Source organism: Micromonospora sp. WMMD708 (assembly GCF_049315245.1).
GTDB lineage: Bacteria > Actinomycetota > Actinomycetes > Mycobacteriales > Micromonosporaceae > Micromonospora > Micromonospora wenchangensis.
Window position 1 is genome coordinate 4,274,683 of record NZ_CP186060.1, and the last position, 55,342, is coordinate 4,330,024.

Annotated in this window: 58 protein-coding genes (2 of these 58 running past the window's edge); 25 read left to right on the forward strand and 33 right to left on the reverse strand. The window is 73.5% G+C overall.

Going from position 1 to position 55,342, the window contains the following annotated elements; genetic code table 11:
- The 3 genes from ACN260_RS18955 to ACN260_RS18965 form a co-directional block, all read right to left on the reverse strand.
- Positions 1-358, reverse strand: the start of a protein-coding gene (locus ACN260_RS18955) for a mechanosensitive ion channel family protein (protein WP_422752368.1). Its footprint begins 881 nt before the window's first position; only the first 358 of its 1,239 coding nucleotides appear in the window; it begins with the start codon at positions 356-358; its stop codon lies off the left edge, out of view.
- An 80-nt stretch (positions 359-438) separates the two neighbouring features.
- Positions 439-1,260, reverse strand: a complete 822-nt coding sequence (locus tag ACN260_RS18960) for a DUF1206 domain-containing protein (RefSeq protein WP_422752369.1) — start codon at positions 1,258-1,260, stop codon at positions 439-441.
- Positions 1,261-1,320: 60 nt separating this feature from the next.
- Complete coding sequence (locus ACN260_RS18965; RefSeq protein WP_422752370.1) at positions 1,321-1,683, reverse strand: hypothetical protein; 363 nt, start codon at positions 1,681-1,683, stop codon at positions 1,321-1,323.
- Positions 1,684-1,762: 79 nt separating this feature from the next.
- Between ACN260_RS18965 and ACN260_RS18970 the strand changes: the two genes are divergently transcribed.
- The gene (locus ACN260_RS18970; protein WP_422752371.1) at positions 1,763-2,989 is read left to right on the forward strand and encodes a cysteine desulfurase-like protein; all 1,227 of its coding nucleotides are present in this window, start codon (positions 1,763-1,765) and stop codon (positions 2,987-2,989) included.
- Positions 2,990-3,000: 11 nt separating this feature from the next.
- Here the strand turns inward: ACN260_RS18970 and ACN260_RS18975 are convergent, their stop codons facing one another.
- Complete coding sequence (locus ACN260_RS18975) at positions 3,001-4,488, reverse strand: glycoside hydrolase family 3 protein (RefSeq protein WP_422752372.1); 1,488 nt, start codon at positions 4,486-4,488, stop codon at positions 3,001-3,003.
- A 139-nt stretch (positions 4,489-4,627) separates the two neighbouring features.
- Between ACN260_RS18975 and ACN260_RS18980 the strand changes: the two genes are divergently transcribed.
- From ACN260_RS18980 to ACN260_RS18995, 4 genes are all read left to right on the forward strand, one after another.
- Entirely contained in the window at positions 4,628-4,750 is a 123-nt protein-coding gene (locus tag ACN260_RS18980; RefSeq protein WP_269756964.1) for a hypothetical protein, read from the forward strand.
- Between the two features lie 118 nt (positions 4,751-4,868).
- On the forward strand, positions 4,869-5,819 hold the full coding sequence (locus ACN260_RS18985; RefSeq protein WP_422752373.1) for a TIGR03557 family F420-dependent LLM class oxidoreductase: 951 nt from the start codon (positions 4,869-4,871) through the stop codon (positions 5,817-5,819).
- 173 nt (positions 5,820-5,992) lie between these two features.
- Positions 5,993-7,624 (forward strand): RecQ family ATP-dependent DNA helicase, encoded by a 1,632-nt coding sequence (locus tag ACN260_RS18990; protein WP_422752374.1) that lies wholly within the window; start codon positions 5,993-5,995, stop codon positions 7,622-7,624.
- A gap of 61 nt (positions 7,625-7,685) precedes the next feature.
- A complete protein-coding gene (locus tag ACN260_RS18995; RefSeq protein ID WP_422752375.1) occupies positions 7,686-8,189 on the forward strand; it encodes a hypothetical protein in 504 nt (167 codons plus the stop codon).
- Positions 8,190-8,320: 131 nt separating this feature from the next.
- On the opposite strand, the gene fxsT is transcribed toward ACN260_RS18995, so the two are convergent.
- The 5 genes from fxsT to ACN260_RS19020 all read right to left on the reverse strand — a co-directional run bounded on the left by fxsT (position 8,321) and on the right by ACN260_RS19020 (position 14,074).
- The gene (fxsT, locus tag ACN260_RS19000) at positions 8,321-10,654 is read right to left on the reverse strand and encodes an FxSxx-COOH system tetratricopeptide repeat protein (protein WP_422752376.1); all 2,334 of its coding nucleotides are present in this window, start codon (positions 10,652-10,654) and stop codon (positions 8,321-8,323) included.
- Positions 10,647-11,090, reverse strand: coding sequence for a hypothetical protein (locus ACN260_RS19005; protein WP_422752377.1), 444 nt, complete (start codon positions 11,088-11,090; stop codon positions 10,647-10,649). Before ACN260_RS19005 ends, fxsT begins: the two co-directional genes overlap by 8 nt.
- Positions 11,091-11,406: 316 nt before the next feature.
- Positions 11,407-12,609 (reverse strand): helix-turn-helix domain-containing protein, encoded by a 1,203-nt coding sequence (locus ACN260_RS19010; protein ID WP_422752378.1) that lies wholly within the window; start codon positions 12,607-12,609, stop codon positions 11,407-11,409.
- Complete coding sequence (locus ACN260_RS19015) at positions 12,596-12,766, reverse strand: hypothetical protein (RefSeq protein WP_422752379.1); 171 nt, start codon at positions 12,764-12,766, stop codon at positions 12,596-12,598. The genes ACN260_RS19010 and ACN260_RS19015 overlap by 14 nt, the downstream gene beginning before the upstream one ends.
- A gap of 153 nt (positions 12,767-12,919) precedes the next feature.
- The gene (locus tag ACN260_RS19020) at positions 12,920-14,074 is read right to left on the reverse strand and encodes a helix-turn-helix domain-containing protein (protein WP_422756757.1); all 1,155 of its coding nucleotides are present in this window, start codon (positions 14,072-14,074) and stop codon (positions 12,920-12,922) included.
- 345 nt (positions 14,075-14,419) lie between these two features.
- Between ACN260_RS19020 and ACN260_RS19025 the strand changes: the two genes are divergently transcribed.
- Positions 14,420-15,454 (forward strand): helix-turn-helix domain-containing protein, encoded by a 1,035-nt coding sequence (locus ACN260_RS19025; protein ID WP_422752380.1) that lies wholly within the window; start codon positions 14,420-14,422, stop codon positions 15,452-15,454.
- Positions 15,455-15,655: 201 nt separating this feature from the next.
- Here ACN260_RS19025 and ACN260_RS19030 read toward each other — a convergent pair whose 3' ends face one another.
- Genes ACN260_RS19030 through ACN260_RS19065 form a run of 8 tightly spaced genes read right to left on the reverse strand, consistent with a single transcriptional unit; the run spans position 15,656 to position 24,422 of the window.
- Positions 15,656-16,639 (reverse strand): DNA topoisomerase IB, encoded by a 984-nt coding sequence (locus tag ACN260_RS19030; protein WP_422752381.1) that lies wholly within the window; start codon positions 16,637-16,639, stop codon positions 15,656-15,658.
- A 1-nt stretch (position 16,640) separates the two neighbouring features.
- On the reverse strand, positions 16,641-17,570 hold the full coding sequence (locus ACN260_RS19035; protein ID WP_422752382.1) for a glycosyltransferase family 9 protein: 930 nt from the start codon (positions 17,568-17,570) through the stop codon (positions 16,641-16,643).
- Positions 17,567-18,268 carry an SDR family oxidoreductase gene (locus ACN260_RS19040; protein ID WP_422752383.1) on the reverse strand — a complete coding sequence of 234 codons (702 nt, stop codon included), beginning with the start codon at positions 18,266-18,268 and terminating at the stop codon, positions 17,567-17,569. The genes ACN260_RS19035 and ACN260_RS19040 overlap by 4 nt, the downstream gene beginning before the upstream one ends.
- On the reverse strand, positions 18,265-19,749 hold the full coding sequence (locus ACN260_RS19045) for a PfkB family carbohydrate kinase (protein WP_422752384.1): 1,485 nt from the start codon (positions 19,747-19,749) through the stop codon (positions 18,265-18,267). Before ACN260_RS19045 ends, ACN260_RS19040 begins: the two co-directional genes overlap by 4 nt.
- Positions 19,746-20,558, reverse strand: coding sequence for a D-sedoheptulose-7-phosphate isomerase (locus ACN260_RS19050; protein WP_422752385.1), 813 nt, complete (start codon positions 20,556-20,558; stop codon positions 19,746-19,748). The genes ACN260_RS19045 and ACN260_RS19050 overlap by 4 nt, the downstream gene beginning before the upstream one ends.
- Positions 20,558-21,775 carry a glycosyltransferase gene (locus ACN260_RS19055; protein WP_422752386.1) on the reverse strand — a complete coding sequence of 406 codons (1,218 nt, stop codon included), beginning with the start codon at positions 21,773-21,775 and terminating at the stop codon, positions 20,558-20,560. Before ACN260_RS19055 ends, ACN260_RS19050 begins: the two co-directional genes overlap by 1 nt.
- Positions 21,760-22,734, reverse strand: a complete 975-nt coding sequence (locus ACN260_RS19060) for a glycosyltransferase (RefSeq protein WP_422752387.1) — start codon at positions 22,732-22,734, stop codon at positions 21,760-21,762. The genes ACN260_RS19055 and ACN260_RS19060 overlap by 16 nt, the downstream gene beginning before the upstream one ends.
- A complete protein-coding gene (locus ACN260_RS19065) occupies positions 22,731-24,422 on the reverse strand; it encodes an HAD-IIIA family hydrolase (RefSeq protein WP_422752388.1) in 1,692 nt (563 codons plus the stop codon). The genes ACN260_RS19060 and ACN260_RS19065 overlap by 4 nt, the downstream gene beginning before the upstream one ends.
- Before the next feature lie 182 nt (positions 24,423-24,604).
- Here ACN260_RS19065 and ACN260_RS19070 point away from each other — a divergent pair, with 182 nt between their 5' ends.
- Positions 24,605-25,054: an SRPBCC family protein gene (locus ACN260_RS19070; protein ID WP_422752389.1), complete on the forward strand. Its 450-nt coding sequence runs from the start codon at positions 24,605-24,607 to the stop codon at positions 25,052-25,054.
- 89 nt (positions 25,055-25,143) lie between these two features.
- Positions 25,144-25,911 (forward strand): polyprenol monophosphomannose synthase, encoded by a 768-nt coding sequence (locus tag ACN260_RS19075; RefSeq protein ID WP_422752390.1) that lies wholly within the window; start codon positions 25,144-25,146, stop codon positions 25,909-25,911.
- 28 nt (positions 25,912-25,939) lie between these two features.
- On the opposite strand, the gene ACN260_RS19080 is transcribed toward ACN260_RS19075, so the two are convergent.
- Positions 25,940-27,544 carry a phytoene desaturase family protein gene (locus ACN260_RS19080; protein ID WP_422752391.1) on the reverse strand — a complete coding sequence of 535 codons (1,605 nt, stop codon included), beginning with the start codon at positions 27,542-27,544 and terminating at the stop codon, positions 25,940-25,942.
- 70 nt (positions 27,545-27,614) lie between these two features.
- On the opposite strand from ACN260_RS19080, the gene ACN260_RS19085 reads away from it, so the two are divergent.
- Positions 27,615-29,048: an aldehyde dehydrogenase family protein gene (locus ACN260_RS19085; RefSeq protein ID WP_422752392.1), complete on the forward strand. Its 1,434-nt coding sequence runs from the start codon at positions 27,615-27,617 to the stop codon at positions 29,046-29,048.
- 51 nt (positions 29,049-29,099) lie between these two features.
- On the opposite strand, the gene ACN260_RS19090 is transcribed toward ACN260_RS19085, so the two are convergent.
- Positions 29,100-29,501 (reverse strand): ChaB family protein, encoded by a 402-nt coding sequence (locus tag ACN260_RS19090; protein ID WP_422752393.1) that lies wholly within the window; start codon positions 29,499-29,501, stop codon positions 29,100-29,102.
- 167 nt (positions 29,502-29,668) lie between these two features.
- Between ACN260_RS19090 and ACN260_RS19095 the strand changes: the two genes are divergently transcribed.
- The 4 genes from ACN260_RS19095 to ACN260_RS19110 all read left to right on the forward strand — a co-directional run bounded on the left by ACN260_RS19095 (position 29,669) and on the right by ACN260_RS19110 (position 32,049).
- Complete coding sequence (locus tag ACN260_RS19095) at positions 29,669-30,676, forward strand: YihY/virulence factor BrkB family protein (RefSeq protein ID WP_422752394.1); 1,008 nt, start codon at positions 29,669-29,671, stop codon at positions 30,674-30,676.
- 62 nt (positions 30,677-30,738) lie between these two features.
- Positions 30,739-31,155 (forward strand): DUF2795 domain-containing protein, encoded by a 417-nt coding sequence (locus ACN260_RS19100; protein WP_422752395.1) that lies wholly within the window; start codon positions 30,739-30,741, stop codon positions 31,153-31,155.
- Positions 31,156-31,207: 52 nt separating this feature from the next.
- The gene (locus tag ACN260_RS19105; protein ID WP_281899028.1) at positions 31,208-31,669 is read left to right on the forward strand and encodes an SRPBCC family protein; all 462 of its coding nucleotides are present in this window, start codon (positions 31,208-31,210) and stop codon (positions 31,667-31,669) included.
- Between the two features lie 116 nt (positions 31,670-31,785).
- Positions 31,786-32,049, forward strand: a complete 264-nt coding sequence (locus ACN260_RS19110; RefSeq protein WP_422752396.1) for a hypothetical protein — start codon at positions 31,786-31,788, stop codon at positions 32,047-32,049.
- A gap of 192 nt (positions 32,050-32,241) precedes the next feature.
- Here ACN260_RS19110 and ACN260_RS19115 read toward each other — a convergent pair whose 3' ends face one another.
- On the reverse strand, positions 32,242-33,435 hold the full coding sequence (locus ACN260_RS19115) for an MFS transporter (RefSeq protein WP_422752397.1): 1,194 nt from the start codon (positions 33,433-33,435) through the stop codon (positions 32,242-32,244).
- 161 nt (positions 33,436-33,596) lie between these two features.
- Between ACN260_RS19115 and ACN260_RS19120 the strand changes: the two genes are divergently transcribed.
- Positions 33,597-33,809 carry a hypothetical protein gene (locus ACN260_RS19120; protein WP_422752398.1) on the forward strand — a complete coding sequence of 71 codons (213 nt, stop codon included), beginning with the start codon at positions 33,597-33,599 and terminating at the stop codon, positions 33,807-33,809.
- Positions 33,810-33,828: 19 nt separating this feature from the next.
- On the opposite strand, the gene ACN260_RS19125 is transcribed toward ACN260_RS19120, so the two are convergent.
- Complete coding sequence (locus tag ACN260_RS19125) at positions 33,829-34,662, reverse strand: hypothetical protein (RefSeq protein ID WP_422752399.1); 834 nt, start codon at positions 34,660-34,662, stop codon at positions 33,829-33,831.
- Between the two features lie 206 nt (positions 34,663-34,868).
- Between ACN260_RS19125 and ACN260_RS19130 the strand changes: the two genes are divergently transcribed.
- Entirely contained in the window at positions 34,869-35,798 is a 930-nt protein-coding gene (locus ACN260_RS19130; RefSeq protein ID WP_422752400.1) for a hypothetical protein, read from the forward strand.
- 189 nt (positions 35,799-35,987) lie between these two features.
- Positions 35,988-36,353: a DUF6401 family natural product biosynthesis protein gene (locus ACN260_RS19135; RefSeq protein ID WP_422752401.1), complete on the forward strand. Its 366-nt coding sequence runs from the start codon at positions 35,988-35,990 to the stop codon at positions 36,351-36,353.
- Between the two features lie 62 nt (positions 36,354-36,415).
- Here the strand turns inward: ACN260_RS19135 and ACN260_RS19140 are convergent, their stop codons facing one another.
- Positions 36,416-37,288, reverse strand: a complete 873-nt coding sequence (locus ACN260_RS19140) for a mechanosensitive ion channel family protein (RefSeq protein WP_422752402.1) — start codon at positions 37,286-37,288, stop codon at positions 36,416-36,418.
- A 187-nt stretch (positions 37,289-37,475) separates the two neighbouring features.
- Between ACN260_RS19140 and ACN260_RS19145 the strand changes: the two genes are divergently transcribed.
- The gene (locus tag ACN260_RS19145; RefSeq protein WP_422752403.1) at positions 37,476-39,596 is read left to right on the forward strand and encodes an ATP-binding SpoIIE family protein phosphatase; all 2,121 of its coding nucleotides are present in this window, start codon (positions 37,476-37,478) and stop codon (positions 39,594-39,596) included.
- 91 nt (positions 39,597-39,687) lie between these two features.
- On the opposite strand, the gene ACN260_RS19150 is transcribed toward ACN260_RS19145, so the two are convergent.
- Complete coding sequence (locus ACN260_RS19150; RefSeq protein ID WP_422752404.1) at positions 39,688-40,908, reverse strand: exonuclease domain-containing protein; 1,221 nt, start codon at positions 40,906-40,908, stop codon at positions 39,688-39,690.
- Between the two features lie 8 nt (positions 40,909-40,916).
- Positions 40,917-41,609, reverse strand: coding sequence for a DUF6218 family protein (locus tag ACN260_RS19155; RefSeq protein ID WP_422752405.1), 693 nt, complete (start codon positions 41,607-41,609; stop codon positions 40,917-40,919).
- Positions 41,610-42,248: 639 nt separating this feature from the next.
- Here ACN260_RS19155 and ACN260_RS19160 point away from each other — a divergent pair.
- Positions 42,249-43,544: a cation:proton antiporter gene (locus tag ACN260_RS19160; RefSeq protein WP_422752406.1), complete on the forward strand. Its 1,296-nt coding sequence runs from the start codon at positions 42,249-42,251 to the stop codon at positions 43,542-43,544.
- 69 nt (positions 43,545-43,613) lie between these two features.
- Here the strand turns inward: ACN260_RS19160 and ACN260_RS19165 are convergent, their stop codons facing one another.
- On the reverse strand, positions 43,614-44,561 hold the full coding sequence (locus ACN260_RS19165) for an NAD(P)/FAD-dependent oxidoreductase (RefSeq protein WP_422756758.1): 948 nt from the start codon (positions 44,559-44,561) through the stop codon (positions 43,614-43,616).
- A 94-nt stretch (positions 44,562-44,655) separates the two neighbouring features.
- On the opposite strand from ACN260_RS19165, the gene ACN260_RS19170 reads away from it, so the two are divergent.
- Entirely contained in the window at positions 44,656-44,871 is a 216-nt protein-coding gene (locus ACN260_RS19170; RefSeq protein ID WP_422752407.1) for a DUF3072 domain-containing protein, read from the forward strand.
- 2 nt (positions 44,872-44,873) lie between these two features.
- Here ACN260_RS19170 and ACN260_RS19175 read toward each other — a convergent pair whose 3' ends face one another.
- Genes ACN260_RS19175 through ACN260_RS19185 form a run of 3 tightly spaced genes read right to left on the reverse strand, consistent with a single transcriptional unit; the run spans position 44,874 to position 48,084 of the window.
- Positions 44,874-45,374, reverse strand: coding sequence for a metallophosphoesterase family protein (locus ACN260_RS19175; RefSeq protein WP_422752408.1), 501 nt, complete (start codon positions 45,372-45,374; stop codon positions 44,874-44,876).
- 42 nt (positions 45,375-45,416) lie between these two features.
- The gene (locus ACN260_RS19180) at positions 45,417-46,196 is read right to left on the reverse strand and encodes an SDR family oxidoreductase (protein ID WP_422752409.1); all 780 of its coding nucleotides are present in this window, start codon (positions 46,194-46,196) and stop codon (positions 45,417-45,419) included.
- A gap of 40 nt (positions 46,197-46,236) precedes the next feature.
- Positions 46,237-48,084 carry a glycoside hydrolase family 15 protein gene (locus tag ACN260_RS19185; protein ID WP_422752410.1) on the reverse strand — a complete coding sequence of 616 codons (1,848 nt, stop codon included), beginning with the start codon at positions 48,082-48,084 and terminating at the stop codon, positions 46,237-46,239.
- Positions 48,085-48,235: 151 nt separating this feature from the next.
- Here ACN260_RS19185 and ACN260_RS19190 point away from each other — a divergent pair, with 151 nt between their 5' ends.
- On the forward strand, positions 48,236-48,823 hold the full coding sequence (locus ACN260_RS19190; RefSeq protein WP_145918815.1) for a general stress protein: 588 nt from the start codon (positions 48,236-48,238) through the stop codon (positions 48,821-48,823).
- A 161-nt stretch (positions 48,824-48,984) separates the two neighbouring features.
- Here ACN260_RS19190 and ACN260_RS19195 read toward each other — a convergent pair whose 3' ends face one another.
- Both ACN260_RS19195 and ACN260_RS19200 read right to left on the reverse strand, forming a co-directional pair.
- Positions 48,985-49,176 (reverse strand): DUF397 domain-containing protein, encoded by a 192-nt coding sequence (locus ACN260_RS19195; RefSeq protein WP_422752411.1) that lies wholly within the window; start codon positions 49,174-49,176, stop codon positions 48,985-48,987.
- Entirely contained in the window at positions 49,167-49,934 is a 768-nt protein-coding gene (locus ACN260_RS19200) for a DUF5753 domain-containing protein (RefSeq protein WP_421486707.1), read from the reverse strand. Before ACN260_RS19200 ends, ACN260_RS19195 begins: the two co-directional genes overlap by 10 nt.
- A gap of 430 nt (positions 49,935-50,364) precedes the next feature.
- On the opposite strand from ACN260_RS19200, the gene ACN260_RS19205 reads away from it, so the two are divergent.
- Both ACN260_RS19205 and ACN260_RS19210 read left to right on the forward strand, forming a co-directional pair.
- The gene (locus tag ACN260_RS19205) at positions 50,365-50,646 is read left to right on the forward strand and encodes a hypothetical protein (protein ID WP_422752412.1); all 282 of its coding nucleotides are present in this window, start codon (positions 50,365-50,367) and stop codon (positions 50,644-50,646) included.
- On the forward strand, positions 50,643-50,897 hold the full coding sequence (locus tag ACN260_RS19210; RefSeq protein WP_422752413.1) for a flavin reductase: 255 nt from the start codon (positions 50,643-50,645) through the stop codon (positions 50,895-50,897). The genes ACN260_RS19205 and ACN260_RS19210 overlap by 4 nt, the downstream gene beginning before the upstream one ends.
- Positions 50,898-50,947: 50 nt before the next feature.
- On the opposite strand, the gene ACN260_RS19215 is transcribed toward ACN260_RS19210, so the two are convergent.
- Positions 50,948-51,544: a DUF1684 domain-containing protein gene (locus ACN260_RS19215; protein WP_422752414.1), complete on the reverse strand. Its 597-nt coding sequence runs from the start codon at positions 51,542-51,544 to the stop codon at positions 50,948-50,950.
- A gap of 150 nt (positions 51,545-51,694) precedes the next feature.
- Positions 51,695-52,222: a GNAT family N-acetyltransferase gene (locus ACN260_RS19220; protein ID WP_422752415.1), complete on the reverse strand. Its 528-nt coding sequence runs from the start codon at positions 52,220-52,222 to the stop codon at positions 51,695-51,697.
- Positions 52,223-52,357: 135 nt separating this feature from the next.
- On the opposite strand from ACN260_RS19220, the gene ACN260_RS19225 reads away from it, so the two are divergent.
- Together ACN260_RS19225 and ACN260_RS19230 are read left to right on the forward strand one after the other, a co-directional pair.
- Positions 52,358-52,840 carry a MarR family winged helix-turn-helix transcriptional regulator gene (locus ACN260_RS19225; RefSeq protein ID WP_422752416.1) on the forward strand — a complete coding sequence of 161 codons (483 nt, stop codon included), beginning with the start codon at positions 52,358-52,360 and terminating at the stop codon, positions 52,838-52,840.
- Positions 52,841-52,850: 10 nt separating this feature from the next.
- Positions 52,851-53,837, forward strand: a complete 987-nt coding sequence (locus ACN260_RS19230; protein ID WP_422752417.1) for a pirin family protein — start codon at positions 52,851-52,853, stop codon at positions 53,835-53,837.
- A gap of 60 nt (positions 53,838-53,897) precedes the next feature.
- On the opposite strand, the gene ACN260_RS19235 is transcribed toward ACN260_RS19230, so the two are convergent.
- Positions 53,898-54,026, reverse strand: coding sequence for a hypothetical protein (locus tag ACN260_RS19235; protein WP_422752418.1), 129 nt, complete (start codon positions 54,024-54,026; stop codon positions 53,898-53,900).
- Between the two features lie 136 nt (positions 54,027-54,162).
- On the opposite strand from ACN260_RS19235, the gene ACN260_RS19240 reads away from it, so the two are divergent.
- On the forward strand, positions 54,163-55,342 hold the 5' portion of the coding sequence (locus tag ACN260_RS19240; RefSeq protein WP_422752419.1) for a phospholipase D family protein. The gene runs 410 nt beyond the window's last position; 1,180 of the gene's 1,590 nt are visible here — the first part of the coding sequence; the start codon lies at positions 54,163-54,165; the stop codon falls past the right edge of the window.

Below are 55,342 nucleotides of genomic sequence, written 5' to 3' on the forward strand. Positions count from 1 at the left end.
GCCGGTTGTCGGGCACGTCGACCCGCAGGAACCGGGCCAGCGCGGTGTCCTCCGCCACCACCAGCAGGGAGGCGACCAGCCAGGCCACCGCGGCGACCACCCCCAGCACCAGGATGTGCAGCACGGCCTGCCGCCACCCGGTGCCCACGGCGTAGCCGGTGGTCCAGCGGACCGCGAACTGGACGGCCACCACCGTGCCGGCCACCTGCAACGGCCGGTGGACGTGTTCGGTCAACTCCGTCATCAGGTGGGACCGGCGGCCGAGCCGCCGGATCAGCCGGTGTACCACCTCGACGAGCAACAGAGCGATCGCCGCCGCGGTGGCCGCGGCGGCGATCGTCTCGAGGTAGTCCTGCACGTGGTTGTCTCCCTCCGGCCGGGCTGATCGCAATCGGGCAAAGGCCCAATGGTGCCCGGCGTTTCCGGTATCGACCAGGCTCAGATCTTGCGGAACCGGGACTGGAAGAAGCAGTAGACCCCGAACGCGGCGATACCGAGCGCCATCAGCGCCAGGATGAACGGCCCGTACGGCTGGTCGCGCAGGGTCCGCAGCGCGGCGTCCAGGCCACGCGCCTTCTCCGGGTCGTAGTTGATCGCGGCGACCACGATCAGCAGACCGGCGACGGCGAACACCGCGCCCCGGGCGATGTAACCGGCCATGCCCAGCCGGCGGACCGTCTGCCGGGTCTTGCCGTTCATCTCGTTGGTCTTCAGGTTCCGCTCGAACTTCTTCTTGTAGCCGTAGATCATCATGCCGATGCCGACGGCGGCGAGCACCAGGCCGGCGAGCCCGACCAGCCCACGGCCGCCGCTGGAGGCCATCAGCTTCTCGCTGAACTGCTCCTGCTGGTCGGCGCTGTTGGCGCTGGCGTCCTGCACCACCTGGATCGAGGTCCAGGCGAGCCAGAGGAAGACGACGGTACGCACGACCGAGGCGATCCGCTCGAAGAGACGTTCCTTGCCGCGCTTGGCGTGGTGGCCGACGGCCGCCTCCAGCGCCTGCCAGATGGCCATCGCGATCAGGCCGACGGCGATCGCGATCAGCAGGAACTTGCCCATCGGCTGGGCGCCCAGGGCGCGCAGGGCACCGTTCTGGTTGCCCTCCTCGCCGGAGCCGGCGAAGGCGATCTGGAGGATGATCCAGGCGAAGAGCAGGTGGACGATCCCGTAGCCGATGAAACCGGCCCGGGCGAGGAGTTCCAGCCAGCGGCTGTCCGCGGTGCGGCTAGCGGTGGCTTCGGCGTTCCGGGTGAGTGACATGGGCCCACAATCTCCGTTCGGGAAGATCCCCAAACGTGGTGCGGCCCGGTCCGGGGCAGGTCAGCTGCCGGCGTTGCGCGACACCCGGATCTGCACCTGCTGGTCGGTGACGCTGTCCAGGGTGACCGCGAAACCGCCCACCTCGGTGGCCTGCTGGCCGATGGTCAACGAGAGCTGCTCGCCGGCGACCTCGACGGTCACCTGGTCACCCTGCGCGCCGATCAGCTTCGCCTCGACGCCGAGGACTGAGGCGCGGGCGTCGACCCCCCGGTCGAAGGTGACCGTGCAGGCGTCCAGGCCGCAGTCGGTGTCGGCGCCGTCGGAGCTGCATCCGGCCAGCACGGCCACGCCGAGCGCCAGGCCGGCCAGCAGGCCGATGGCACGCCGGAGGGGGGTGGGGGTGGTGGCGCTTCGCTTCGTCACCCCACCAAGGGTACGAGACGCCGCCCACCCCGGCACCCGGGTGGATCTTCGGGTCCCTCCGGCCGGCTAGGGTCCGGGCATGCCGTTCGACATCACCCGTACCCGGGCCGCGTACCCCGCGCTCGCCGAGGGTTTCGCCCACTTCGACGGTGCCGGTGGCACCCAGACCCCCCGGTCGGTGATCGACGCGGTGGCCGACGCGATGCGCATCGCCGTGGGCAACCGCAGCACCGCCTTCCTGCCCGGCCGCCGGTCGCTGGAGCTGGTGGCGGGGGCCCGCGTGGCGGTGGCCGACCTGCTGGGCGTCGCGCCGGACGGGGTGGTGCTCGGGCCGAGCGCGACCGCGCTGACGTACACCCTGGCCCGGACGCTGGGCGCGGACTGGGGCCCCGGGGACGAGGTGGTGGTCTCCCGGCTCGACCACGACGCCAACGTGCGGCCCTGGGTGCAGGCGGCCGTGACGGCGGGGGCGACCGTACGCTGGGCCGAGTTCGACCCGGTCACCGGCGACCTGCCCGCCGCCCAGTACGCCGACCTGGTCGGCGCGCGGACCCGACTGGTGGCGGTGACCGCCGGCAGCAACGCGACCGGCACCATGCCGGACGTGGCGGCGATCGCCGCGACGGCCCACGCGGCCGGCGCGCTGGTCTGTGTGGACGGGGTGCACTCGGTGCCGCACGGTCCCACCGACCTGGCGGCCACGGGTGCCGACTTCCTCGTCACCAGCGCCTACAAGTGGTCCGGCCCGCACCTGGCGGCGGTGGTGGCCGACCCGGCCCGGTGGGCGGGGCTGCGCCCGGCCAAACTGGTCCCCTCCTCCGACGCGGTGCCCGACCGGTTCGAGGCCGGCACGCCGAGCTTCCCGCTGCTCGCCGGGGTGGCCGCCGCCGTCGACCACCTGGCCGGGCTGGACCCGACGGCCACCGGTGACCGGCGGGCCCGGGTCCGCGCCGGGCTGGCCGCCGCGCAGGAGCACGAGGGGGCGCTGTTCGCCCGGCTGGCCGAAGGACTGGCCGCCCGGCCGGCGGTCGCCGTCCTGCCGGCCGGCGGGCGGCGCTGCCCGACGGTGTCGTTCCGGCTGGCCGGGTGGACGCCGGCCGGGCTGGCCGCCGCGCTGGGTGCCGCCGGGCTCTGCCTGTCCAGTGGGGACTACTACGCCTACGAGTACTTCCAGGCGCTCGGCCTGCGCGACAGTGGCGGGGCGGTACGGGCGAGCGTCTACCACTACAACACCGTCGACGAGGTGGACCGGCTACTGACCGAGCTGGACCGGCTGGCCGAACAGGGGGAACCGGCGGACCGCTGAGCGCGGGCGGGTCAGCGGACGCCGGTGAGCAGTTCGGCGGCGGCCCGGGCGGCGGCCCGGGTCGCGCCGTGGGTGGCCAGGTGCAGGCCCCCGGTGACCAGCTCGGGCAGGCCGAGTTCGACTACCACGGCATCCGGCCGGGTGGCCAGCGCCCGGTCGACCGCGGCCCGCATCCACGGGTGCCGGTGCAGGTCCCGCACCACCAGCACCAGTGGCCGGCCGGCCGCCGCACCGGTCGGGTCGGCGGGCAGGTCGGCCTCGGTGAGCCGGACGGTGGTGGTGCCGGGCAGCAGGTCGGCCAGGGGTGCCCCGAGGCCCCACGGGGTCTCCGCGCCGATCGCTATGTTGTGCGGTGCGGCGAACTCGACCACGTGCGCGGCGGCGGTCAGCGGCAGCCGGCCGACCGCGTCGCCGCTGACCCGGACCGCCCGGCGAGCGGCGGTCAGGCCGACCGGGGAGCCGTCGGCGGGGTGCGGGGCGGGGTCGGGCCGGCCGGCGCGGGCGGCGGTGCTCCACTCGGCGAGCTGACCGACCCGCTTGGCGGCCTCGGCGAGGCGTTCCTCGGGCAGCTCACCGGCGATCACCGCGGCCACGATCGCGTCGCGCAGGTAGCGGGCGGCGGCCTCGTCGGCGCGTTCGCCGCCGACGCAGATCGCGTCCGCCCCGGCGGCGAGGGCACGTACGGCGGTGCCGGCGAAGCCGTACCGGTCGGCGACGGCGCGCATCTCCACCGCGTCGGTGACCACCACGCCGGAGAAGCCCAGTTCCTCCCGGAGCAGGTCACCGAGGATGCGGCGGCTGAGGGTGGCCGGCAGGTCGGGGTCGAGGGCGGGGACCAGCAGGTGCCCGGTCATCACCGCCTGCACCCCGGCGGCGACGGCGGCCCGGAACGGGACCAGCTCGGCGGCGTCCAGGCGGGCCCGGCTGGCCCCGATGCGGGGCAGGTCGTGGTGCGAGTCGACCCGGGTGTCGCCGTGGCCGGGGAAGTGCTTGGCGCAGGCGGCGACACCGGCGGACTGGAGGCCGCGTACCCAGGCGGCGGTGTGCCGGGCGACCAGGTGCGGGTCCGCGCCGAAGGAGCGCACCCCGATCACCGGGTTGGCCGGGTTGATGTTGACGTCGGCGTCCGGGGCGTAGTTGAGGGTGACGCCGAGGTCGGCGAGTTCGACGCCGAGGTCGCGGGCCACGTCCTCGGTGAGCGTCGGGTCGTCGACCGCGCCGAGGGCGAGGTTGCCGGGGCGGGAACTGCCCCGGCCGGACTCGATCCGGGTGACGTCGCCGGCCTCCTCGTCGATGGCCACCAGCACGTCGGGGCGTTCGGCGCGCAGCGTCGCGGTGAGCGCGGCCACCTGGTCCGGGTCGACGACGTTGCGGGCGAACAGCACCACCGCGCCGAGCCCCTCGGCCAGCCACCGGCGGACCCAGTCGGGCGGGGTGGTGCCGACGAAGCCGGGTTGCAGGACGGTGGCGGCCAGACCCGCCAGGTTGCGCTCGTTCATCCGGCCCCGGTACCCCCGTCGCGTGTCGACGGCCCGATGCCGTCGCGGTGCTGCCATGGTCACACCGGGCGAGGTAATAGTCAATAAACCTTACTGTTACTGTCTGGCGTCGGTCGGGGGGACGTGCGACAGTGCGGGGATGGACCTGCCGCTCGCCGACGCCACCTCGCCGGCCGACATCCCCGGCGTACGCCTGCTCGGCCTGGTGGTCGGCGGACTGCTGCTGCTGGCCGCCATCCGGGCCATGTTCGGCCGCCGCTGAGTACCGGGTTCGACCGCCGCCGAGTTGGGCCGCCGCCGGCCGACTGATCCCACACCCGCCGGGGTACCGCTGGTGGAGGTCGCGCCGCACCCGGCGGCGGGCCCGGCGAGGGGGCACCATGAAGATCGGCTACTTCCTGTCCAGCGAGGAATACACCCCGGCGCAACTGCTGGAGCAGGCCCGCGCCGCCGAGCGGGCCGGTTTCCAGGCACTGTGGATCTCCGACCACTACCACCCGTGGACGGACGCCCAGGGGCAGAGCCCCTTCGTCTGGTCCGTCATCGGGGCGCTGAGCCAGGTCAGCTCCTTGCCGGTGAGCACGGCGGTGACCTGCCCGACGGTCCGCATCCACCCGGCGGTGCTGGCGCAGGCGGCGGCGACCAGCGCGGTCATGCACTCCGGCCGGTTCGTCCTCGGCGTCGGCACCGGCGAGGCGCTCAACGAGCACATCCTCGGCGACGCCTGGCCGCAGACCGACGTCCGGCTGGAGATGCTGGAGGAGGCCGTCGCGGTGATGCGGGAACTGTGGCGGGGCGACTTCGTCAACCACCACGGCCGGCACTACACGGTGGAGCACGCCCGCGTCTACACGCTGCCCGACACACCCCCGCCGGTGTACGTCTCCGGCTTCGGACCCAAGGCCGTCGACCTGGCCGCCCGGATCGGCGACGGCTACGTCAGCATGATGCCCGACGGCGACCTGGTCAGCCGGTTCCGGGACAACGGCGGCGGCGACAAGCCGTGCCAGGCCGGCTTCAAGGCCGCGTACGCCGACACCGAGGACGAGGGCGCGCGGATCGCGTACGAGACGTGGCCCAACGCCGGGGTGCCGGGCGAGCTGTCCCAGGTGCTGCCCTCCCCCCGGCACTTCGAGCAGGCGGCCCAACTGGTCACGCCGGATCAGGTGCGGCAGGGCTTCGTCTGCGGCAACAGCGCCGACGCCCACCTGGAGATGATCGACAGGTACGCCAAGGCCGGCTTCGACGAGGTCTACGTCGCCAACACCGGCCCGCACTGGCAGGGCCTGTTCGACCTCTACCAGCGCGAGGTGCTCCCCCACCTGCGCTGAGTCCCACCGTCCACGGGTCACCGACACGCACCGCCGGCGGTGACCCGTGGTCGACCGGGCGTGCGCACCCGGTCACCGCGCCTGACCTGCGACGTACCGGCCGCCGTGGGCGGTGTGCCCGATCCGGTGGGAGCGGTTTCGCGGTCCATCCGCCCGGGTACCTCCGGCCCTCGATGAAGCTGTCCATGCACTCGACGACGTTGCGCCGCGCGGCGCGCAGCCTGTTCGGCTGGAAAGCGCTGCGGCCCAACCAGCTCGCCGCCATGCGCGCGGTGATGAAACGACGCGACGCCCTGGTGGTACTCCCCACCGGAGCCGGCAAGTCGGCGATCTACCAGATCCCGGCGAGCCTGATCCCCGGGCCGACGGTGGTGATCTCCCCCCTGTTGGCCCTCCAGCAGGACCAGATCGCCGCGCTCAACGAACGCCAGCGCCCCGAGCTGCGCGCCGTGCGGATCAGCTCCGACGAGAGCGCCGCCCAGCAGGCCGAGGCCATCGAGGAGATCCGGCAGGGGCGGGCGGAGTTCCTCTTCATCACCCCGGAGGCGCTGGCCAACCCCGACCGGATGGCCGAGGTGAGGTCGTTGCAGCCGGCGCTGGTGGCGATCGACGAGGCGCACTGCATCTCCGCGTGGGGGCACGACTTCCGCCCCGACTACCTGGCGTTGGGCCACCTGATCGACGGTCTCGGCCGGCCGCCGGTGGTGGCGCTGACCGCCACCGCCTCCCCGCCGGTACGCGACGACATCATCGCCCGGCTGCGGCTGCGCGACCCCGAGGTGGTGGTCTCCGGGCTGGACCGGCCGAACCTGTTCGTCGAGGTCGCCCACTGCCCCACCGACGACTACCGGTGGCGGCGGCTGATCGCGCTGCTGCGGGACGACGAGCGGCCCGGCATCATCTACGTGCCGACCCGGCGGGCCGCCGAGGAGCTGGCCGAGCGGCTGACCACGGCCGGGTTCCCGGCCGAGTACTACCACGGCGGGATGCCCACCGCCGCCCGGCACGGGCTGCACGAGGCGTTCCTCGCCGACCAGGTGCCGATCATGGTGGCGACCTCGGCGTTCGGCATGGGCATCGACAAGCCGAACATCGCCTGGGTGGTGCACATGGCGCTGCCCGACTCGCCGGACAGCTACTTCCAGGAGATCGGCCGGGCCGGGCGCGACGGTGCGCCGGCCCGGGTGCTGCTGCTGTGGCGGGCCGAGGACGTCGGCCTGCAACGCTACTTCTCCGGCGGCCTGCCGGACGAGACCGAACTGCGGGACCTGGCCGCGCTGCTGCGTCGGCGGGCGACGACGAAGAAGGCGCTGCGCGAGGCGACCGGCCTCGGGCCGCGCAAGCTCGGGCAGTACCTGGCCCTGCTGGAGCAGATCGGGGCGGCCGAACCCCGGGCCGGGCAGAAGATCGGCGCACCGCGCTACTCCCCCACCCCGGCGCAGGCGGGCGCGGCGGCCCTGGCCGAGGCCGAACGGCAGCAGACGGTGACCCGCTCGCGTACCGACATGATGCGCGCGTTCGCCGAGACCACCGGATGCCGGGGGCAGGTGCTGCTGGCGTACTTCGGCGAGCAGATGTCGCAGGTCTGCGGGCACTGCGACAACTGCCACGCCGGCACCAGCGTGGCAAGCGACGGCGCGGTCGGTCCGTTCCCGGTGCACAGCCAGGTGCGGCACCCGGAGTGGGGTCCCGGGCTGGTGCTCAACTACGAGGAGGACCGGATGACGGTGCTCTTCGACGAGGTGGGTTACAAGACGCTCTCCGTGCGCGTGGTGTCCGAACAGGGTCTGCTGACGCTGGACTAGCCTGACCCGGGCGCCGCCGGGGGGCGGTGCCCGCAGTGGAACAATCGAGAGGGGCTCAGTCGTGATCGAACAGCCGGCGTACACCGGGTTCGGGTTCTCCGACGAGGAGTGGGGGCTGCTGGTCGGCCTGCCGCAGTCGGTCCTGACCGCGGCCAGCGCCGCCGAGTCGGACGGCGCCCGGCGCACCCGCGCCGAGAACGCGGCCGGGCTGGAGACCATCGCCACCGGCCGGGAGTCGGCCAGCCCGCTCGTCGCCGCCGTCGCCGGGGAGATCGTCTCCCGGGTGGGCGACCCGGAGGCCGGCGAGGAACTGCCGGTGATCTCGCCGGCCGACCCGCAGGCGCTCATCGACGACGTGCTGGTCCGGGCCGGGCAGGCGGCCACCCTGCTGGCCGCGAAGGTGGACGAGGGCGAGGCCGGGGCGTACCGGCACTGGCTGGTGGAGATCGCCGACCAGGTGGTCGGGGCGGCATCCAGCGGGGGGCTGCTCGGCCTCGGCGGCGACCAGGTCAGCGACTCGGAGCGGAAGTTCCGCGACCGCCTCTCCCAGGTCCTCAACGACTGACGTCGACCACGGCGACGGGCCGGGCCAGCCTCACGGCGGCCCGGCCCGCTCCTGTCGTCGACACGCGGCGCGCCCATCGGTTGGCTTGCCGCAGAGTTTCCGTGGCAACGGCAACGTTGCTTGTGCTGGGCTCAACGGCGATGGGCCTTACCCGTCGACCGACGCCCACCCATCGCGACGGCTATCTGGTCGAGGACAGTACGTGCTTGTCTTGTACGGGGATGCTGTCCACCAAGATTGAATCGCAGCTTCCGATGGGCTGATTCAGCCAATTGACGAGCTGCTATCAACTGTCCACGTAGAGCCATTATGCGTGCAAGACCTATCGCACTCTGAAGCGTGTTCGGATGCTCCTCACCGAGCACCCGTTGCCCTCTCCGATATACATCAGCCGCAACATCCAACGCCCGGCGAAGCTCCCCTACATCAACCAACACACTGGACAAATTGCCCGCGGCGACTAATCCGTTCGGATGATCCTCACCCAACACCCTTACCACGTGCCGAAATACATCCTCCGCCACCTCCAACGCCCGCCGACGCTCCCCAGCCATGGCTAATGTAGTGACCAAATTCGTTGCAGACATCAACGTGTCAGAATGATCCTCACCCAACAACCGCATGCGTCGTTCATACACATCTTCATCGATTTGTCGTGCCAGACTACGATTCCCCAACCTACTGTGAATTACTGCGAGACTTGAGGCGGTCCGAAGGGTATCGGGATGATCCTCACCCAACAACCGCGCGCGCCGAACGTAAACATCTTCATCGATCTCGCATGCTCGCTGATAGTTCCCCAGCTCAAGATGAACTACCGCAAGGTCCGAGGCAGTCCGAAGGGTGTCGGGATGGTCACGGCCAAAAATGTTGATCTGGCGGGTGAGGGTGTCGTCCACCAGTGGGCGGAGCCGATCGAACTGGCCCAGGTCGCGGTAGGCCCAGACCAGTTCGGTAGCGGCCCGCAAGGTGTCCACGTGGTCCGGGCCGTATCGCCTCTTCCACTCCTGGTAGAGGTTGTCGGCTAGTTGTTGGGCGGGGCGGCTATCACCCCGACAGAGTAGGTAGACGATGGCATCCCGGGCCCGCAGACGAAGATCGGGGTTGTCGGTATGGGCGGGATCCGCTGCCAGGAGGTGGGGCAGGAGCATGCTCCACTGGGGCCAGGTCACAGTGTCCCGAGGATCACCCGGGTCGACGGTGCCGAGCGCCGCCTCGATGCGCACCCGCAGCTCGGCGGCGACGGTGGGATCGATCTGGTCCCGGACGATCGCCTGGACCAGTCGATGGACGGTGATCGTCCCGAGTTCGACCCGGGCCAGCCCGGAGGCACCGACGGCGCTGATGGAACGCTGGCGCTGGAGCGGCTTGTCAACGATCTGCGCCAGCGGTGCGAGGATCTCCAGTTGCAGGTCGGCGTGCCGGGCGATGGTGATGACGAGGTCGGTCGGCACCGGCTCGGGTGCCAGGAACGCACACAGGTGGAGGACGGCGAGCGCGGCGGGATCCCTGGCCCCCAGCCCCGCGGTACTCAGGGTGGCAGCCGCCGCCAGGGAATGCGGGTATCCTGCCGGCTGCCCCTCGTCGAGCACCGCAAGCGTCTCCTCTCGGAGCACCTGCCGGTACTCGGTGACCGACATGCCGAACTCGGCCAGGTAGCTCGCCGCCTGCGCCAGCGCCAAGGGCAGGTCACCAAGGTCCTCGGCGAGGTGACCGGCCTCCATCGCGCTGATCCTGGCAAGGCGCAGCGTCAGCAGTTCCACCGCCTCTGTGCGGGGAAGGACGTCCAGCTCCAGGGTCCGGGCGAGCTGTCCCCAGGCCGTGGTGCGGGAGGTGACGAGCACATGCCCCTCGCCGTCCGGCAGCCAGGGGCGGAGGTCGTCGGGCCGCTCCGCGTTGTCGAAAATCAACAACCAGCGGTCCCGGCTCCGGAGGAACTCCTTGACCTTGCTCTGGGCGATCACGCTGTCCACCTGGGCGTCGAGCACGCCCAGCGCGATCCCGAGCGCGCTGAACTGCTCACCAATGGCGCCGGACTGCTCCGCCGAGATCCACCACACGACGTCGTAGTCAGCACGATGCCGGTACGCGTACTCCAGGGCCAACTGGGTCTTGCCGACCCCGCCGAGGCCGTGGATCGCCTGCACGCTCGCAGCACCACCGGATGACAGCCGTGCCCGCAGCTCGGCCAGCTCGCTCCCCCGACCGGCGAAGTTCGGATCCCGGGTCCGGAGATTCCACACCGACAACGGCCGATCCGCTGCGGCGGCAGGTTGGTCGGCGGCAGGCCGCGGAGCGGGTACGCCACTGGTGTTGATGAAGTTGTTGATCTGGAGACCGCTCCCCACCCCGGCACTCGTGCCGTGGCCCTCGGTCTGCATCCGCTGCGTCACCGGCGGGGAATCGCCACCCGACCCGCGACCGTGTGACGGTTCGGTCGCGGGACCACCGGACGGCTCAGTCATCGGCGCGCTCCTGCGCGGAGCCGAACGTGTTGACCTGGCTGCCGTGGCCCAGCACAGCCTGCCGCGCGTTGCCGGAGGCAGTGACATGCTGTACAACGTGACCGGCAGAGCGGACCCCGGCGCTCGCCGCGACCTGCCGTACCAGCGTCTCCAGTTCGGCAGCGGCAGCCGGTTGCTCGATCAGCAGATCCTCCAACCGGCCCGCCCACAGCGCCTCGTGCTGTGCACGCACCCGGTCGCCGTCCGCGCCCGCCGTCTCCACCGCGCCACGGGTCCGCTCCAACTGTTGCGTCACCGCGTCCTCTCTCGCCCGGTCACCCCGGCCGAGCAACCGCACGAAGCCGGTCTTCGCCAGCCCCCACGCGTCCTGGGCTACCGCGCCCACCAGTGCCGCACCACCGGCTCCCGCCAGCGCGAGCAGTTCCTCCGCCGCCATCACAGCCCCCTGATCGGTCGCCCACATGCCCAACCCATAGAAATATCGCAACCTGTCGACGCCAGACACCCTGGACGGGCGGACGCCGCCCCGGAGTCGGGAGACCGACATCGAAGACCACCCAAAAGGCCAATAACGCCTCCCGGCTGCAGGCCGGAAACCGTCGCCCTTCTTCAGCGGCGTGGCGGACCTGGGGCGGTCGCCACGGCACCGCAGAGGGGACAGCGACCGTCGGGCGCGGATCGTTCGGCGCGGCGGGCGGCGAGGATCAGTCGGTTGCGGATCTGGGCCAGGGACAGGAACGGCGCGGTCATGCTCAGGTCACCCGGAGGGTGGCGGCGAGCTGGATGATCGCGGCTGAAGCCCGTGGGTCGTGGGCCAACTGGGCGAGCACCGATCGGGCGGCAGGCCGGTGGCGCACCTCGGCGGGGGCAGCGTGCTCGGCGGCTGTGAGGGCACGGCTGGCGTTGACCGAGTCGCCGGTATGCAGATAGGCGCGGGCGGCGTCGAGCAGGTGCCCGGCGCGGTGTTCCGCCGGTAGCCACCGCCAGCCGTCGCGGGCGATGGCCTTCTCATGCCAGGCCACCGCTGCACCGGCATCGCTTAGATCCAGGGCGGCGACGACCCGGGCCAGGTCCACCGCGACCGGCCCGAAGGCGGTCCGATAGTGGTCGTGGCCGTCGCCGACCCGGGCCGCCATCTCGGCGGCCTCGTCGAGCAGGTCAGCCGTGGCGTGATCGTCGCCGTCTCGGGCTGCGGCCAACGCGGCCTCAATGACCAGGGCACCGCACAGCGACAACACCGGGGCGCGCCCGTCGTCGAGGTCGGGTGGAGCGATCCGGTACGCGGCGGCCAGCGCCGTGGACCTCGCCGCCCGTGCCCGCCCCGAAGCGCGGAGCACCCGGCCAAGTTGCACGGCAGCGGTGGCCACCAGCACCGCATCACCGGCCGCGATGGTCATCGCCCGATCGGCAGCCAACCATGCCAGTTCTACCTCATCCAGCTTGACCAGCAGTGACGCGGTGACCCGATACGCATCCACCAGCATCGACCGCCCCGCCACCGGATCATCCGCGTACGCACGCTGCGCGGCGATCACCAGACCCGGGAGCAGCCCGGTCACCTGCGGGTAGCGGGCGTGCTGGAACATGCCCCAGGCGTGGGCGACGTCTCGTGCCAGCCGATCGGCCGACAACACCTGACCCCGCACTGTCGAACGACCCACCGCGATGTCGTACGTCGACAACGCCTCGCGGACCCGTTCCACCGCCTCGACCGGACCGGACACGTCGGCCGGCCGGAGGTCCCGGCCGAGCAGCACACCCGGGTCGATCCGCAGGACAGCGGCGATGTCCTGGAGCGTGGACACCTTGTCCAGCGTCCGGACACCCCGCTCGACCTTGTCCACCCAACTCTTCGACTTACCCAACCGGTCGGCGAACACCTGCTGCGACAACCCACGCCGCCCCCGCCAGTGCGCCACCCGCCGACCCACCGGCAACAACTCACCGCCCTCCACGACGCCACCGCCGATCCGGCACCGCCCGCGTCGTCTCCTCCACCGGAATCCGCTCCGCCTCGGCCTGCGCGAGCAACCGCCGCCGCGCCGCCTCCCGCTCGACCGCCTGAATCCGCTCACCCCGGCTCTCACCCGGATCACGTTCTCCGTCGCCCACCGGCGTCCCCTTCGCAAGGGCGCGACGGTGTACCTGGAGGTCACCACCGCCGCGCACGATCAGCGGGGCGGCGACGGCCGGTCACCAGACCGACGAGGCGTCACCGCACCGTGATCACAACGCTACGGAGAGCACACGGGAAGGCTGGAACGCTTACGCACCACCCATGGTCAGGCTCATCCGTTCGCAGAGGCCCCGCAGCTCGGGCGAGGTCGCCCCCTTACGCAGCAACGACCGCGCCGTCTCCCGGGCGGCGACCGACGAGCGGGCATGTTGCGGCCCGATCCGCTCCGCAGTGAGCAGCATCCGCACGGCGTCACGATCCCGACCGGTACCCTCGGCCGCCCGGCTCATGTCGAGCCAGAAGTACACCTGACGCACCGCCGGCAGACCCGCCAGCTCCACACCCGCCGCCGTCCGCATCGCCAGTTCCGGGCGACCCGTGTCGAGCTGGAACGCCATCGTCCACAGGGCCACGTTCCGTGGACCCCAGACCAGATCCCAGCTCTCGGTCTCCCCGGTGTGCGCGGCGATCCGCGCGGCTTCGGCGAGATGATCCTCGGCACCGGGCCGGTCCCGCAGACCGGCGAGATGGTGCGCCCGCGCCAGGTGCAGGAACCCCAGCACGTCCAACGCGCCATCGGCAGCGCTACCCGCAAGATCGGCCGCCGCCGCGTCACACCACGCCCGGGCCGGCCCGTAAGCCCCGGAGTAGGCCGACACCCGCGCCCGGTTGGCCGCCGCCACCCCGACCGCCACCCGGTCGTCGAGCAACCCGGCAGCCTCGGCGCAACGCTCGGCCGCCAGCCAGGCATGGGCCGGATAGCTGACGTTCAGCAACGACCCCATGGCCACGCCGTACACCGGCACCATCTCCGACAACGCAGCCCGCCGGTCCGTCAGGCCGTGCATCGCCGGCACGAGATCCACCAGCCGCCGCAACGCACCCGCGTAATCACACCGCCCATACAGACCACGTACCAACGCCGCCTCGCGACGCACCTGCTCGACCGTCGCCGTCACCTCGGAACGCCGGGCCATCGGCGTGTCCATCATGACCCGCCACACCCGCTCGGCGTCGATCCGGGCCGCATCGAGCTGCCGATCAGCAGGCGTGTACGCCTGACCCGTCAGGTCGACCACCGAACACTCCAGGGCCGCCGCCAGATCCACCACCATGTACCGGTCGGTGCGCTGTAGCCCCCGCTCGATGCGCGACCACGACGTATGGGAGATGCCCGCCCGGCTGGCCGCATACCGCACGCTCCAACCACGCAACTCCCGGCGAGCACGAATACGATCACCGATCGACGGATCGTCAGGAATCGGGCGACGAGGCATCAGCACACTCCCCCGGTGACACGAGATCCCCACCGGCCGGAACCGACAGGCTGCCACCACGGAACGTACACCCGCACCACCGAATACGTGACACCCTGCGCTGTCACCGGCCGGCGCTCAAGAACGATGCCGAGCGAGCGTGAGCCAGTTGATCGACTCAATGTCGCCGACGGAGTGGTATCCCCGGCGCTCCAATGCCGCTATTTCGGCGAAATAGCGGCATCGACACCCCCGCGACCACACGCGATACCCCGGGTGTGGGGTCTTCGTCCAGAATGGAGGGGAAGTGCCCGCCGACGGGGGAGGCCGGACATGGTGCACCGCACAGTGATCGACACCGAACAACTGCCACCTGCGGAACGGTTCGGGATGTGGCTCGACCTGGTCGCCCGGACCGCCGCGCCGCTGCGCATCCGCTCCGACCACCAGCACGACTTCCGGGCCCGCGCCGAGTTCGTCGAGCTGGGCCCGATCCGGCTGGTGCGCTACCGCTACCCGTCACTGGAGGCGGTCCGCACCCCGAAGCTGGTCCGGCGTACCGAGGTGGACTTCCACATGCTCGCCCTCACCACCAACGGCACCGGCATCGCCGGGCAGGCCGGGCGGGAGAGCCGGCTCGGCGCCGGTGAGTTCACCTTCTACGACGGCTCCCGGCCACACGAGGTGAGCCACCTCGGTGACGGCAACGGCGCGGAGCACGCCGCCTCGATCGTCGCCATGGTCCCGTACGGGGCGATCCCGCTCACCCCGGACCAGCTCGCCCCGCTGCTGGCCGGCCGGATGTCGGCAAGCGAGGGGGTCGGCGCGCTGGTCGCCCAGTACCTGACCCGGATCACCACCCACCCCGAGCAGTACCAGCAGGCCGACGCCGACCGGCTGGGCGGGGTGGCGCTGGACCTGATCTCCACCATGCTCGGCCGGTACCTGGTCGCCGAGGACGAGATGCCCCGCGAGGTACGCCGCCGGGCGCTGCTCGCCCAGGTGCGGGCGTACATCCAGCGGCGGCTCGGCGACCCCGGGCTGACCCCGGCCACCATCGCCGAGGCGCACCACATCTCGCTACGCAGCCTGCACCGGCTCTTCGAGGAGGAGCACGCCACCGTGGCGTCGTACATCCGGGAGCTGCGGTTGGAGCGGTGCCGGCGGGACCTGGCCGACCCGGCGCTGGCCCACCGGCCGGTACAGGCCGTCGCCGCGCGTTGGGGATTCCGGGACAAGGCCCACTTCAGCCGGGCGTTCCGCGCCGCCCACCGGCTCACCCCGCAGGAGTACCGGACGCTGCACCTGCAACAGGCACGGATCGTCAACAGCACGGCGTCCGCAGTCAACCCGGGACCGACATACTGACTGCGGGCCGGCGGTCACCCGACCGCCCGGCCCGACGGTAACGGGGGACCGCGGCGTGGCGTCCGTGACCCGGATGGGTCACGGACGGCCGCCCGGTGCCGCAGCCCGTCCGGCACCCGACCGCCGTCGCCCCGGACGGCCTCCCGGCCGCACCCGCCCCGACCCCGTCGCGCCTCCCCCCAGGAACAGCGGCGGGGTCGGTCAGGTCTCCGCCAGCAACTCCAGCACCGACCGTTCGACCTGCTCACGCGGGGCGTCGGCGGGCACCGGCAGCACCACGCCCTCGTGGTAGAGGTCGACCACCCGCGGGTCCACGTACGACGTACGGGCCACCGTGGGGGTGTTGCCGAGCAGGTCGGCGACCTCCCGCATCACCCCGGCCACCGCCCGGCGACGGGCCGTCACCGAACGCTGCGTCCCCACGGTCGCCAGTTCGGTGGCCGCCCGGACGGTGGCGTGCCAGGTGCGGAAGTCCTTCGCGGTCATCTCGCCACCGCTGGCGTCACGCAGGTAGCCGTTGACCTCGTCGCTGCGCACGTCCCGCCAGGTCCGCCCGTCCCAGTAGCCGAAGAGCCGTTCCTCGGTACGCCGTCGCCGCCGCAGGGTGGTCAGCACCCGGCACAGTTGCGGGTCCTCGATCCGACGGACCTGTTCGATACCGCCCTTGGCCGGGAACTCGAAGACCACGCAGCCGCCCCGGGACCGGGCGTGCTCCGGGCGCAGGGTGGACACGCCGAAGGTGGCGTCCTCCCCGACGGCGTACTGCTCGTTGCCGACCCGGAAGGCGCCCATGTCGAGCAGCCGGGCGACGGTGGCCAGCACCCGGTCCCGGTTCAGCCCCCGCCCGGCCAGGTCACCGGCGATCCGCTCGCGCAGGGTCGGCAGCCGACGGGCCACCTCCAGCACGTGGTCGAACTTCGCCTCGTCCCGCTTGCGCCGCCACTGCGGGTGGTAGAGGTACTGCCGGCGTCCGGCGGCGTCGGTGCCGGTGGCCAGGATGTGCCCGTTGGGGTACGGCGCGATCCACACGTCCGACCAGGCCGGCGGGATGACCAGCTCGGACAGCCAGGCCAGCGTGTCCGGGTCCCGGACGCGCTCACCGTGCCGGTCCAGGAAGGTCCAGCCCCTACCGCGCCGGCGACGCCCGTAGCCCGCCCGACCCGGATCACTGCGCCGTAGTCGCACCTCAGACCCGTACCGTTTCCTCGGCCTCGTCCACGGCGGCCAGCACCCGGTCGACCGGGAGCGCCGCCCATCCCGCCGCCGTACCTACCCCGGGCCCGGCGGCGCAATCCTCGCCCGGGGCCCAGAGCACCCGGTGCCACGGCCGGTCGGCCGGCGGGCCCCAGCGGGCCGGCGGCACCGGGCCGAACAGCAGCACCGACGGGACCCGGTAGGCGGTGGCCAGGTGACCGACCCCGGTGTCCCCGCTGACCACCAGCCGGGCGGCGGCCACCAGGGCGGCCAGCTCACCCAGGTCGGTGCGGCCGGCCAGCACCGCCGAGCGGGGCAGGCCCGCGTCGGCCGCCACCCGGGCGGCCAGGTCCCGTTCCCCGACCGAGCCGGTCACCACCACCCGGTGCCCCCGGTCGGCCAGCCGCCGGGCCAGCGCGGCGAACCGGTCCGCCGGCCACCGCTTCGCCTCGACCTTGCTGCCCGGGTGCACCACGGTCACCCCGGCCGGCAGCCGGCCCGCAGGTGGCCGGCGCAACGCCAGGTCGGTGCGGTCGGCCGGGATGCCGTACCAGTCGAGCAGCCGGCACCAGCGGTCCACCTCGTGCTCGTCGTCGTCCCAGTCGGGGCCGTCGCGGTGCCCGGCGGGCGGGCACCGGAAGGCCACCAGCCGGCCCGCGCCGGCCAGCATCCGGTGTGACCCCGGCCCGCGTCCGTGCAGGTTGACCGCCACCTCCGGCGGCGGCCCGGACCACGGCGGCGGGCCGAGGTCGTCGGTGGGCAGCAGCCGGTCGACCCCGCCGACCAGCTCGACCAGCGGGCCCAGCCAGGCCGGCGCGGCCAGCACCAGTTCCTCGCCCGGATACCCGGCCCGCAGGGCGCGTAGCGCGGGCACCGCCGTGGCCAGATCACCGACGCCGAGCGCCCGCAGCACCAGGATCACGGGTACGAGGTCTCCTGCTCGGCGCAGACCACCAGTTCCCGCACGGCGCTGCCGGGTGGCTGGGAGAGCGCGAACATGATCGCGGCGGCGGTGTCGGCCGGGTCGTTGAGCTTCGCGTCCGGGCCCGGACGGTACTGCGGGTCACGGTCGTCGAAGAACGCGGTCCGCATCCCGCCGGGGATGAGCAGGGTCACCCCGACGCTGCCGGCCAGCTCGGCGGCGAGCGACCGGGTGAACCCGACCACCCCGAACTTCGCCGCGCAGTACGCGGTGGCGTCCCCGACCGCCTTGACGCCCAGGGTGGAGGCGACCGTGACGACGTTGCCCCGGGACGCCTCCAGGTAGGGCAGCGCGGCCCGGACCACCGCCACCGTGGCGAGCAGGTCCACCACGACGATCCGTTCCCAGGTGTCGCGGGGGACGTCGGCGAGTTTGCCGGGCACGTCCATGCCGGCGGCGGTCACCACCGCGTCCAGCCCGCCGACCCGCTCGGCCAGGTCCCGGGTGGCCTCCTCGGCGGCCCGGGTGTCGGCCAGGTCGCACTCGATCCACGGCACCCCGTCGTCGGGGGGTCGCCGGTCCAGCACCAGCGGTCGTCCGCCGGCTTGCGCGACGGCGGTGACCACCGCCGCGCCGAGGCCGCTCGACCCGCCGGTGACCAGGACGGCCGGACCGGCACCGGGTGGACTGCTGCTCATCGTGCTCCCTCCGTCGTCGGATGCGCCGGGGCCACCGGGGACCCGGGGGGCTCCGGCCGGCCGGTGCGCCGGCGCTCACCCCGGGCCGCCGCGATCATGTCGGTGGTGGAGCGCCCGTCCAGGTACGGCACCACCACGCTGTCCCCGCCCCACCGGCGCAACAGCTCGCCCTCCGGCAGGCCCGGCCCGTCACCGACGCCGGTGGCGTAGTCCCCGCCCTTGACCCAGACGTCGGGCCGCAGCCAGCCCAACGTCGCGTGCGGGGTGGGCTCGTCGAAGACCACCACCGCGTCGACGCAGCTCAACGCGGCGAGCAGCCGGGCCCGGTCGCCCTGCGGGGTCACCGGCCGGTCGGGGCCCTTGAGGCCGGTGACGCTGGTGTCGGAGTTCAGGCAGACCACGAGACAGTCGCCGAGCTGCCGGGCGGCCTGCAACGTCGCCACGTGCCCGGCGTGCAGCAGGTCGAAGCAGCCCCCGGTGGCGACCACGGTGCCGCCGGCCGCCCGGACCTCGGCCACCACCGCGCCCGCCGCGGCGGCCCCGATCCGTTCCCCGCCGCCGACCAGCACCGGCGGGCAGTCCCGCACCGGTACGGGCAGCGCGGCGGCCACCCCGCCGTCGGCCACGTACGCCGACGCCGCGCCGACGGCCGCCTGGACCGCCTCGGAGACCAGCGCGCCCCCGGCGAGCGCCACCGCGGCGGCCGAGGCGAACCGGTCCCCCGCCCCGCAGGTGTCCCCCTCGGCGCTGACCGGCGCGGAAACCATCAACGGCGTCGCCCCGGCGGAGCAGAGCAGCGCGCCGTCACCACCGAGGGTCACCACCACCGCGCCGGCCCGCCAGCGTTCCCGCAGCCCCTGGCCGGCCCGGGCGGCGGCCGCCAGCCGGGACCCGCCCGGCGGCACCTTGGCCAGCTCCCGGGCTTCCGGCTCGTTCGGGGTGACCAGCCGCACCCCCGGCACCGCGACCGGCCCCCGGGGGTGCGGGTCCCAGACCACCGGGGCGCGGGTCGCGGCCAGCGCCGCCCGCAGCGCCGGCTGTCGGGCCACCCCCCGGCCGTAGTCGCTGACCAGCACCGCGGACGCCCCGGCGAGCAGCCGCAGCACCGCCTCGGTGGGCGGCCCCGGTTCGCCCGCCACGCCACCCCGGTCGTGGCGCAGCAGCACCCGGCCCCGGGCCCGTAGCCGGACCTTCTCCGGGGTGGCCCCGGCCAGCGGCAGGCCGTACACCTGCACCCCGGCGGCGGTGAGCAGGGAGCTGAGCCGGGCCGCCCCGGCGTCGTCGGCGAGCGCGGTCACCAGCGCCACCTCGGCGCCCGCGGCGGCGGCGAAGACGGCGGCCAGGCCGGCCCCGCCGGGCCGGTCGGCGGCGGCCGTCTCGTCCAGCACAGGCACCGGCGAGTCGGGGCACAGCCGGTTCACCACCCCCTCGACGTCCCGGTCGAGCAGGGTGTCCCCGAGCACCACCAGCGGGCCCCTCACGCCGGGTCCCCACGCCGTCGGTCGGCCGCCGGGTCGACGACCACCTCCACCCCGGCCCGGACCGGCCCGTCGTCGGGCACCGGCGGGGCGGGCGGGTGGTCGGCCGCCGGCCGGTCCGCCGCCACGACCGGGTCCACCGGCGGGGCGGCGGGGTCCACGGGCCGGGCCGGTGACGCGGCGGCGGCGCTGGCCGCCGCCTGGCCGGCCAGCGCGGTCAGCGCCGTGGGCAACGCCCGGTCGACGTACTCGCAGAGCACGTGGGTGGAGACCAGGTGCAGCTCCTGCACCACCTGACTGTCCGGCGAGGCGACGCCCAGCGCCTCGTGGCAGGCGTCGGCGAGCGGGTTCGGGGTGGGGCCGGTGAACGCCCAGCAGCGCACCCCGACCTCCCGGGCGGCCGCCACGGCGGCGAGCAGGTTGCCGCTGGCCCCGCTGGTGGACATCAGCAGCAGCACGTCACCGGGGCGGCCGTGGGCCCGCACCTGCCGGGCGAAGACCTCGTCGTAGCCGTAGTCGTTGCCGATCGCGGTCAACGCGGAGGTCTCGGCGTGCAGGGCGATCGCCGACAGCGGCCGGCGCTCGTCACGCAGCCGGCCGACCAGTTCGGCGGTGAGGTGCTGGGCCTCGGCGGCGCTGCCCCCGTTGCCGGCGACCAGCAACCGCCCGCCGCCGACCAGGATGCCGGCCAGCTCGGTGCCCCAGCGGGCCAGCAACGGCTCCGCCGCACGGTACGGCAGCAGCGCCTCGGCCAGCAGGGTCAGGTGCGCGTCGAGCAGGCCGGCCCGTGCCGCCCGGGTCGAGGTCGTCATCAGGCGACCACCCGGCTCGGCCTGCGTACGGCGGCGACCTCGGCGTACACCTCGGTCAACCGGTCGGCGGCGGTGGCCCACGAGTAGCTGCGGCGGGCCCGCTGCAACGCGGCGGTGGCGTAGCCGTAGCGGCGGGCCGGGTCGCCGAGCAGGCCGGCCAGCGCGTCGCCGAGCGCCTGCGGGTCCCGGGCCGGCACCAGGTCACCGGTCACCCCGTCGACCACGGTGTCCCGGATACCGCCGACCGCCGTGCCGACGACGGGCACCCCGCAGGCCATCGCCTCCAGCGGGGTGAGCCCGAACGGCTCGTACCAGGGGGCGGCGACCAGCACGTCGGCCGACCGGTACCAGCGGCCCATCTCCTCCCGGGGCACCGCCCCGACCAGCCGGACCCGGTCGGCGACCCCGCAGGTGCCGGCGAGCGCCCGCAGCCGCCGGGCGTACGGGTCGGTCTCCAGCAGCCCGGCAGGCGGCCCGCCGACGACCACGCACTCGGCGTCGGGCACCAGCGCCATCGCCCGGATCACCGTCTGGAAGCCCTTGCGTTCCACCAACCGGCCGACGGTGAGCACCCGGGGCCGGTCGGCGTCACGGTCGACGGCCGGGCCGAGCGGGGCGAAGGTGTCCAGGTTCACCCCGGACGGCACGACGGTCATCCGGGACCGGGGGACGCCGAGCCGGACCAGTTCCCCCACCTCGTCGCGGCACTGGGCGACGACCCGGTCGACGGCGCACCCCAACTCCCGTTCGTAGCCGATCCGCCGGGCCGGGCTGGTGTCCTGTACCCCCTGGTGACGGCGCTTGACGGTGCCCAACGCGTGGTACGTCTGCACCACCGGCACCCCGGTCTGCCGGCCGGCGGCCAACGCGGCCAGCCCGCTCATCCAGAAGTGCGCATGCACCACCTCGGGTATCCAGTCCCCGCCCCGCCAGCGGCCGGTGAGCCAGTGGCTGAACTCCTTCATGTGCGGCAGCAGGGCGTCCTTGGCGACCGGTTCGGCCGGGCCGGCGGGCACGTGCACCACCTCGTACCCGTCCGGGGCGCGGACGGCGACCGGCAGGTCGACGGCGTCGCGTCGGGTGTAGACCCGGACGTCGTGGCCGGCCGCCACCAGCGCGGCGGAGAGTTCCGCGACATGCGTGTTCTGCCCACCGGCGTCCTCACCGCCCAGCACGGCGAGCGGGCTGGCATGCTCGGAGATCATCGCGATGCGCATACTTCCTCCTCCAGCAGGCGGTCCCAGTCGGTGAGGAATCGGTCCAGGCCGTAACGGCCCAGCGCGGCGGTACGCGCCTGCGTACCGGCGCGACGCGCCTCGGCGGGGTCGGCGACGAACCGGGCGGCGGCGGCCAGCAGGGTGTCGACCCGGGTGGACAGCGCCCCCGCCCCGGAGGGCACCGCCTGCACGGCCTCGGTGGTGGCCAGCGCGACCACGGGCATGCCGATCGTCATCGCCTCGATCAGGCTCAACCCGAGCGAGGTCCACCGGCACAGGTGCAGGTAGGCCCGCCGCCGGGCCAGCTCGACGTGCATCAGGTGCTGCGGGACGTCGTCGTGGCTGGTCAGCCGGTCGGCCGGCAGCCCGAGGTGGTCGGCGAGCCCGGCCACCTTCATGCCGAACACGTCCAGCGGGGCGATCTCGGCGAACCGGGCGAGCAGGTCGGTGCCGGTGATCCGGCCCCGGCGTACCGGCTCGTTGATCACCACGGCGAGCCGGTCCAGCTCACCGGTCCAGGTCACCGACGGCGGCACCACGCCGTGTTCGACGACGGCGGTGCGGGTGGTCCCGTTGTCCCAGAACAGCTCGTTGAAGTGGGTGACGTGGGTGAGCAGCAGGTCGTCCCGGTCGGCCATCGGGTGCCGGGTGTTCGGCACGTCGCCCTTCGGGGTGTTGTGCTCGACGTAGACCGCCGGCACCGCCCGCCCGACCGGCCGGCCGAGCCACTCGCCGGCCAGGTCGTGTTCCTCGGGGCGTTGCAGCAGCACCACGTCGACGTCGGCGTGGCGCAACTGCTCCGGGGTCACCTCGACGGCGCTGTCCGGCCACGGGTAGGTGCGCGCCCGCCCCAGCCCGTACGGGCCCCGGTCGGGCGTGACCGGCACCAGGTAACGGTGCCTACCGTGCACGAAGGACGTGGTCCACGAGCCGTGCACGTGCCAGAGCAGGATGTTCATCGGTGACTCCCCCGCCCGGCGGTCACCGGCGTCACCCCGACCGGGCGGGCCGGGGCGTCGGCGGGGACGCCGAGCAGGCGTACCGCGTCGAGGACCCGGCCCGGTTCGACGGCCGACAGGCAGGGGTGGCCGGGCACCGGGCAGACCGTGGCCCGGGTGTCCCGGCAGGGCGCGGCGGCGTCGCCCAACCGGACCGTCGGCACCCGGTAGGGCCCCCACTGTCCGTAGGGGACGGTCGGGGCGAACAGGCTGACCACCGGCACGCCGAGCGCGGCGGCCAGGTGCGCCGGCCCGGTGTTGCCGACCACCAGCGCGCCGGCGTCGGCGAGCACCCCGGCCAGGTCGGCCAGGCCGGTGCGGCCGCCCAGGTCGAGGCCGGTGTCGCCGGCCACCCGGGCGGTCAGCTCCGTCTCGTCGGGTCCGCCGGTGACGGCCACCCGGTGACCGGCGGCGGTGAGCGTCCGCACGATCCGGGCCGCCAGGTCGGGTGGCACGGCCCGGCTCGGCACCGCCGAACCGGGGTGCAGCACCAGGTACCCGGGGCCGCCGAGCCCGGCCGGCGGAGGCGGCACCCGGTCGGCGCGGACGCGCAGTCGCGGATCGTCGCCGGCCGGCAGCGCGAACCCGGCGGCGACGGCCAGCGACAGCGCCCGCTCCGGCTCGGGCAGCCCGGCGGGGACCCGGTGCCGCACGTCGAGCAGCGAGCCCGGGTAGTCGTCGCTGATCGCGCTGACCCTCGGCACGCCGGCCAGCCGCAGCAGCAGCGCCAGCGGCAGCGGTGACTGGTGGAACGAGGTGAACACGACCGCCTCGTCGGCGCGTACCGCGCGCAGCCGGTCGGTGAGCCGGTCGATGTCCGCCGGGTCGACCGGGTCGGGTGCGCCGTCGATCCAGGGCAGCGGCCACTCGACGATCTCGTCGACGCCGGGCAGCAGGGCGGCGGCGGCGCGGCCCCGGGGACCGCAGAGCAGCACGACCCGCTGCGCGTACGCGGCGACGGCCCGCACGGCCGGGCCGGTGACCAGGACGTCCCCGGCGGAGTCACTGCGGACCACCAGCACGGTGCCGGCCCGGCGCGGCGGTGGCCCGGCGATCAGGGCGGACCGGGCCAGGATCAGCTCCACGGCGGCGGGCAGGTCGGTGGCGACCTGCCCGGCGGCGGCCACCTCGACGGCCCGGGTGGCCGGGGTGGGCACGAGCACCCCGGCGGCACCGGCCGCGGCGGCGGCTCCCAGGTCGGCGGCGATGTCCCCGACCAGCACGCAGCGGGCCGGGGTGGTGCCGAGTGCCCGCGCGGCGGCGTGCACCATGCCGGGCGCGGGTTTGCGGCAGGCGCAACCGGCCCGCTCGTCGTGCGGGCAGCACTGCCAGGTGTCGAAAGGGCCGAGCAGTTCCTCGACCCGGGCGTTCACCGCCCGCAACTGGGCGGCGGTGAACAGCCCCCGGGCCAGCCCCGACTGGTTGGTGACCACGCCGAGCCGCAGCCCGGCGGCGCGCAGCCGGTCCAGCGCCGCCCGCGCGCCGGGCACCGGGCGTACCTTGTCGGGGTCGCCGTTGTACGGCACGTCCTCGATCAGGGTGCCGTCGCGGTCGAGCAGCACCGCGTCGTACAGTGCGCGGCCGCCCCGGTCAGTGACCGGATCAACCCGGCCTGACCTGCGCTGATACGGCTCCGCGTCCCGTCGCACGGGCGGCGGGTTCCCGAGGCCCCGGGGAGTAAACCTGGCCCTACCGGGCGGTACGCCGCCCGGTAGGGCCGGGCCGCGCCGTCGACCCGAACCGGGTCGGTGCAGCGTTACCCGTCGCCCCGGAGAAGCTAACGCGACGGGTTAGGCCGGGCGGGCCCGGGTACTGCTCAGCGGTGGCAGTCGTGGAGAAAGTGATCGATGCACCCCCGCAGCAGGTGTTCGACGTGCTGGCCGACGGTTGGACGTACAGCGACTGGGTGGTCGGCACGGTGCACGTGCGTGACGTCGACGCGCAGTGGCCCCGGGTCGGCACCCGACTGCACCACCGGGCCGGTCCCTGGCCGTTCTCCCTGGAGGACGCCTCGACGGTGCTGGTCTGCGAGCCGCCGCACCGGCTGGTGCTGCGGGCCGGGTTGTGGCCGGCCGGGGAGGCGGTCGTGGTGTTCACGCTGACCCCGACCGGGGACGGCGCGACCCGGGTCCGCATCGGGGAGGACTTCGCCGCCGGCCCGTTGCGCTGGGTCCGCAACAAGCTCAACGACCTGGTGCTGCACCAGCGCAACAAGGAGACGCTGCGCCGGCTCTCCGACATCGCCACCCGGCAGAAGGCCGACGGGCGCGCCGGGCGGTGACCGGGCGGTCGCGGGGAGCCTCGGCGGGGGTCCGTCGGGCTTTTGGCTACCCTGTGGGGGAATGCCGACCGCGACTGAGGATGTCCGAGATGATCGAACCCGTGGAGCTGCCGTCACCGTGGCGGGACGCACGACTGACCGTCGTGGTCCCCACCTACAACGAGGCGGGCAACCTCCCGGTGCTGGTCGGCCGGCTGCTGGCCCTTCCGCTGCCGGGCCTGAAGGTGCTCGTCGCCGACGACAACTCGCCCGACGGCACCGGTGAGGTGGCCGACAAGCTGGCCATCGAGAACCCGGACCGGGTGCAGGTCGTGCACCGGGCCGGCAAGGAGGGCCTGGGCCGGGCGTACGTGGACGGCATCGGTCGGGCCCTCGACGGCGGCGCGGAGTACGTGGCGCAGATGGACGCCGACCTGTCGCACCCGCCGGAGGCGCTGCCCGGGATGCTGGGCGCGCTGCTGTCCACCCAGGCCGGCGTGGTGATCGGTTCGCGGTACGTGCCGGGCGGGCAGCTCGACGAGGCGTGGCCGCTCTACCGGCGCGCGCTCAGCGGCTGGGCCAACCTCTACGTGCACACCCTGCTGCGGGTGCGCATCCGCGACCTGACCGCCGGTTTCAAGATCTGGCGGGCGGACGCGCTGCGCGACATCGGCCTGCACCGGGTGCAGTCGAACGGTTACAGCTTCCAGGTGGAGATGCACTACCTGGCCACCAAGCTGGGGCACACCATCCTGGAGGTGCCGATCCGGTTCGAGGAGCGGCGCGACGGCGCGTCCAAGATGACCACCGCGACCAAGGTGGAGAGTGCGCTGATGCCGTTCAAGCTGCGTACCCGGCACCGCAACCTGGACTCCTGACCCCGTAGCGGGGTCGTGGGTGGACGGTTCAGCGGTAGAGCGTCCGGTGCGCGGCGTCGATGACGCCGGCGTACAGGCCACCGGTGACGGCGCGGTCGCGGGCCAGCGCCGCCCGGGCGGCGTTCGCGCCGGGCGCGCCGTGCACCCCGCCGCCGGGGTGTGCCGACGCGCTGGCCAGGTAGAGCCGGTCGACCGGGGTGTCGGCCCGGCCCAGGCCGGGGATCGGGCGCAGGAACAGCTGCTGGTACGCCGCGGCGGTGCCGCCGCCCAGCGCCCCGCCGACCAGGCTCGGGTCGCCCTGTTCCAGCTCGGCCGGCCCGGCGACGTGCCGGCCGACGACCAGGCTGCGGAACCCGGGGGCGGCGGCCTCCAGCACGTCCTCCATCCGGTCCACCTGGCGGGCGACGTCCTCGGCCCGCCAGTCCCGCCGGAACGGCAGGTGGGTGTACGCCCACAGCGACTCGGTGCCGGCCGGTGAGTGCGTCGGGTCGGCGGTGGTCATCTGCCCGGCCAGCAGGAACGGCCGGGTCGGAATCTCACCCCGGGCCAGTTCGGCGGAGTAGCTGGTGAGCCCGTCGAGGTCGGCGCCCAGGTGCACGGTGCCGGCGCCGGCCACCGCCGGGTTGGTCCACGGCAGCGGGGCGGACAGCGCCCAGTCGACCTTGAGGGTGGAGCCGTCCCAGCGGAAGTGCGCCAGGTCCTCGACCAGCCGGGGCGGTAGCTGGGCGGCCCCGACGAGGTCCAGGTAGAGGGCGGGGGCGGGGACGTCGGCGAGCACCGCCCGGCGGGCCCGCCACAGCCGTCCGTCGGCGGTGCGGGCCCCCACCGCCCGGCCCCGGGCGGTCAGCACCCGGTCGACCTCCGCGCGGTAGCTGATCCGGCCGCCCCGCTCGGTGAGCCGGGCCACCAGCGCGTCGGTGATCCGCTGCGCGCCACCGACCGGCACCGGCCAGCCGACCTGCTGGCCGAGCATGGCCAGCAGCCAGCCGTAGACGCCGGAGCCGGCCTCCTCGGGGGACAGGTCGGTGTGCAGGGCGCAGCCGGCCAGCAGTGCCGGGCCGCCCTCGCCGGTGAACAGTTCACTGCCGAGTTTGCGGACCGGCAGGACCAGCCGGCGGGCCAGCCGCAGCGCGCCGCCGACCCGCAGTTGGCGCAGCAGGCCCAGCCCGCCGCGTACCGGGGGGAAGGGGGTGGTGATGGCGTCGAGCATCGGCCCGGACACCTGCGCCCAGTCGGCGTACGCGTGCCGCCAGCGGTCCCCGTCGCCGGGGGCGAACGTCTCCAGCGAGGCGGCGGTGGTGTCCAGGTCCCGGTTGATCACCGCGGCGCGCCCGTCGGGCAGCAGGTGGGCCAGCACGTCGGGGGCGTGCGTCCAGGTCAGCCCGTAGCGGGGCAGGTCGAGGCCGGCCAGCACCGGGGAGGCGTAGCCGAGGGGGTAGAAGGAGCTGTACAGGTCGCTGAGGTAGCCGGGGGCGGTGACCTCGGCGGAGCGGACCGCCCCGCCGGGCGCGCCGGTCGCCTCCAGCACCAGGACGTCCCAGCCGGCGTCGGCGAGCAGGTTGGCGGCCACCAGGCCGTTGTGTCCGGCGCCGATGACGACGGCGTCCGCGGTGTCCGTGCCCGGCGCGATCATCGGATCCGGCTACCCGGCGGGCAACCGGGCGAAACGCGTTTGCTTCGGCGGGAGCGGGGCATCCCGCCGCATGTACCGGGTGGAGCAACTCATCGGTGGGGTGTGGGGCGCGGGCGGGGCGGGTGGTGAGCTGACCGTCCTCGATCCGGCGGACGGCCGGCCGGTCGGCACCGTGCCGGTGGCGACGGCCGACGAGGTCGCCAAGGCGGTGGAGGCGGCCCGGGAGACGGCCGCCGGGTGGGCGGCGACGTCGGCGGCCGGGCGGGCGGCGCTGCTGCACGAGGCGGCGGAAGCGGTGGCGGCGGCGGCCGAGGAACTGGCCGCCGCGACGACGGCGGAGATGGGCAAGCCGCTGGGCGACGCCCGGGGCGGGGTGGCGGCCGGCGTCGGCACCCTGCGCCAGTACGCCGAGCTGGGCCCGCTGCGTGGCGGCCGGACGTTGCACGGCGACGGCGACGCGCTCGACTTCATGCTGCCGCAGCCCCGCGGCGTGGTCGCCGCGATCACCCCGTGGAACGACCCGGTGGCGGTCTCCTGCGGCCTGCTCGGCGCGGCCCTGGTCACCGGCAACGTGGTGCTCTACAAGCCGAGCGAGCGGACCCCGGTCACCGGGTGGCTGCTGGCCCGGCTCTTCGACGGGGTCTTCCCGGCGGGGGTGCTGTCCCTGCTGACCGGGGGTGCCGAGGTGGGTGCCGCGTTGGCCGCGCAGCCGGTGGACGTGGTGGCGCACGTGGGGGCCAGCGCGACCGGCCGGGCGATCGCGGCGGCCTGCGCCCGGACCGGGGCCAAGGCGCTGCTGGAGAACGGCGGCAGCGACCCGCTGGTGGTCGACGCCGGGGTGGACCCGCGCTGGGCGGCCGAGCAGGCGGCCCTCGGCGCGTTCGCCAACGCCGGGCAGCTCTGCGTGGCGGTGGAGCGGATCTACGCGCACCGCGACGTCGCGGAGGACTTCGTCGACGCGCTGGTGGAGCGGGCCGGGGCGCTGGTGGTCGGGCCGGGCCGCGACCCGGCGACCGAGCTGGGCCCGCTTGTCGACCGGCGGCACCGCGACCAGGTGCACGGGCAGGTCACGGCGGCGGTGGCGCAGGGTGCGACGCTGCGCGCCGGTGGGGTGCTGCCGGACGGGCCGGGGGCGTTCTATCCGGCGACGGTGGTCACCGACTGCCGGCACGAGATGACCCTGGTCCGGGAGGAGACGTTCGGGCCGGTGGCGGCCGTGGTGACGGTGGACTCGTTCAGCGAGGCGCTGCGGTGTGCCGCCGACTCGCCGTACGGGCTGGCGGCGACGGTGCTGACCGGGTCGATGAGCCACGCGCAGCGGGCCTTCCGGGAGCTGCCGGTGGGCACGGTGAAGGTCAACGCGGTGTTCGGGGGCGCGCCGGGCGGTGCCGCGCAGCCGCGCCGGGGCAGCGGCCAGGGCTTCGGGTACGGCCCGGAACTGCTGGACGAGTTCAGCACGGTCAAGGCGGTGCACCTGCAAGCGCCGGCCGGCGGGCACTGGTGAGCCGGGGCCGCCCCGGTCCGGGGCGGCCCCGCGTTTCGCGCGTACCCCCGGTCAGTCGCCGCGGGCCTTGCGGGTGGCCCGGTTGTTGGCCTTCTCGATGGCCCTGACCAGTTCCGGCTTGGTCATCCGGCTGCGGCCGGGCACGTCCAGTTTCCTCGCCACCTGCATCAGGTGGTCCTTGGTGGCGTTGGCGTCGACCCCACCGGCGGTGGGGGCCCGGCGGGCGGGGCCACCGCCTTCGGCCTGCCGGTCGCTGGGCCCCTTGCGGCCCTTGGGCTCCCAGTGGTCGCCGACCTTCTCGAAGCTGTGCTTGACGGCGGCGAAGGCGGCGCGGTGCGCGCGCTCCCCGTCGCCGTAGGTCTCCACCGCCGAGTCGTGCGTCTTCTCCCAGGTGCGCTGTGCCTTCTCCGGGGAGCGTCGCAGCGTGCTGGGCAGTACCTCGCGCCCGGGCATCCCGTCCTCCTCCGCGTCGACGTCGTCTGGCTGACCGGACCGTTCCCTGGGCCGGCTGCGGCAAACACCGACGTCGGGTTTGTCGATTTCCGCCGTCGGGTACCGCCCCGCCCAGACGCGCGCCGGACGCCGGGTCCGCCGGGTCGTCGGGCGACGAGGAGCCGAACATGGCAGCGACGACGGAGCCGACCGGAGCAGCGACGACGGAGCCGACCAGGGTCGCCGATGACGGACCGCAGCTACGGATTCCCCGGCGGATGCGCCAGTTGAGCTGGTCCACCTGGCGGGGGGTGCTGGTCCGCAGCGGGCGGGGTTTCGTGAAGGACAACTGCGCCGACTGGGCGGCGGCGTTGACCTACTACGGGGTGCTCGCCCTGTTCCCGTCCACGGTCGTGGTGGTGGCCCTGGTGGGGCTGGTCTCCGACGGCGAGCGGACGGTGGACACCGTGCTGGACCTGGCCCGCGACATCGGGGCCGGCTCGGTGGTCGGCAACGAGGGTTTCGTGTCGGTGGTGCGCACCGTGGTCGACCAGCAGAGCGGGACGAAGGTGCTGCTCAGCTTCGGTCTGCTGGGCGCGTTGTGGTCGGCGTCGGGGTTCATCGGCGCGTTCACCCGGGCCTCCAACGCGATCTACGGCGTCGAGGAGGGCCGGCCGTTCTACCGGCTGCGCCCGTTGCAGATCGGGTTGGCCGGGGTGTCGCTGCTGCTGCTCGCGGTGGTGGCGTTGGGCCTGATCGTCAGCGGGCCGGTGACCGACGCGGTGGGCGACCTGGTGGGTGCCGGTGGGCTGGCCCGGACGCTGTGGGGCGTCGTGAAGTGGCCGGTGCTGGCCATGGTGATGATGACGCTGTTGTCGCTGATGTTCTGGATCGCCCCCAACGTCCGGCAGCCCCGGTTCCGGTGGCTCACCCCGGGCGGGGCGGTGGCCCTGCTGTCCTGGATCGTCGTCTCCTTCGGCTTCGGCCTGTACGTGGCCAACTTCGGCTCGTACGACGTCACCTACGGCAGCCTGGGCGCGGTCATCGCCTTCCTGGTGTGGCTGTACCTGTCGAACTCGGCGCTGATGTTCGGGGTGCAGATCAACGCGGAGTTGCAGCGCGGACGTCGGTTGCAGGCGGGCGAGGACGATCCGGGCGAGCCGGTGCTGCCGCCGAAGACCACCGCCGGTCCGTGACCCGTCGGGTCCGGCGTCCGGGCCGGTGTTTCCCCGGGGCGGGCGCGGGTAGCACAACAGACATGGAACGTGGGAGCAGCAAGCACGCACCGAGGGTCGACGACCAGATGAGCCAGGAGGTCAGCGGCCTCGTCCAGGGGTCCGGCGCCGGTGGTTCCCGGGTCGAGGAGTTCCGCGAGGCGGAGCCGGCCGGCGAGGACCAGCCGGGCGCGACCACGGCTCCGGCGGGCGACCTGCGCACCGGCACCCCGCAGGGGATGACCTCGCAGGACGTGGAGGCGCGCAGCCGGCTGGGTCGGTTCATCACGATGACGGCCCTGCCCGGGGACCGGCTGGCGCTGGTCGCCAACGCGCGGGAGAACGACGCGCCCGACGACCTGGTGGCCGCCCTGGAGCGCCTGCCGGAGAGCACCCGTTTCCAGACGATTTCCGAGGTGTGGGCCGCACTCGGGCACCGGAACGAGACGACGCGTTGGTGACCGGATCGGCCCACGATCCGGACGGACACCAGCGGCCAGAGGAGGATTTCGCATGAGCGGCGTCATCGAGCACGTGGACGTGTCGGTACCGGTACGGACCGCGTACGACCAGTGGACCCAGTTCGAGGAGTTCCCCCACTTCATGGAGGGGGTGCAGGAGGTCCGGCAGCTGTCGGAGACGATGACCCACTGGACGGTGGAGATCGCCGGGGTCAAGCGTGAGTTCGACGCCGAGATCACCGAGCAGCTCCCCGACGAGCGGGTGGCCTGGAAGTCGACGGGTGGCACCCAGCAGGCCGGTGTGGTGACGTTCCACCGGCTCGACGAGGGCAATACCCGGGTCACCCTGCAGATGGACTTCGAGCCGCACGGCGTGGTCGAGCAGGCCGGCGACAAGCTGGGTGTGGTCGACCGGCGGGCCAAGGGCGACCTGGAGCGGTTCAAGCAGTTCATCGAGCGTCGCGGTCAGGAGACCGGAGCGTGGCGCGGGTCGGTCGACCGGCCGCAGCCCTGATTCCCCGCCTCCCCCGACACGGACGTACGACCCCGACGGCCGCCGGCTCGCCCGGCGGCCGTCGCCGCGTCCGGGTACGACCGTTTGCGATCATCGGGTCGGGGTACCGCGGAGGTATGACGGACAACGACGGCAGGGTGTGGCGGGATGAGCGGAAGACCCCGCTTGAGGAGTTGGACCGGGCGATCGCCAGGTCCACCATCGACGGGCAGGCCGACGACCCGACCGGCAACGACGCGGGCGAGGAGGCCACCTTCGGGCACGGCCCCGAACCGGTGGACCGGGGTGCCGGCCCGCAGACCGGGCGCCGGGAGATGACCGACACCGAGCGCGCCTACCGCCCCTCCACGACGGGACGCACCGGACCCGACACCATGTGACGCCTCCGGGGCCGGGCAGCCGTCGTGGATGCCCCGCTATCGGCCCCGTTGCGCGGACACCACGGTCCGGACACCGCAACATCGGCCCCATCGTTGCGGGACGTCGCGCCCTTCGGTCCGGCGGCGTGCGGGGCGGGTCGGTCTCCGCGTTCGCCGATCGGGCGGCTCGGGCGGCCGGCGGGTGGCGGCCGTTCAGTCGGCGGTGCGGCGGGCTGCTGCCGCGTGCGCCACCAGCAGCGCCACCGCCAGCACCGTCAGCGCCGGGCCGAGCAGCCGCACCGACGTGTCGCCGAGCAGCACGCCCAGCCCGGCCGGGATGAGGGCCGCCCCGATGCCGGCGGCGCCGATCTGCACGCCGATCACCCGGTCGGCGTGCTGCCGGCCGACCCGTTCGGCGGTGCTCAGGGTGAGCAGTGGGAACACGGGCGCGGCGGCGAACCCGAGCACGACCAGGCCGGCCACCGTCACCCAGCCCGGCCCCGGCAGCGCGATCAGCACCGCCCCGACGGCCATGCCCAGCAGGCTGCCCCGCAGCACCCGGGCGGTGCCGAGCCGCTCGGCGACCAGCCCCTGCACCACCCGCCCGACGAAGAGGCTGCCCCAGTAGCCGGAGACCGCCACCCCGGCGGCCGCGGCGGACACCCCCCGCCCCTCGGTGAGCAGCAGGAACGCGTAGAGCCCGGCGGACACCTCGATGGCCACGTAGACGGCGAAGGCGAGCGCGCCGAACCAGACGGCGGGCAACCGGAGCGTCTCGGCGATCCGCACCACCGCCGGCACCGTCGGGTCGGCCGGGGCGGCGTGCGACGGCGTGGAGGCAGCCGTACGGTCCCGCCAGGCGCTGACGGTGAGCGCGAACGCGGTGGCCAGCGCGAGCTGGGCGGCGGCGGTGACCGCGTACCCCCAGCGCCAGCCGGCCCCGGTGCTCAGCATGGCGGTCATCACCAGCGGGCCGATGGCCACGCCGAGGCCGAAGAAGGCGTGCATCCAGTTCATGTGCCGGGGGCCGAACGCCCCGGCGGCGTACGCGTTGAGACCGGAGTCGATCGCCCCGGAGCCCAGGCCGAGCACCAGCGCACAGCCGATCAGCACGGTCAGCGCCGGCGCGCTGGCGTACCCGGTCAGCGCGAGGCTGGCCAGCAGGGTGCTACCGGCCAGCAGCCGGCCCACGCCCAGCCGGGCGAGGGTGAACCCGGCCAGCACGCTGGAGGTCAGGTACCCGATCGTGCCGGCGGTGAGCACCAGCCCGACCGCGCCGGTCGGTACGCCGAACTCGGCGCTGATGGAGGGCCAGCCGACGCCGAGCAGACCGTCGGGCAGGCCGAGGCTGACGAACGCGAGGTAGGCGAGCAGGAGCAGGGAGGTACGGGGCGGGGCGACGGACACGGAGGCTCATCCTGCCGCATCACCGAGAACGGGTCGACGTGATTGTCGCCTCCCCCGAACCGGTGGTTTGGAACGCCCGGACGGGCAGTAAACCGGACAGGTCGTCCAGAATCCGCCGTTCGGCTGACGGTAATCCGAACGGGTCGCGCAAGACTTTCGGGATGCAACAGGGCTCCGGTTTCCTCACCCCTCGTCAGCGTCGCCTGGCCTGGCTCGGCTTCCTGCTCGCCGCCATCCAGGCCCCGGTCTCCGCCAGGTTCTCCGCCGACGACTCGTGGCTGTTCAGCCTCTGCGTCGCGCTCATGGTGGCCACCGTGATCATCGCCGACGACGCCAGCCGTCGTCGCCCGGCCGACGCCACCAGCGCGGACTGAACCCCCCGGCGGCCCCGGGTCACGGGGTCGGGCCGGGAAACTCCCGCTGCGGGCAGCTGAGCGGGCGGGCCGGGTCGATCCGGTGCAGGGCGTACCCGGTCCCCTGCGTCGGGACATGTGCGCTCGGCGCGCGGTCGCCGATCTGGATCAGGGCGTGCCAGCCGGTGCGCTGCGCGGTGTACCGGGTGCAGCCGTCGATGACCTCGGTGTGCTGCCGGGCCGCCACGGTGGCCCGGCTCTGGACGAAGCTCGTCGGGTCGGCCGGGTCGCTTTCGGCCAGCAGCAGCGAGGACGCGGCCGTCGTGGTGTGCGCCCAGAACGACTCCCCCGCCGTCAGCCAGAGGTCGGCGACGGTGACCAGGTCGTGGTCGACGAGGCTGGAGAAGGTCAGGTCGGGGTCGGCCGCGCCGGTGGTGCCGGAGTGCGTCACCGGCGGCAGGGTGATCGTGGCGGTGTCCGTCCGCTGCTGCACCCAGTACACGCCGGGGGTGTACGCGGTGACCGCGGCCGTGTAGGTACCGAACGGCCGGTGTCCGGCCGTGGAGTCGACCACCACGAAGTCGGTGCGACCGAGCCCGTAGAGGCTGGTGGCGAGCGTGCTGCCGGCGGCGTCGCGCAGGGTCAGGTCCCAGTCGGCGGTGGCGGCGGGCTGCACGGCGACCACCGACCAGTGCCGCTGGTAGGTGCGGTAGGTGTAGTCCTGCGCGGTCCGGGCGATCTGCACGTCGCCGTCGCCGAGCGCGGTGCCGGCCACGGCCGCCCCGGGATGGGCGAGCGGCACGGTCAGGGCCAGGGCGACGGCGCCGGCGAGGCGCGCGCCGAACCACCGGCGGGCGGAACGGGACAGGGCCATCGGTGGGATTCCTTCCGGGTGGGATCTGGACTGTAGCGACGCCGGACCGCCCGGGTCGTCGTCCCGCGCTGTCGGATATCGGCCCCGCCACGACGGCCACCGGTGTGCGACCTTGTCGGCATGCCGCCGCACACCGGCACCGGGGCCCGGCACCCGGCACGCCCCGGTCGCCGTACCCCGGCAGCCCGACCCGAGGAGCGCCGACCGTGACGAGACGACCGACGGTGTGGACGTGGCTGCTGGGCCTGCTGGCGGTGGTGGCGTTCGCCCCGACCCCGGCGGCGGCGGCCCCGGGCGGCGGCGAGCGGAACGCCCGCGACCTCGCCGCCGTACGCAGCGCCGCCGCGCAGGCGACCTGGTCGACCGGCCCGGTCGCGCCGGGCGTCAGCCAGGGCTGGGTGTGGAACAACGCCAACCCGCTCAATGCCGCCTACCAGGTGGGGCTGTCCCCCACCGGGGCCGGCGACACCATCCCCTGCCAGTTCGAGGTGACCCGGACCTGGTACTCACGGGAGCCGGGCGGCGAGCGGCGGTTCCACTTCGTGGTCCGTAACAGCGGCACGCTCACCTGCACGGCCACCGTCCTGCTGTCCTGGCTGACGCCGACCCACGACTGGTCGACAGGCGCGCTCGCGCCCGGGGCCAGCGGCAACTACGGCTGGGTGGAGCAGATCGCGCCCACCGTGTCGTACCTGCTGGGGGTGACGCCGACCGGGGCGACCGCGACGGCCGCCTGCCAGTTGGAGATCACCCGCAGCTGGTACCGGCAGGAACCGGACGGGGTACGCAAGTTCTACTTCGTGCTCCGCAACATCGGCACGGTCACCTGCTCCGGTCAGTTCCAGCTCGCCCACACCGACCCGTCGGCGTCGTGGTCGACCGGGACGCTACCCGTCGGGGCCTCGGCCACCTGGACCTGGAACAACGCCAACCCGCTGACCGCGGTCTACCTGCCCGGCCTGGCCCCGGCGGGGGCCGCCGGGGGCACCCCCTGCCAGTTGGAGGTGACCCGGAGCCGGTACGTGCAACGGGCCAACCCGGACGGCTCCCGGCAACGGCAGTACGTGCTGACCGTCGGCAACGTCGGGCAGGTGCCGTGCGGCGGCACCGTGCTGCTCGGGTCGTTGACCCCCTGACCCGCCGGGGCGGATTCCGACGTCGCGTCCCGTCGCTGTCCGCCCCGACGCCGACGGTCGCCGGTGCGCCGTCCGCGCCCCGGGGGCGGATCGGTCCCGGTGGTGGAGGGCCGGTCGACCGGCGGGGGAACCCGGACCGGCCGGCTGGCCGACTCCGGAGGGGTTACCGGGTGGTTAACCTCGGTCCTCATGCGAGTGCCGTACCCCCAGGTCGCGACCCGGACCGCCGCGCGCGCGGCGCGCTCCCACCTGGCCCTGCTCAGCGCCTCGGTCGGTGCCCCGGGTCTCGCTGCCGCCGCGGCCCGGCCCGGTCTGCTCGCGCTGGTCGACCAGCACGCCGCCGCCGTCCGGGACAGCCTCGACGGTGACCGCCGGCCGCTGACCCCGGCCGCCCTGGCCGGCTACGCCGAGGGGGTACGCGACACCGCCCGCGCGCACGGCCTGTTCCCCGAGGGCGCGGTGGACTTCACCGCCCCGGACTGGGTGCTGGTCCGCCTGCTCGCGGTCTGCGCCCTGGCCCGCACCCTCGACCCCCGGCACCTCGACCCGGCCTGACCCGGTTCACGCCGGAAGGGTGCCCGCCTCGCGCGGACACCCGTCCCGGTGGTACTGCCGACTCAGCTGCCCGGACGACCGAACTGCTGGGTTTCGTCGCCGACGCCGGACTGGTAGGTGCCCCGGCCGCCGGCCATCGTGCGGGCCTCGTCGACGCGCGGCATGGCCTGCGTCCGCTCGCCGCCCCGGTCGGCCATCTGCCGGCTCATGTCGCCCTGCCCGGCCGTACGGGCCCGCCGGTGCTCCTGGACCGCCCGCGACTCCTCGGCCGCCCGGTCCAGCCAGCCGTCCCAGCGGGACTGCATCGGCTTCACCAGGCCACCGCCGACGCCGACGATCAGGATGCCGGCCACGGTGGCGAGCACCGCGATCAGGACCGGCGTGGTGACCGTGGTGGCGATGCCGACCTGGTTCAGCGCGGCGATCACCCCGAGCGCCAGGATGAAGATGGCCGTCAGGTCGGCCAGCACCTTGCCGTACGACAGGCCGCCGAGCGCGCCGGAGACCAGGTCCCGCACGGCGTTGGCGATGGCGGCGGCCACGACCACGATGACGATCGCGATGAACGCGCGCGGCAGCCAGGCCACCACGCCCCGGATGAGGTCGCTGATCGCGTTGGGTCCCCACACCCCGAACGCGAACTGCAGAGTGAACAGCAGCACCGCGTAGTACGCCAGGCGGGCCAGGATGTCACTGGCGTCGTACTTGGTGCGTTCCAACGCGCGTCTGATCCCGCCCCGTTCGACCGCCCGGTCGAAGCCCACCCGTTCCAACGCCGCGTCCACGATCTTGAGTACCGCGCGGGCGATGAGCCAGCCCACCACGAGGATGACGATGAACGCGATGGCTCTCGGCACGAACAGCAGCACCGACCGCCACATGTCGGTCAAGGCGCTACCGATGTCGACCTGCCTGACCGCAAGGGTTTCCGGCATGATGTCCCTCCTGTCCAATGGACTGCGCCGCCCGGTTACCCGTCCGCCGCAGCAGCACGCCGGAGAATCCGCACCGATTTTCCCGACATGTCTGCATAAAAATGGCCGGAACTGCACGAACGTCGGCGTCAGTGGATGCGCCGGGCATGATCGGGTCGTCCGGGCCGGCTCCGGATAGGCTGCGGGCATGCCAGGCACGGTCGGGCGGGTCCCGACGTCACCAACCCCCGCACCGGGGCCGGCCGGGGTCGAACCGGAGGCGGCGGCCGTGCCCGCCCACCCGTGGGCCGACACCCCGCTGGGTCCGCAACAGGGTTGGGACGTGACCATCCGCGTCCTGGTCGACGTGATCCTGTCCTGCCCCGTACCGATGGCGTTGCACTACGGCGACGACTTCGTGCTGCTCTACAACCAGGCGTACGCGGAGGTGATCGGCGACCGGCACCCGGACGCGATGGGCCGGCCCGCCCCGGAGGTCTACGCCGACCTGTGGCACGCCCCCGGCGTCGGCGAGGTCATCGAGCGGGCCTACCGGCACGGCGAGTCCTTCCTCCAGAAGGAGTCGGTGCTCCCCGTCCACCAGCAGGGCACCGGCGAACACACCGTCTTCACCAGGGGCCACTCCCCGGTCCGCGACAGCACCGGGCGGATCGTCGGCGTGCTCACCGTCGCCGCCCAGACCAGCCAGCTCACCCAGCAGTTGCAGAGCCTGTCCGACTTCGCCGCGGCGCTGTCGGGCACCCTCACCCTCGACGACGTGGCCCGGGTGACGCTGCGCTACGCGCTGCACTCCTTCGACGCCGACCAGGTGTCCTTCGCCGTCGACGACGGCCCCGCCTGGCGACTGGTCCGCCGGATCCGGGGCGAACTGCTCGACGAGGCCGACGAGCGGCTGCCCCCGCTGTGGCGGCCGGTCCCGGCGGACACCACCGCGCCGGTGGTGGTCGGCGCGCGCAGCGGGGTGCCCTTCTTCGCCGGCGACGGCCAACCGCTGCGGGACACCGCCGTCGACCGGCACGACCAGAAGATCCGTTCGCTGGCCGCGCTGCCGCTGCGCTCGTCGGTGATCCGTGGCGGGCTCGCCGTGGGCTACCAGACCCCGCACGGCTGGACGGCGGCGGAACGGGCGCTGCTGGCCGCCTCGGCCGAGCTGGTCGGCCAGGCGGCGGAGCGCGCCCGCCGGTTCGAGACCCAGCACGGCACCGCCCAGCTGCTGCAACGCAGCATGCTCCCGGAGCAGTTGCCGGCGCTGCCCCGGCTGCGCATCGCCGCCCGCTACGACCCCGGGGTCGACGGCAACGCCGCCGGGGGTGACTTCTACGACGCGTTCCTGCTGCCCTCCGGCGACCTGGGCGTGGTGCTGGGTGACGTCGCCGGGCACGACGTGCAGGCGGCGGCCCGGATGGGGCAGGTACGCGCCGCGCTGCGGGCGTTGGCGCTGACCGATCCCCGCCCGGACGCCGTCCTGGCCGGGCTGGACCGGCTGGTGGCGAGCCTGGGCACCGAGACCGGCACCCACGAGCTGTTCGTGACGGTGGCCTTCGGGGTGGTCGACGCCGACCGGGGCGAGATCACCCTGGCCAGCGCCGGTCATCCCCCGCCGCTGATCCGGCGGACCGGGCCGGACGGCCTCGCCACCGCCGTCTTCGTCGAACTGCCGACCGGCGCGCCCCTGGGGTTGGGGTGCCGGCCGCCCACCGCGACCGTGCCCTTCGCCCCCGGCGACACCCTGCTGCTCTACAGCGACGGGGTGGTCGAGCGGCGGCGGCAGAGCCTCACCGCCGGCCTGGCCGGGTTGGCGGCGGCGGTGGCCGGGGCCGCCAGCGGTGACCCCCGGGCGCTGTGTGCGGTCGCCACCGGCGCGGTCCCCGGCGCCACCGAGGACGACGTGGCGGTGCTCGCGGTCGAGCACGCGCTCAAGCCGAGCCGGTCGGCGGGGATGGAGATGCCCGCCGAGCCGACCGCGCCCAGCCGGGTACGCCACTGGATGACCGCGCAGCTGGCCGAGTGGCAGGTGCCCGAGGCGGTGATCGGCGCGGCGGTGCTGTGCACCAGCGAGCTGACCACCAACGCGTTGCTGCACGCCGGCACCGCCGCCCGGGTGGAGATCGACCTGAGCCCGGAGCGGCTGCTGGTGTCGGTGGCCGACTCGGGCACCCGGGGCTCGGTGACCCGCGCCCAGACCGACACGCTGAGCAGCCGGGGCCGGGGCCTCGGGCTGATCGAACAGCTCTCCGACGCCTGGGGCACCGACCCGACGGTCCGGGGCTCGACGGTCTGGTTCGAGATCCTCCTACCCACCGGCTGACCGGGAGTCCCCCGGGCTCACGCGGGACCGGTGCCCGTCGCAGCGACTCGGCTGACCGTGTTCCTGACGGCAGGCACCAGCCACCGAGGCACTAGACGGCGGCAGCGAGTCCGTTGATCAGCTTGTGATACGCGGTGGGGTGCACAATCGGGATGCCGTACTGGCGGGCCTTCTTGGCCTTTCCGGACATGGTGTCCGGATCCGCGGCAACGAGCAGCTGCGTCTTTTTGGTGACAGTGCTTCCCACACTCAACCCTGCTGCGCGCGCTTCCTCCTCCCATTCCCATCGCGGCGGCTCCATCGCACCGGTGAAAACCACCAGGTCTCCTCGCTGAAGCTGCCAGGCGTCGGGGCGGCGCTGACCGGGAACGGTGGTGGGTGGTGCAGCCAACGCCTTATCGACGTCAACCCGACGCAAGCCGAGAAGCACCGCCACCTGATCCAGGTCGTCACGCTCGTCAGCGGTCAGGATGCCGTCTTCAAGCGCAACAGCCGCCAGGCTCGCCAGATAGGTTCGGTGCAGGTGTTCGACATCCACGCGAGCAAGCCCGAGCTTCTCCGCCATGGCGACGAGCGCCTCAGCCTCCGTGGCAGAGATGTGCCGATCGAGGAGTGCATGGTCGAGCAGGTCCAGGTAGACGTCACCCTGTGGCTCACGCAGGCGTGGCAGCCGGTCCACCAGCCGCGCAAGGAAATGCTGCTCGCGCTGGCCTGCGGCACGGCGGTGCACGGCCGTCACCGGGCGAACGTCGATGGCAGGCCAGGTCACTCGAGCCGCCGCCGCTGCCGCGTCTGCCCACGGGGGTGGGTTGCCGGCGGCGGCAAGGTAGTAGCTCAGGAGACGGGCGGCAGCGCGGGCATCGTGTAGTGCTGAGTGCGCCTGATGTGGCGACAGCCCCGCCGCACGGCAGCAGTCGTGCAGGCTGCGACCGGCTGAGGGCAGAAAGTGCGGGGCCAACTGCATCGTGCAGAGGCCAGCAGCATCTGGGATCGGTGTCTGGATGCCCACGCGCTGATATTCAGCGTGTAGGAACTGGGCGTCGAAGTTGAGGTTGTGAGCGGCGAGCACCCGACCGCGCAGCATGCCGGCGAGGTGCCCGGCCACCTGCTCGAAAAAGGGTGCGCGCCGAGCCTCAGCTGCGGAGATGCCGTGGATGGCCTGTGGTCCGAGGTCCCGATCCGGGTTGACCAGACTGCACCACTCGTCGGTGAGGCGGCCACTGGCATCGACATGGACGACAGCTACCTCGACGATTCTGTCGTGCCAGCTGGTACGAAGACCGGTTGTTTCCAGGTCGATGACTGCGTACACATCGCTCCCTATGCTGAGACCGTGGACGGACTTCCGGCTGCCTCGCGTAGTCGCGCCAGCCATTGCGGCGGCAGTGGTTGTGGGTCACCCAATGGGCGCAGATAGGCCCGCCGATACCGCGCTTGTTCGGTGTCTTGCCACAGTTGGGCGGTGCTGGCGACGGCGGCAGTGATCCCCAATGCGGTCGCTACGACAGGTGATGCCGCCGCAGCGCCGGTGCGTCCAGCCCACCCGACGAGTTCCTCCTGGAGCGGCATCTCTGAGGGCCATGCAAGCGGCGCGAGCTTAGACTTGGTGTGCACCCTGTGCTGCTCGACCGCTGCGGCGTACCTGGACCTGTGTTCGTCGACTTCTGCCAGAAGCTCGGGAATGGTGAGAATGCTATTCCGCAGGGCGATGAACCGCTCAGCCGATATCACCTCAGCGATCTTGTCAAGGACGGCACTGGGGCCTTCCCTGTCCCAGTCGACCAGACAACGATTCTGGAGCATCGACATGATTCCGAGCAAATGCTCGGGATGGCCCTCGATCTCGTCGATACGGACCACCCACGCTCCACCGGCACGACCGGTCGGGCTGAGGCACCAGACCGCAAGTGCTTCGCTACCGTCGGCGTCCGGGCCGGTGGCTAACACTCCGTGGCCACGTGCCCCAGGCACATAATCGATCGGCGCAGAAAACTCACTGTCGGACGACTCCATGCTGGAACTCCCTGCCGCTCTCCATTGTCACCGTCGAGCGATCACCGTAGCGGGCACCGTCGGCATCCTGGGTCGCCCATCAGGGCGACATGATCGTCCAATCGCTACACCAGCCCCACACCTGCGTATATTTCTGACAGCCCACTTCGCTACAGGAGCCAGTGCCGGCATCAAACTGTCGGCTTCAAGACAGCAAAACCCCGACCAGCTCGGCAGTAACCTTTCCGTAGCCACCGGCACTGCTCAACGGAATTCAGCGACCAGCGCTCCGAGCTGACTCGGCAGCAGAAGAGCCGGTCCCCGTTTTGGAAACTGGTCTCGAGGCTGGCGAGAACAATGCTCGTGTCGGACCAGCGGCCCCTGAGCGACGCCCACCAGATTGGGTTGGTCCGGAGCCATCTGGCTTGCCGGGGTCCGTCCGGGGCGGGTTCGGTCGGCTGCACCGCCGCCGCGCATCCTCTGCGGTGCGGAGGACGTTGCGGGCAGCCGTCGACGCACTCACCTCTCAGCCCGCCGCGAGGGCGGCTCGCGGCAACGACCATGCGGAGACAAGCCGGACACCCAGGCTTAGCCCGACCATCGACGGGGCACAGTCCCACCCCCGCCCACACCGGTGGCCGGGGGTGAGAGGCGGTCGGGGTGGAACTGGTCGATGTCGAGTTCGCGCTGGTGGGCGTGGGTGCCCTGCTGGCCGGGGTGCTCCCCCGCCTGCTGGAGCGCCGTCCGCTGTCGATGCCGATAGCGTTCCTCGGCCTCGGGATGCTGGTCTTCGCCCTGCCGATCGGGCTGCCCGCGCCGGACCCGTTGCGGTACCCGCAGGTCGCCACCCACCTGACCGAGATCGGCGTGATCGTCGCGTTGATGGGCGCCGGCCTCAAGATCGACAGGCCGTTGAGCTGGCGGAAATGGTCGTCCACCTGGCGGTTGCTGGCGATCGCGATGCCGCTGTGCATCGCGGCGGTGACGCTGCTCGGCTGGTGGTGGGCGGGGCTGGTGCCGGCCGCCGCGCTGCTGCTCGGCGCGGCCCTCGCCCCCACCGACCCGGTGCTCGCCTCCGACGTGCAGGTCGGCGAACCCACCGACGCCGAGGACTCCGAGGACGAGGTGCGCTTCGCGCTGACCTCCGAGGCCGGCCTCAACGACGGCCTGGCCTTCCCGTTCGTCTACGCGGCCATCGCGATCGCCACCGCCGGGCTGGCCCCGTCGGGCTGGTTCGCCGAGTGGTTCACCATCGACGTGCTCTACAAGCTGGCCGTCGGCATCGGCGGGGGCCTGCTGATCGGCTGGCTGCTCGGCAAGCTGTTCTTCCGCGCCCCGAGCGAGCTGCGGCTGGCCCGGCACGCCGAGGGCTTCCTCGCGCTGGCCGCCACCTTCCTGGCGTACGGGCTGGTGGAGGTGATCGGCGGGTACGGCTTCCTGGCCGTCTTCGTCGCCGCGCGGGCGATCCGGGCCGCCGAGCGGACCCACGAGTTCCACGCCGTGCTGCACGACTTCGCCGAGCAGACCGAGCGGCTGCTGACCGTCCTGCTGCTGCTCCTGTTCGGCGGCGCGGTGATCACCGGCCTGCTCGCCCCGCTCACCTGGCAGGCGGCGACGGTCGGGCTGGCGCTGGTGTTCGTCATCCGGCCGCTGTTCGGGTGGCTGTCGCTGCGCGGGGCACCGGGTCGACCGGCGGAGCACTGGGTGATCGCGTCGTTCGGCATCCGGGGCGTCGGCTCGTTCTACTACCTGGCGTACGCCACCACCAAGGCCGACTTCGCCCAGGCTGACCTGATCTGGGCGACGGTCGGCCTGGTCGTGGTCGTGTCGGTCGTGGTGCACGGGATCGCCGCGACCCCGGTGATGCAGTTGCTGGACCGGGCCGGTGAACGCACGGCCGACCCCTCGGAGCGGGGCCGGCGCGACGAACCGGCCCTGGACGGCGCCCGAAGCTGACCGGGCCGGGGCACGGTGGGGGTGGGCCTCGCCAGGCCAGGCCAGGCCGGGCCGGTGGCGGCGGCGGTGTCAGCGACCGGTGGTGAGCCGGCGGGCCAGTTCCCGGCCCAGGTCCCGGCCGGAGCGCCAGGCGCTCTGCACCCGGGGCCTGCCGAAGGCGTCCCCGGCCAGCCCGACCAGGTCGTCGTCGAGGAAGAACCCGCCGTCGGGGTCCGGTTCGACCGGCCGGGCGTAGGTCCACCGGTGCACGTGGACCAGTTCGGCCGGGTCCGGCAGCCCGAGCAGGTCCCGCACGGCCTCCTCGATCGCCGGGCCGGCCGCGCCGGGCTGGGCCAGGTGCCCGGCGGCGAACTCCGGCGTGGTGTGGGCGACCAGCACCGGGGCGGCGTCGCCCCGCCGGTCGCCGTCGTCGCAGACCAGGGCGAGCACCGGGTGGTCGTTGACGAAGGCGCCCCGGAAGTCGGCCCACCGCCGGCCGGGGAAGCGCAGCACCGCCGCGAGCACCGGCGACCACCGCTGCCGTACGGCGGCCCGGGTGGCCCCCGCCAGCGCCGGGTCGAGCAGCAGGGCGGCCTGCGGTCCCGGGGTGCACAGCGCCACGGCGGCGGCGGGCCGGCCGTCCACCAGCGGGCCCGGCGCGACGCCCGACACGAACCGGTCCACGGTCACCGGCAACTCCCGGGCCAGCGCCTCGACCAGGGAGCGCAGCCCGCGCGGGGCGGCCCAGCGGACCGGTCCGGGCACCTCCCGCCGGCCGTCCGGGCCGTACGCGACGAAGGTGTCGGTCCACTCCCGCACCAGCCCGGCGGCCTGCCAGCGCCGGACGACCTCGACGAAGTCCGGGTCGTCGGCGGTGAGGTACGCCGCCCCCAGGTCGGCGGGGCGACCGTCGAAGCGTCGGCTGGCCATCCGACCCCCGGCCACCCGACCGCGTTCCCGGACCTGCACCGGTACGCCCGCCCGCGTCAGTTCCCCGGCGCACGCCACCCCGGCGATGCCGGCACCCACCACGATCACATCCGTGTCCACCGGATGATCGTAGGCACCGCGACCGGCATGAGCGGGCGACCGGCGGGGTATTGGCACGGCTGTTCGAGGAGAGGTGGACGTGATGACCGACCGCAACGACCAGCAGCCCGACCCGCGTGGGGCGATCAAGGACCCGGACGAGTGGGTGACCGGGGACGAACCGCCGACCGCCGCCCAGGAGTCGTACCTGCACACCCTCGCCCGGGAGGCCGGCGAGGCGGTGCCGGACGACCTGACCAAGGCGGAGGCGTCCCGGCGGATCGACGAGTTGCAGGAGGAGACCGGCCGGGGCCGGTGACCTCAGCGGGGTGGCAGGCGGTGCAGCGCGACCCGGTCGAGCTGTCCCGCCGCCACCTCGGCGGTCAGGTACGTGGCGTACGGCTGGGCCCGCCGGTCGGTGGGTGAGCCCGGGTTGAGCAGCCGCAGGCCGCCCGGCGCGACGCTGTCCCACGGGATGTGCGAGTGGCCGAAGACGAGCAGGTCGTGGTCGGGGAACCGGGCCGCGCAGCGCTGTTCCCGGCCGGTCTTCGGCCCGGTCTCGTGCACCACCGCCACCCGCAGCCCGGCCAGCTCCACCTCGGCCACCTCGGGCAGCCGGGCCCGCAGGTCGGGGCCGTCGTTGTTGCCGTACACGCCGACCAGCCGACGGGCCCGGTCGGCCAGCCGGTCGAGCAGGTCCACCTCGACCCAGTCCCCGGCGTGCAGCACCACGTCGGCGGCGTCCACCGCCGTCCAGACCTCGTCCGGCAGGTCCCGGGCGCGCCGGGGCAGGTGGGTGTCGGCGATCATGAGCAGCCGCATCAGGCGGGCCTTCCGGGCGGGGGCCGGGCGCGGCCGGCCGGCTCAGGCGCCCTGGCCCTGATTCTGCATCAGGCCGCCGTCCATGAAGTACGTCGACCCGGTCACGTAGTCGGCGTCGTCGCTGGCGAGGAAGACGGCCAGCCGGGCGATCTCGGCGGGCTCGGCGGCCCGCTTCCACGGGATGCTCTGCACCTGCTCTTCCAGGTACTTCGGGTCGTCGATGGCCTCCTGGTTGAACGGGGTGAGCACCATCCCGGGTCCGATGTTGTTGACGTTCATCCGCATCGGGGCGACCTCCAGGGCGAGGCTCTTGGCCAGTTCGAGCATGCCGCCCTTGCTGGCGTCGTAGTCCGCGCCGCCGGCCCGGGCGACCTCCTGGTGGATCGAGGTGATGTTGATGATCTTCCCGCCGCCGCCCTGGTCGCGGCGGTGCCGGACGAACCGTCGGCAGCAGAAGAACATCCCGTACAGGTTGGTACGGATGCACCGGTCCCAGGTTTCGGTGTCCAGGTCGGCCACGCCGATGCCGGAGGCGTCCACCCCGGCGTCGTTCATCAGCACGTCAAGCGTGCCGAACGCCGTCAGCGCCTCGTCGAACATCGCCTCGACCTGGTGCTCGACGCTGATGTCGCCCTGCACGACCACCGCCCGTCGGCCGGCCTTCTCGATCTCGGCCCGGGTGTGGTCCGCGCCTGCGTGGTCGTGCAGGTAGTGCACCACCACGTCGGCGCCCTCCCGACCGAACTCGATCGCGGTGGCCTGCCCGATGCCCGAGTCCGAGCCGGTGATCAGGGCGGTGCGGCCGGTCAGTCGTCCACTCATCGGCGTGTTCCCTCCGTCGGTCCGTGCCGGTCGGCACGGCTCAGGTCGACGTCGCCACGACGTCGGTGCCGGTCGTCACGAAATGCGGCCGGTCCGTGGCGAGGTCGCGTCGTCGTTCGGCGATGTCGGTGAGCAACCCGGCCGCGTTGATCAGGCCGATGTGCGAGAACGCCTGCGGGAAGTTGCCCACCTGTTCGCCGGTGGCCTGGTCGATCTGCTCGGCGTAGAGGCCGAGGTCGTTGACCCGGCCGGCGAGCTGCTCGAACAGCCGGGTGGCCCGCTCCTGCTCGCCGGCGAGCGCCAGGCAGCTGGCCAGCCAGAACGAGCAGATGACGAAACCGGCCGGGTCGCCGTCCCAGCGGCGCAGCAGCCCGTCGCGCGACAGCCGCCGCTCCACCACGTCGATGGTGGAGCGCATCCTGGGGTCGTCGGCCGGCAGGAACCCGACCAGCGGCATGAGCAGCACCGAGGCGTCCAACCGGTCGGAGTCGAAGGCCCCGGTGTACGCGCCCAGCCGGTCGTTCCACCCCCGCCGCAGCACCGCCGCGCGGACCTCGTCGCGGGCCCGCGTCCACCGCGCGACGTCGGCCGGGTCGCCGAGGCGGGGACCGAAGCGGACCGCCCGGTCCAGCGCCGTCCAGCACTGCACCTTCGACGACAGGTAGTGCCGTTCGGCGTCGCGGGACTCCCACATGCCGGAGTCCGGCAGGTGCCAGGCCCGGACCGCCTGGTCGGCCAGGGCCCGCAGCAGGTGCCGTACGTCGGGCGACATCGGGTCCAGGTAGTGCCGCATCAGCCAGGCGGCGTCGAGGATCTCGCCGAGCACGTCGTTCTGCCGCTGGGTCCAGGCGTCGTTGCCGACCAGCACCGGGCGGCTGTCGGCGTAGCCGCGCAGGTGGTCGAGGGAGTGTTCGGTGAGGTCCCGCTCCCCCTCGACGCCGTACATGATCGGCACCCGGCCGTCGTCGATGCGGCCCATCGCCCGCGCCACCCAGGAGAACTGCCGGTCGGCCTCGTCCGGGCAGGCGGACCGCCACAGCGCCTGGAGGGTCAGGCTGAAGTCGCGGACCCAGACGTAGCGGTAGTCGTAGTTGCGGTCGCCACCCACCTGTTCCGGCAGCGACGTGGTGGCCGCCGCGACGATCGCGCCGCTGGGCTGGTAGGTCATGCCCTGCACCACCATCGCGCTGAGTCGTACCTGGTCGCGGTAGAGACCCTGGTAGTCGTGCAGGTCGGCCCAGGAGCGCCAGCCGGTCACCGCGTCGGCCACCACCCGGTCGGCGTCGGGCAGCGCCGGTTCGCCGCCGTCGTAGGTCGGGGCGTACCCGAGGGTGAGCCGCAGGGTGTCCCCGGCCCGGACGGTCGCGCGGCCGACGGCGTCGCCGTGCCGGCAGGCCAACGGCACGTCGGAGCGCAGGCTGAGCCGGCACGCGCCGGCCCGCGCGTCGATCACCCCGGCGGCGTGGGTCAGGTACGCGGTGACCCGGCCGTACTCGAACCGGGGAGCGAACTCGACGCGTACCGGCACCTCGCCGGAGAGTCCCTCGACCAGCCGGGCGAGCACCCGGGGCGAGCGCAGGCCGATGTCGTGCCCGCGCGCCTCCGGTTCCAGGGCCAGCGCGTCGGTGACCGCCACCGAGCCGGTGCCGGTGTGGAAGACGGTACGCAGCACCAGCGAGTCGTCCAGATAGGAGCGGGACACCCGGACGTCGTCGCCCTCCGGGGTGATCGACCAGTGCCCGGCCCGGTCGTCGAGGAGCCGGCCGAAGACCGACGGGCTGTCGAACCGGGCCGGGCACCACCAGTTGACCGAGCCGTGCCGGTCCACCAGCGCGGCGCTGCGCCCGTCGGCGAGGAACCCGTGCTCGCTGATCCGTCCGCTGTCCACGGGGCGGGTTACCCGGGCTCCTCGTACCGCATGCCTCGCCCGGCGGGTTGTCCCCGGCGGCCCGCATTCCCGGGCCGCTCCTATTGCCGGGCCGCCGGGCGTTATCCCGGCGGGTCGGCGGGAACGCCTGTCGTTGACGAAGGAGGAGGCCATGACCAGAGCAGCGAACCCGACCGCCACCTGGCGACCCGGGATGCCGGGCGGCGACAACCTCCCGTCCGGTCCGGCCGGCCGGCCGGCGACGCCGCCGGGGGACGGACACGGCCCGCAGGCCGGCCCGCCCACGGTGACGATCGGCGCGTACCCGGACTACCCGTCCGCGCAGCGCGTGGTGGACTACCTGGCCGACAACCGGTTCCCGGTGGAGCACACCGCGATCGTCGGGACCAACCTCACCCTGGTGGAGACGGTGCTCGGCCGGCTCACCACGGGACGCGCCGCCCTGCTGGGCGCCGGCACCGGCGCGTGGTTCGGGTTGTTCATCGGCCTGTTGTTCGGCATCTTCACGGTCGGCAACTGGCTCGCGGTGATCCTGGTCGGCCTGGTGATCGGCGCGATCTGGGGTGCCGTGTTCGGTGCGGTGGCGCACGCCATGTCCGGCGGCCAGCGCGACTTCACCTCGGCCAGTTCGCTGCGCGCCGGCCAGTACGCGGTGACCGTCGACGCCGCCCTGGCCGACCAGGCGCGGCAGATGCTCGGCCGGATGCACCTGACCCCGACCGGGGCCACCGCCCGCTGACCCGTCCGACCCCGCCGCCGTCCCGACGCGCCCAGCGCCGGGGCGGCGGTTCGCGTGGTCGGCCCGCCACCGGGGCGGGCGGCCCGACCACGACCCGCCGGGAGCACCCGTCACCCGGGCGGCGAGGAAGGCCCGGGCCGACGGGGGCCTGAGATTTCTGGCTAGCGGGACGCCCTCGCGAAGTCCACGAACTCCCGCCACGCACCCGGCGCGAACGCCAGCGTCCCACCCGCACGGTCCTTCGTGTCCCGCACCAGGACGACGCCGGGCAGGTTGTCGGCGACCTCGACGCACGCGCCGCCGTTGTCCCCGCTCTTCGTGCTCTTGCGCCACCGCGCGCCGGTCAGGTCCATGCTGCCACCGCTTTCCTGATGAGGTCGAGAGACTGCGACCGGGGTAGGGCCTCGCCGACTATGCGGGCCCACCTCCGTTCAAGGCTAGCGATCTCTGCCGCGTCGTCAATGATGTGTGCGCTGGCCGGACCGTCCTGGTGCGCCATCCGCGCACCGTCCGGCAGCTCGGCCAGGATGAACGGACCGCCCATGCCCAGGTAGATAGGCGTGTCGAGCGGTACGACGTGCACCTGCACGCACGGCAGTTCGGCGCAGGCCGCGAGGTGTTCGCACTGCTCGCGCATCAGCTTGCCGTCGCGGCCTGCGCGCCGCCGGAGGACCGCTTCATCGATCACCGCGACGACGAGCGGAGGCTCTGGCCGGTGGAGGATCGCCTGCCGCTGCATCCGTGTCGTCACCAGCTCGTCGACCTCCTCGGGGGTGGGTGTCGCCAGCGCCAGCGTCGCCCGCGCGTACGCCTCCGTTTGCAGGAGCCCCGGCACCCACGCGAGTTCGAACCATCGCAGCTCGACCGCTTCACGCTCGATGTCCGCCCAGCGTCGGAACCAGACCGGCTCGTGGCGCTTCACCGCATCCGGCCAGAGGTCCAGGACGTCGCGGCCCAGGACCGCCGCGACCTTGGCGCGATGCCGGGTCTGCGGGATGCTCCCGTGGCGTGCCCACCTGGCTGCGGTTTTCGGGTCGACCCCGACCTGAGCTGCCAGGCTCTCGGCGGTCTCCCCGGTCTGCGCCATGGCCTCTTTGACTGCCAGATTCATCCCGCTCCCTCCCACGTTGCGGCCGAACGTTCCGAACGTCTGCCTGCATATTGCTACGCGGTGTGTTTGCTACACAACCCTCGGCAAGGTGGAGCCCAGAGCGGCGCGGCCGGTCGGAGGGGAGATCCGCCGGCCGCGTCTGCTGCGGGGGCCGTCTCCTGTGGAGGGGCAGGAGGCGGCCCCCGTTCCAGCCACCGCTACGAAGGGGGGAGCACCATGCCGGACACGCCGGAGCCCGACCGCCCACCGCCGCCCGAGCCGCACCGCAAGCCTGACGACGACCCACCACCGGCACGCCCGTCGGTGCCCGGCCCGATCGGGCCGTTCATCCCACCGTGGCGGGGCCCCGGCCGGCTGGCGAACGCCGTCCCCTGCCACCGCCGGACCCCCTGCCACCGCCGGGCCCCCGGCTGGAACGGGAGCCAGCCAGGTGACCCCGCACACGATCCGCCCCGGTGACGTGCTCCACCTGACGCGCGCCGCGAGCGTGCAGTTCATCCGTCCGATCACGGTACGGGTCATCCGGGTGCTCACCGACCGGCACACGTACGACTGTTGGTTGTGGATCGACGCCTACGAGCTGGACGCAGCCGGCGACGCGGTCCGGCGGCGGACCCTGTTCCTGATGCCGGCCGGAGCGACGCGCCCGGAGCCCGGCCCCCGTCGACCGGCTCCGCGCAGGCCGACCCCGGGAAGGGTCGTGGTGGCGTGACCGAGCTGCTTCCCGGCCGGCACACGCCGCTGCCACCCACCTGGCTCTGCCGGATCGACGCCCACCCGTGGCCCTGCGGGGAAGCGAAACTCGCGCTCCTCGCGGCGTACGCCGACGACCGGCCGGGCCTGCTGACCCTGCTGTCGACGCTCAGGGAGGAAGCCGAAGACCAGCTCACGCAGCTCGACGGCGGCAGAACCGTGGACGCGACCGACCGATTCCTGACCTGGACATACCAGGCCGGCCGCTGACCTCACCTCTCGCCAAGCGGCGGGGCGGGTGGGGCGGGGACGTGGCAGGGTCAGCGGTCGCGGCGGGGATAGTCCAGTTCACCGGCCCGGATCGGGGTGGCGAGCCGGTTCTCCGGGGGTGCCAGCGGGCAGGCCCAGGTGTCGTCGTACGCGCAGCTGGGGTTGTAGAGGTAGTTGGCGTCGAGGCGTACCCGTTGACCGGGGAGCACGGTGAGTCCCCGCCCGAAGGTCCCCTTGACCGTGTCGGTGAGGTACCGGCCGCCGCCGTACGTCTCCCGGCCGCTGGTGCCGTCGCGGACCGGCACGAACAGCCCCCCGCCGTACGCCTCGATCCACCACAGGGTCAGCGGCCCCCACGGGGTCTCGGCGACCGCCAGCCGCCGGTAGCGGACCACCCCGTCGGGGCCGCCGGTGTCGATGGTCTCGGTGCCCGAGGCGGGTCGCAGCGGGGCCTCGACCACCGCCGCCGGGTCCGGTGGGAACCAGCCGAGCCCGGGGAAACCGGCCCGGTCGGCGGCCGGCAGCGGGCTGGCCGGGTGACTGCGGAACAACTCGTCCCGGGCGGCCCGGAAGCCGGCCAGGTCGGTGTCGGACAGGTAGAGCGCAGCGGTGCGTTCCCGCCAGTCGAGCACATCGAGGTCGTCCACCCGTCGACCCTAACCACCCCCCGAGCCGCCGTCCCCGATGATCAAGAGGTTCGCGTCAGTATTCCGGCTCAAAGGTGACGCAAAGCTCTTGATCACCCGGGGCAGGGCAGGGCCCCGGCGGGAGCGGCGGGTGGTCGGGAGCGGGACGGGTCAGGTGTCGGTGGCGAGGCGGGCGTGCAGGTGTTCGTCGTGCCGGTGGCCGTCGCCGTAGCGGTGCGACTCGCGCAGCGTCCCCTCCCAGCGGTAGCCGGCGCGGGTGGCGACCCGGCAGGAGGCGGGGTTGTCGACCGCGTGGCACAGCTCGATCCGGTGCAGGTCGAGGTGGGTGAAGGCCCAGCCGGTGAGCGCCCGCAGCGCGCCGGCGGCGACCCCCCGTCCGCGCGCCGGCCCGGCGGTCCAGTAGCCGACGGCGGCGTTGCCGTGCCGGATCTGGTGCACGGAGACCCCGCCGAGCAGCGTCCCGTCGGCGGCGTCGGTCACCGCGAGGGAGACGTGGCTGCCGTCGCTGCGGTCGGCCCGCCGGGTGATCCACGCGGCGGCCTGCGCCAGGTCGGTCACCCCCTGCCCGTTCCATCTGACGATGTCGGGGTCGACCAGGGCGGCCAGCACGGCCGGCGCGTCCGCCGCCCGCCAGGGGCGCAGCACCAGGCCGGGCACGGTGATCTGTACGGGTTCCACCGGGGCAGTCTGCCAGCTCGTCGCCAGCGGTTCCTTTCAAATCCTGAAGTTCCTTCGGTCAAGGAGAAGTGTCTCGCTGCTCACAGAGGCGTCAGAGAGCTTGTTTAAATTTGAAAGAGTGCTACTGTTCGGGGGATGACGGAGAGCCTGGACAGCGAGCGGATGGCCTGCTGGCGCGCCTACATCGAGGCCAGCCAGCGACTGTTCACCCGGCTGGAGGACGATCTGCGCGCCGACGGTGAGCTGAGCTTCGCCGACTACCACGTGCTGGTCCTGCTCTCCGAGGCACCCGGCCAGCGGCTGCGGATGGGCGAGCTGGCCGCCCGGCTGGTCTTCTCCCCCAGCCGGCTCACCTACCAGATCTCCACCATGCAGCGGCGGGGTCTGGTTGCCCGGCAGTCCTGCCCCGGGGACCGTCGGGGCAGCGAGGCGGTGCTCACCGCCGCCGGGCTGCTCGCCCTGCGTGAGGCCGCGCCGGGGCACCTCGCCTCGGTCCGGCGGCACCTGATGGACGACCTCGACGACGCCGAGGTCGCCACCCTGACCCGGGTCTTCGACCGGCTCGGCCGGCGGCTGCGCGCCGACCGGGACGCGTCGTCCACCCACCGCGACACCTGAGGAGCCCGTGATGCCCGCGATCACCGTCGACGACGTCCTCGTCCTGCCCCGCCTGCCCCGGCTCGACGAGACCACCAGCTACCGGCCGGTCCGCCGGCTGACCACCGCCCCCAGCGGCTACGAGGGTGAGGGTTTCCCGGTCCGCCGCGCCTTCGCCGGGGTGCCGATGCAGGATCTCGACCCGTTCATCCACCTCGACCAGATGGGCGAGGTGGACTACGCGCCGGGTGAGCCGAAGGGCACCCCGTGGCACCCGCACCGGGGCTTCGAGACGGTCACCTACATGATCGACGGGATCATGGACCACCAGGACTCGCAGGGGGGCGGCGGCACCATCACCGACGGCGACACCCAGTGGATGACCGCCGGCAGCGGCCTGCTGCACATCGAGGCCCCGCCGGAGCACCTGGTCGCCAGCGGCGGTCTCTTCCACGGCCTCCAGCTCTGGGTCAACCTGCCCCGGGTGGCCAAGATGATGCCGCCGCGCTACCAGGACATCCGTGGCCGGGAGTCGGCGCTGCTGACCACGCCGGACGGCGGCGCACTGATCCGGATCATCGCCGGTGAGATCGCCGGGCACCGGGGGCCGGGGTCGACCCACACCCCGATCACCATCGCGCACGTCACGCTGGAGCCCGGCGCGGAGCTGGACCTGCCCTGGCGGGCCGACTTCAACGCGCTGGTCTACGCCCTCTCCGGTCGCGGCACGGTCGGCACCGACCGGCGTCCGTTCCAGGGCGGCCAGCTGGCCGTGCACGGTCCGGGCGACGCGCTGCGGGTGACCGCCGCCGGCAGGCAGGACGGCAACACCCCGGCCCTGGATCTCTACATCATGGGCGGAAAGCCCATCCGGGAGCCGGTGGCGCACTACGGGCCGTTCGTGATGAACACCCGCGCCGAGCTCATGCAGGCCTTCGAGGACTTCCAGGCCGGCAAGCTGGGCGTGGTTCCGGCCCAGCGGCTGCCGCACACCGGCGGCCAGGGCGACCGCCCCTGAGAGCGGCCTCCCGCCCCGGGTGCCCGGTGTCACCGGGCACCCGGGGCGGGGCCACGTCGCTCAGGAGACCGCGAAGATCCCGGCCACCCCGAGGATCACCATCAGCAGCACCGCCAGGACCGCGCCGCGTTCACTCTCGACCGCATCCGTACGGTCCTCGGTCGCGGGCTTCGTCGTCTCGGCGGGCATGGCCTGGCCTCCTCGGCGTTCACGGCTTCGCGGGGTGCGGTAGGCCACCGTCCGGGCGGGTTCCGGCAGACCCGGAGTGCGTACCGACGGCGGGCGTCCTACCGTGAGGACGTCGTCGACCTCGGGAGGTTGGAACGTGGCGATCGAGGACTGGTTCTTGACCGCTGAGGAACGCGCCAACCCGGTCTCCGGGATACCCGTCTGGACGTCCGGAAACCTCGCCGAGCCGTTGATTCACGGGTCGGCGTACTTCGACCGCCTGGTGACCGAGGTCGAGGCGCTCGGCGCGGGCGACCAGCTCTTCTTCACCGACTGGCGGGGCGACCCGGACGAGCGGATGCGCCCGGACGGCCCGACGGTGGCCCAGCTCTTCGCCCGGGCCGCCCAGCGGGGCGTGCTGGTCAAGGGGCTGCTCTGGCGCTCCCACCTCGACTCGTTGTCCTACAGCGAGGCAGAGAACCGCGACCTGAGCGAGACGGTCAACGCCGCCGGTGGTGAGGTGCTGCTCGACCAGCGCGTCCGGCGGGGCGGGTCGCACCACCAGAAGCTGGTGGTGCTGCGCCACCGCGACGCCCCGGAGCGGGACGTCGCCTTCGCCGGCGGGATCGACCTGTGCCACAGCCGCCGCGACGACGCCGACCACCACGGCGACCCGCAGGCCCTCGCCATGTCACCGAAGTACGGCCCGCACCCGCCGTGGCACGACGTGCAGCTCGCCGTCCGGGGTCCGGTGGTCGCCGCGCTGGACACCACGTTCCGTGAGCGGTGGACCGACCCGATGCCGTTGGACTCGGAGAACCCGCTGGCCTACCTGCGGGACCGGCTGCGCGGCTCCGACCTGAGCCCCGATCCGCTGCCCGACCCGCCGGCCGATCCGCCGCCCTGCGGCCCGCACCACATCCAGGTGCTGCGTACCTACCCGGCGGTGCGTCCCCGCTACGCGTTCGCCCCGGACGGCGAGCGGACGGTGGCCCGGGGCTACACCAAGGCGGTACGCCGGGCCCGCCGGCTGATCTACCTGGAGGACCAGTACCTCTGGTCGACCGAGGTGGCCGAGCTGTTCGCCGAGGCGCTGCGGGACAACCCCGACCTGCACCTGGTCGCGGTGGTCCCCCGCTACCCGGACGTCGACGGCGCGTTGGCGCTGCCGCCCAACACGGTGGGCCGGGAGCAGGCGCTGTCGCTGTGCGAGCGGGCCGCGCCGGACCGGGTGCACGTCTTCGACGTGGAGAACCGGGCGGGCGACCCGGTCTACGTACATGCCAAGATCTGCGTGGTCGACGATGTCTGGGCGAGCGTGGGCAGCGACAACTTCA

Coding starts and splice junctions, on each gene's coding strand:
- ACN260_RS18960 (WP_422752369.1), bottom strand. CDS start 1,260: ATGTCACTCACCCGGAACGCCGAAGCCACCGCTAGCCGCACCGCGGAC.
- ACN260_RS18970 (WP_422752371.1), top strand. CDS start 1,763: ATGCCGTTCGACATCACCCGTACCCGGGCCGCGTACCCCGCGCTCGCC.
- ACN260_RS18975 (WP_422752372.1), bottom strand. CDS start 4,488: ATGAACGAGCGCAACCTGGCGGGTCTGGCCGCCACCGTCCTGCAACCC.
- ACN260_RS18980 (WP_269756964.1), top strand. CDS start 4,628: ATGGACCTGCCGCTCGCCGACGCCACCTCGCCGGCCGACATCCCCGGC.
- ACN260_RS18985 (WP_422752373.1), top strand. CDS start 4,869: ATGAAGATCGGCTACTTCCTGTCCAGCGAGGAATACACCCCGGCGCAA.
- ACN260_RS18990 (WP_422752374.1), top strand. CDS start 5,993: ATGAAGCTGTCCATGCACTCGACGACGTTGCGCCGCGCGGCGCGCAGC.
- fxsT (WP_422752376.1), bottom strand. CDS start 10,654: ATGACTGAGCCGTCCGGTGGTCCCGCGACCGAACCGTCACACGGTCGC.
- ACN260_RS19005 (WP_422752377.1), bottom strand. CDS start 11,090: ATGGCGGCGGAGGAACTGCTCGCGCTGGCGGGAGCCGGTGGTGCGGCA.
- ACN260_RS19025 (WP_422752380.1), top strand. CDS start 14,420: ATGGTGCACCGCACAGTGATCGACACCGAACAACTGCCACCTGCGGAA.
- ACN260_RS19040 (WP_422752383.1), bottom strand. CDS start 18,268: ATGAGCAGCAGTCCACCCGGTGCCGGTCCGGCCGTCCTGGTCACCGGC.
- ACN260_RS19050 (WP_422752385.1), bottom strand. CDS start 20,558: ATGACGACCTCGACCCGGGCGGCACGGGCCGGCCTGCTCGACGCGCAC.
- ACN260_RS19055 (WP_422752386.1), bottom strand. CDS start 21,775: ATGCGCATCGCGATGATCTCCGAGCATGCCAGCCCGCTCGCCGTGCTG.
- ACN260_RS19060 (WP_422752387.1), bottom strand. CDS start 22,734: ATGAACATCCTGCTCTGGCACGTGCACGGCTCGTGGACCACGTCCTTC.
- ACN260_RS19075 (WP_422752390.1), top strand. CDS start 25,144: ATGATCGAACCCGTGGAGCTGCCGTCACCGTGGCGGGACGCACGACTG.
- ACN260_RS19080 (WP_422752391.1), bottom strand. CDS start 27,544: ATGATCGCGCCGGGCACGGACACCGCGGACGCCGTCGTCATCGGCGCC.
- ACN260_RS19085 (WP_422752392.1), top strand. CDS start 27,615: ATGTACCGGGTGGAGCAACTCATCGGTGGGGTGTGGGGCGCGGGCGGG.
- ACN260_RS19090 (WP_422752393.1), bottom strand. CDS start 29,501: ATGCCCGGGCGCGAGGTACTGCCCAGCACGCTGCGACGCTCCCCGGAG.
- ACN260_RS19095 (WP_422752394.1), top strand. CDS start 29,669: ATGGCAGCGACGACGGAGCCGACCGGAGCAGCGACGACGGAGCCGACC.
- ACN260_RS19100 (WP_422752395.1), top strand. CDS start 30,739: ATGGAACGTGGGAGCAGCAAGCACGCACCGAGGGTCGACGACCAGATG.
- ACN260_RS19105 (WP_281899028.1), top strand. CDS start 31,208: ATGAGCGGCGTCATCGAGCACGTGGACGTGTCGGTACCGGTACGGACC.
- ACN260_RS19110 (WP_422752396.1), top strand. CDS start 31,786: ATGACGGACAACGACGGCAGGGTGTGGCGGGATGAGCGGAAGACCCCG.
- ACN260_RS19120 (WP_422752398.1), top strand. CDS start 33,597: ATGCAACAGGGCTCCGGTTTCCTCACCCCTCGTCAGCGTCGCCTGGCC.
- ACN260_RS19125 (WP_422752399.1), bottom strand. CDS start 34,662: ATGGCCCTGTCCCGTTCCGCCCGCCGGTGGTTCGGCGCGCGCCTCGCC.
- ACN260_RS19135 (WP_422752401.1), top strand. CDS start 35,988: ATGCGAGTGCCGTACCCCCAGGTCGCGACCCGGACCGCCGCGCGCGCG.
- ACN260_RS19140 (WP_422752402.1), bottom strand. CDS start 37,288: ATGCCGGAAACCCTTGCGGTCAGGCAGGTCGACATCGGTAGCGCCTTG.
- ACN260_RS19145 (WP_422752403.1), top strand. CDS start 37,476: ATGCCAGGCACGGTCGGGCGGGTCCCGACGTCACCAACCCCCGCACCG.
- ACN260_RS19155 (WP_422752405.1), bottom strand. CDS start 41,609: ATGGAGTCGTCCGACAGTGAGTTTTCTGCGCCGATCGATTATGTGCCT.
- ACN260_RS19170 (WP_422752407.1), top strand. CDS start 44,656: ATGACCGACCGCAACGACCAGCAGCCCGACCCGCGTGGGGCGATCAAG.
- ACN260_RS19175 (WP_422752408.1), bottom strand. CDS start 45,374: ATGCGGCTGCTCATGATCGCCGACACCCACCTGCCCCGGCGCGCCCGG.
- ACN260_RS19180 (WP_422752409.1), bottom strand. CDS start 46,196: ATGAGTGGACGACTGACCGGCCGCACCGCCCTGATCACCGGCTCGGAC.
- ACN260_RS19190 (WP_145918815.1), top strand. CDS start 48,236: ATGACCAGAGCAGCGAACCCGACCGCCACCTGGCGACCCGGGATGCCG.
- ACN260_RS19195 (WP_422752411.1), bottom strand. CDS start 49,176: ATGGACCTGACCGGCGCGCGGTGGCGCAAGAGCACGAAGAGCGGGGAC.
- ACN260_RS19200 (WP_421486707.1), bottom strand. CDS start 49,934: ATGAATCTGGCAGTCAAAGAGGCCATGGCGCAGACCGGGGAGACCGCC.
- ACN260_RS19225 (WP_422752416.1), top strand. CDS start 52,358: ATGACGGAGAGCCTGGACAGCGAGCGGATGGCCTGCTGGCGCGCCTAC.
- ACN260_RS19230 (WP_422752417.1), top strand. CDS start 52,851: ATGCCCGCGATCACCGTCGACGACGTCCTCGTCCTGCCCCGCCTGCCC.
- ACN260_RS19235 (WP_422752418.1), bottom strand. CDS start 54,026: ATGCCCGCCGAGACGACGAAGCCCGCGACCGAGGACCGTACGGATGCG.